The following is a 56400-nucleotide window of genomic DNA, read 5'->3' as shown; positions in this document are numbered from 1 at the left end:
CGATCTCCTCCACGAACTCCGGCTCGACGCCGTAGGGACGTTCGTCCTCCGCCTCATGGCCCATGGGACGATGTCCATGGGGATGGGCCGCGCTGTCCGGCCGCAGGTCCGGCGTGTGGGGATCGGTGTGCATGCCGGCACCCTCCCTTCGACGATGGCAACGCCCGAATGCCGGGATGACCGACGGCACGGCAACGGCAACGCGGCTCCGCGACTTCGGACGGCAGGCCGGCGGCGTTCGGGCTTTGCGGGTTGTGGAAGACCCCTACGCGGTACCATGGTCCCGGCGCAGAGGACGGGAGCCGCACCGGCGGGGGCGCCCCCGACATAGAGGCGCCGCTGCCGTTTGTCCAGCCCGGTCGGGCATGGAAAAGCCGCTCCCGGCGCTTTTCCCACCATACCCTTGCACCGCCGCAACCCTTCATGTTCCCATCACGGCGTGCCGCATCACGGGGAGAGGGGCCCGACCCGGCTATGGAGTATGCCTTCACCACCGTCGGCGACCGCGACGGCATCCTGCTGTCGGGCCGCTGCACCTATGAGGATGGCAACCGCTTCCACGACATGCTGCGCGACTGGGACTTTGCCGCCACCCCGGTGGTGCCGATCGACCTGCGCTTCGTCACCTTCATCGACTCCGCCGCCATCGGCATGATGTTCATCCTGGCGAACCGCTGCCGCGAAGCCGGCGGCCACATCGTCGCCAGCGGTGCCGCTCCCCACATCGTCCGCGCATTGCGCCGCGCCGCGCTCGACCGCTGTATCGAGTTCCGGTGACGCCCGGCGCGCCGGCGGGAAAGGCTGCAATACGAAAAAGCCCGCTCGGTCTTTCGACCTGCGGGCCTTTCGTCACTCCCGTATCCCCGGGATGGTCCCATCTGCATGGGAGAGTGGTGCGGTCGAGAAGACTCGAACTTCCACGGGTTGCCCCACAGCGACCTCAACGCTGCGCGTCTACCAATTCCGCCACGACCGCATCAGGCTGGTAGTTCCCGACGTCCGCTTGCGCGCCTCATCGGGTGGAGCGGGTAGATATCAGCTTCCCGACGGTCGATCAAGCGCTACAATCATCATCCGCGAAGAAAAATTCGGAACGGCCCTCCGGCCGCTCCGCCGATCCTGAAGCCGACACCGTCAGAGACCCCATCGAATGACCTCCCCGACCAGCCTGTCCGCCAGTCAGACCCAGCTCGACACCGTGGCCCCGCAGCCGATCGAGTGGCGCATCTCCGACGAACCGGTGCCCTACCCCGACGCCATCGCCGAGATGGAGGCGCGCGTCGAGGCGATCCGCGCCGGCACCGCGCCGGAGATGGTCTGGCTGCTGGAACATCCGCCGCTCTACACCGCCGGCACCAGCGCGCGGGACGAGGATCTGCTGGAGACCGACCGTTTCCCCGTCTACCGCAGCGGCCGGGGCGGCCAGTACACCTACCATGGGCCGGGACAGCGGGTGGCCTACGTCATGCTGGACCTGAAGGCGCGCGGCGCCGACATCCGCGGCTTCGTCCGCGACCTGGAGGAGTGGATCATCCGCACGCTGGCCTCCTTCAACATCAAGGGCGAACGGCGCGAGGGCCGCGTCGGCATCTGGGTCGACAAGCAGCCCTATGGCGGGCTGAAGGGCCAGGAGGACAAGATCGCCGCCATCGGCGTGCGGGTGCGGCGCTGGGTCAGCTTCCACGGCATCGCCCTGAACGTGGAGCCGGACCTGTCCCATTTCGGCGGCATCGTTCCCTGCGGCATCGCCGAGCATGGCGTCACCTCCATCGTGGCCCTGGGCCAGCTGGTGACGATGGAGGATGTCGACTCAGCCCTGATCGCCGCCTGGCCGGAGGTATTCGGCGGCGCGATGCGGGAAGACAGCGGTCACTGAACCGCAAATCCACATCGCCGCCTCCGCGGCTCCAGATCGTATCACCCATCCGGCGCCAACGGGCCAGGAGCCTGACAGATCAGGCTTCAGGCTCGCCGGCGGTGAACAGACGCGTCCGGGCGATCACTGGCGCCACATCCTTTTGGCGTATCAAGCACTATATTCATCAATCTAAAATACAACCCAATACCCACATTATTTGAAAATCAGAATATTTTCTGATTCTTTTTCTCACAATAAGGGAGTTACCCCAGACGGTCGCCTCATGTAAGTTATGGATGATCAAACATAAAACAACTTTTACCGCGCATTGGCCATCCCGCGCATCACATCTTTTTGATGTAGATATCAGAACCTGACGTCGCTCAAACGGCCTGCCAAAAGACGCACGAAGACTTTCAAACAGAATTGAAACTGAACGCCACTGATTTTTCAGCTGCGGCAGCGATAAGGCGCATCCGGCATTTCCGGAAATCCTCTTGGTTTCTCATCGAGCATCACTGGGAATCCGCAAGACCAACTCGGGGAGACTCTTGTCATGGCATCGGGGACTGTAAACATCCTATCCATTGACGGCGGGGCGATGATGGGCGTCGTGCCCGCGCGCCTCCTGTCCTACATCGAGGGCAATGCGAGCAGTGGCACGGTCGGCGGCGTCACGGTGCCAACCCCGGTCACGGTTTCCGGCGGCAAGGTTCCGAACATCGCCTCGCAGTCCGGCGACGCGTTCCAGTACATCGCGGGGACATCGACCGGCGGGCTGCTGGCGGCCGCGCTGGGGATCACCCCGCTGACGGCGGGAGCCACCGGGCCGCTGACCGCGAATGGCGCCCTGGACTTCTACCTGAACAACGCGGCGACGATCTTTCCCGGCAGCGTCACCGAAACCGAGATGCTGCTGGGGAATACCCCGTCCTTCGGCAATCTGGCCCTCGCCAACACCATCGCTGGCAGCTATGGCGCGCCGAACGGCGCCCAGGCCCTGCTGCGCACACCCAACGGGAACAATCCTGCGACCTTCTCCGCATCGGCGGTAACCAACCCCTTCACCGGCAGCGACAGCTGCGCCACCCTGGCGCAGGCCAAGCCGACCCTGCTGATCACCACCTTCAACAACAACTACCCGCAGGCATCCGGCACGCCAACGCTGCCGACCTACGATGTCCCGGTGGCGGCAGGCATCTATTCCGCCAACAGCGGCACCAACTCCACGCCGCCGGGACCGCTTTTCCTGACGAACACCACCACGGATTCCTCCGGCAACAGTCTCAGCGTGTTGCAGGCCTGCCTGATGACCAGCGCCTTCCCGATGCTGCTGCCGCCGGTCCCCTATGATCTCCAGTTCAATCCGAGCGGCAGCGACGCGAAATCGATCAACTACTTCCTGGATGGCGGAATCTATGCAGGCAGCCCGGCACTGGCCGCCTATCTGTTCGCCATTCAGAACGATCTGGAGATCCAGAGCTTCATTTCCGTCGGCTGCGGTTCGACGGCAATCGAAAGCGGGCTGAATTACTCAACGGTCTGGAAATGGGGATCCGGACTGAATCCGCTCTCACTCTCGTCGGGCTGGATGTCGTTCATCAGCTCGATGCCGCTGCTGGACCTGATGTCGCATGCCCCCGCCACGGTGATCAACGGCATCCTCAGCCAATTGCTGCCGGGAAAATTCTTCCGGCTTCAGCCGCAGATCCCGGCCGGCGCCGGCCCCGCCTGGAGCAACAACCCCTCCACGCTCAACAGCTGGCTGACGGCGGCCGACACGCTGGTAAGCACCATGAACAGCACCACCGAACCGGGTAAGGACATCTCGGTCTGGCAGGCGATGATCAACGCCGTCACCGGCCAAACCTGACGGCATCCAGCGCCGGGACCGGTGCCCCGCCGGTCCCGGCTGCATCTTCAGTACTTCTTGAACCCGCCGGCGGCCGGCGTTCCGGCCTGATTGCCGGCGGGGTTCACGCGCGGGTCCTTGTTGTCCATCGACTGCACGGTGCAGGCGGTCGAATCGCCGTTGCGGAACAGGTAGATCTTCTTGCGGTCGGCCTTCCGGTCGGGATCGTTCAGGTTCAGCCCATGGCCGAAGGCGACGCCCAGCACCTCGCCATTGAAATAGGCGCGGAAGCGCAGCGGCGTGATCTCGGTGAAGCGCAGGGCGGCGCAGTCCCGGCTCAGCTCCTTCTCGAACGTGCCGGCCTTGCGCCAATCCTCCTTGGAGCGGATCGTCATCCATTGCGGCGGCAGCGGGAACTGCACGATGGGCGGCGCGATGGGCAGGTCGGGGCCCGGCTGCGGCGGCGGCAGATGGCCGGGCTCGGTCCGCTCCAGCGCACCGGCCAGCGCCGGGGAGCCGCCCGCAAGCAGCAGACCGCACAACAAGCCGGCGGCCACAAGGCGCGCCTCAAATCCGGACATCGAACCCACGCTCCTCGATCTCGCCGACCGGCTTTTCCTTCGCCGGCATCGGTTTGGCAGATGCTGCGGTCGCCACCTCTCCCAGCAGCCCGGAGAGCGACAGGGTCAGCTCCAGCGCCCCGCCATCCTCCTCCGGCGCGCCCAGCGGCGACAGGGTCAGCGTGCCTTCCAGCCCCTGCGGCGGCTTCGTCATCGCTTGGGACAAAACCTCCACGACGCGGCCCAGATCGTCGATGGCGACCCGGTCGGTCGCGACCGTCAGCCCCTTGCCCGGCCGGATGGCGGAGCGCAGGACGCCCAGCACGCCCGCCAGCCCCTCCGCCTTGTCGTCCGCCGGCACACGGGCCAGCATCAGCGCGGCGGCGTCCAGCCTCACATCCACCCGTCCATCGGCCAGGACAAGGCCGATCCCGCTCAACTCGACCGCCACATCCTGCCGGCCGCCCTCCGCCAGCGGACGCAATTCGCCTGCCCGTCCATCCAGCGCCGCGAGTGCAGCCCGGCGCTCCGCGTCGCCGAACCGGGTGGTCAGCGCCGTCTCCACGCCATCGGTATCGTCCATGCCGAAGGCGGCCAGAAGCCGGCCCAGGTCGCGGGCCAGCGCCTGGATCGCCGGTTCCAGCCGGTCGGCAAGACCGGCCGGCGGTTCGGCCGGCCGCGCCGGCGCATTCTCCGCCGCCTGCGGTCCCAGGCTGAGGCGGACAGCCGCGTCACGACCCGGTACGGCCGGGGTCTTCGGTGCCGGCGCCGCCATAGCCCCGCGCACAGCCCTGCCCTTCGCCTCCGCCGCCTTGGCGAAGACGCCGGTGAGCATGGCCTTCACACCGGCCACATCCGGTTTCCTGGCGGTCATCCCGGCTGTCGTCCTCCCAACCCTGACCCCGGCCAGCATGCCGCCGTCATGGTTAGCGGAACGCTAATGCGGACGTCACGCCGTAGGCCGCTGTTCGAAGCCGGCCATGCCGGGATCCTGCTCCGGTTCGGACACCACGTCGCGGACGATGGCAGAGGGCGGGCCGCGGCGGCAGGCCTCCAGCATGCGGTCGATGGCGTCGGCGGGACCGGCGAACAGCGCCTCCACCGTCCCGTCCGTCCGGTTGCGGACCCAGCCGGTCAGGCCCAGCCGGCCCGCGGTATCGACGGTCCAGCCGCGATACCACACGCCCTGCACCTTGCCCTGGACGCGGACGCGAACCGCCTTCCGATCAACCGCGCTCATGCGGAACCACCGGCCGCGGCGGCGTTGCGCTTGCTCTGCTCCTCGTCCAGCAGGGCCTTGCGGGACAGCTTTCCGATCATGGTCTTGGGCAGCTCCCGGCGGAATTCCACGACTTTCGGCATCTCGATGGGCGACAGCTTGTCCTTCAGGAAGGCGTGCAGCTCCTCGGCGGTCAGGCTCTGCCCCTCGTCCAGCCGGACATAGGCCTTCACCGTCTGGCCGCGATACTCGTCCGGCACCCCGGCCACCACGCACTCGGCGACGGCGGGGTGCAGGTAGATCGCCTCCTCGACATTGCGCGGATAGACGTTGAAGCCGCTGCACAGGATCATGTCCTTGATGCGGTCGACGATGGTGGTGTAGCCGTCCTCGTCCATCACCCCGACGTCACCGGTGTGCAGCCGGCCGTCGACGAGCGTCTGCGCGGTCTCGGCCGGGCGGCGCCAGTATCCCTTCATCACCTGCGGCCCGCGGATGCAGACCTCGCCCTTCTCGCCCGGCGGCAGCACGCGGCGCGGCTCCTCCAGGCTGACGATCTCGACGATGGTGCCGGGCAGCGGCAGGCCGATGGAGCCCTTCTTGGCCGCATGCAGCACCGCCGGGTTCACAGTGGCGACGGGCGAGCTTTCCGAGAGGCCATAGCCCTCGACCAGCGTGCAGCCGGTCGTGCGCTCGAACGCCTCCTTCACCTCCAGCGGCAGCGGCGCCCCGCCCGACATGCAGAAGCGGATGGAGGACAGGTCGAAGTCCTTCAGGTGCTTGTGGTGGTTGATCGCCGTGTAGATGGTGGGGACGGCGGGGAACAGGGTGATCCGCTCCTTCTGCAGGGTGCGCATCACCTGCTCCAGTTCGAAGCGCGGCAGCAGGACGATCTCCGCCCCCAGATGCAGGCCGAAATTCATCACCGCGGTCATGGCGAAGACATGGAACAGCGGCAGCACGCCCAGCATGCGCTCCTGCCCGTCGTCAGCGCCTTCGCCGGGCTTGCGCTCCTTCGCCGCGTACCAGGTCGCGCACTGGACGGTGTTGGCGTAGAGGTTGGCATGGGTCAGCATCGCGCCCTTCGGCACGCCGGTGGTGCCGCCGGTGTATTGCAGGACGGCGACATCCTCGCGCGCGTCGATGGCGACCGGCGCCGGCCGGCCATCGTTGGCGATCAGTTGGGCGAAGGGGATGTGGCGGTCGTCGCGCGGAATCGCCGCGATCTCCGCCTTCTTGGCGATGGGGAACAGCCAGTTCTTCGGAAAGGGCAGGATGTCGGCCATGCGGCAGATCACCAGCCGCTTCAGCCCGGTCTCGGCCAGCATCCGCGCCATCTTGTCGTACAGCAGCTTCAGGTCCAGCGTGACCATCAGCTCGATGTCGCTGTCGCCGATCTGGTGGACGAGTTCGCGTTCGGCATAGAGCGGGTTGAAGTTCACCACCGTGCCGCCGGCCTTCAGGATGCCGAAGAAAGCGATGACGTAATAGGGCGTGTTGGGCAGGAACAGCCCGACCCGCGTGCCCTTCCCCACTCCGATGGCCTGGAAGCCGCGGGCGGCGCGGTCGACCAGCTGTCCCAGCTCGCGATAGCTGGTGCGTTTGCCCAGGAAATTCAGACAGGGCTTGGCGCCATGGCGGGCGACGGCGCCGTCCAGCAGTTCCGTCAGCGGACGGGCCGGGATCGGCATCGCCCAGTCCACCGTCGGCGGGTAGGAGGCAAGCCAAGGATGGTCGGGCAATGTGCGGGCGGCTTCTCCCATGCGCGTATCCTCCCCAATGTTCGTTTCCGGAAACCGGTTTGTCCCGGCTCCGCCACACCCCGAAGTCTATGCGCCGGAGTGGAGGATTGTCCCCTGGAGAGGAGATGGTTACGCGCAGGGCATGAACAAGCGGGGGCACAAGCAGGAGATGAAGGGACCTGCGCCAACGCCCCCCTAACGCCCGCCGCGCAACCGGTGCAGCACTTCCACCGCCATCCATTCGGCGAGGTTCCCGTCTTCGCCGTCCAGGAAGACGGCGACCGAGACCGGGACCGGCCCCGGCATGTGGTAGGCGACCGGCGTCACCCCCGGACCGCCGCCGGTGTGGCCCCAATAGGGTCCGGCCGCCGGATCAAGCTCCATCATCAGGCCGAGGCCATAGGACGGCTCCACCCACGGCCTGCCGGTCATCGGCCCACCGACCGGAAGGCCGTCACGCATCCGCCGCAGCAGGGCATCCGGCAGATACTCCTCGGTCAGGCCATGGACGAGGCGGCAGGCATCGGACACCGTCATCGCCACCACCCCATGCGACACCCAGCCGGGATGATAGGCCTCCGCCACCGGCCGGCCGCCGAAGGCCGGGCTCGGGCCGAAGAACAGCCCGGCGAGGTCGGAGCGGTCGCGCAGCAGCGCCGCGCTGGACAGGCCGAGCGGGGTGAAGATCTCGCGTGCCAGCATCTCCGCCAGCGGGGCGCCGCCGGCCCGCTCCAGCAGCCGGCCGACCAGCAGATAGCCGATGTTGGAATAGGCGAAGCTGCCGACCGGCGGACCATTCTCACTTTTGGCCAAACCGCAGCGGGCCAGGAACTCGTCGCCGCTCCATGGATCGCCGCCGCCGGCGACGGCGGCATGATAGTCGGCCCGCCCGCCATAGTCGGGCAGTCCGGCCCGGTGCATCAGCAGCTGGGCGACGGTGACAGCCCCCGGCCGGCCGGCCAGTTCCGGCAGCCAGCGCTCCGCCGGCCCGTCCAGATCGACGACGCCGCGCGCGGCCAGCCGCAGCACGGCGGCGGCCAGGACGGTCTTGGTCAGGCTGTAGACCAGCGCACGCTTCCCCGCCGGATCGCCACCGCCCCCCTGATCACCGCCCCCCGTCTCGCCGCCCCCCGTCTCGCCGCCCTTGCGGCCCGGCACCGCGCGCCGCCGCAGTTCCAGCGTGCGCAACGGCTCCGCATCGGCGCCTCGCCCGCGGAGGAAGGCGACCAGCGCGGTGCCGGCGGGGGCCGGGCTCATGCTCTCCTCCTCCAGCAGGCCGGCAAGGGCGGTTCTCAGCAGCCCCAGATCCATATCGGCCATCGCCGCGTTGCTGTCGTCCTTGCCCATCGCCTGCCCGCTCCCGTCCGGTGTCCTGCTTGTCGCCACCGATAAGAAGGCTCTCCCGCGGCAGAAAGAAATCCGGTCCGCTCCCACTGGGGCGCCCAGCAAGGGCGCCGTTAACCACGAACTGCCGGCTGTCGCCAGCCGCTCACCTGCGCTATCCTTGTGCAACAGCCCCAGCGGAAGGCCGGGCCATGCCCGTGATGGACGCCGACCAGCGCCGTAAACTGGAAGACCAACTGCTTCGCAAGGCGGAGGAGTCCATCCGGAGCTTGCGCCGGGAGGCGGAAACCGGCGATCCCGCCCGCGTCGACGCGCTTGCCGAGGGGCTGGCCGGGCTGTTGAAGACCCGCGAATTTCCAAGCCTGCGCGCCGCCGAGTTCCGCGAACTGGCCCGCGTCATCCAGCGTGGCGCCTATCAGCGCAGCGTCGATACGTTGCTGGTCCAGGCCGAGCGCTGCGGTCATCGCGGCGACGAGAAGGGGCGCAACGCCCTGCTGACCCAGGCCAAGGATCATTTCGCCAAAGCCCTGCGGTTCGGCGCCGACGACGAGTTCCGCCACGGCGTCGAACGGCGCGTGCAGGCGACGCTGATGACCAGCAAGGACGGGGTGGACGACCGGACCAAGCAGGCGGCCAAGCGCAAGCTCGACCAGCACGATGTCGGCGCCAAGCCGCCGAACGGCATCGAGCGCCGCCGCGCCATCCGCTACATGGATCCGGTCCTGCTGGTGGAGGCGGAGGGCCGGCGCTGCCGGACGATCAACTGGTCGACCCGCGGCCTGCTGGTCGATCTGCCGCCGGAGGAATTCAGCCACGCCGTCGGCGGCAAGCTGCGGCTGGACCTGCGCTGTCCGGACATACCGGAGGTGGCGGGACACCCCATCGGCGGCCGCCAGATCGCCCATGTGGTGCGCCTGGATCCCGACCGCCGCGCGGTGGCCCTGTCCTTCCCCGACATCAGCACCGTGGTGCTGGACTTGGCGCACGCGATGAAGGATGCGGGCATCAAGCCGGAACCGGAACGGTGACCGCCCTCCCTCGCGCCTTCGTTTACACCACCCCGACCCCGCTCGGCGCGGTGACGGCGTGTTCCTTCAGGATCGCCTCGGAGATGGCCGACACCTCGATCAGCTGCACCTCGTAGCCCCACAAATTGGCGATATGGCGCAGCACCGCCTTGGCGTCGCTTTCGTCCAGCAGCACGCCGTTGGTGACGCGGTGCTGCAGGATCAGCTTGCGGTCGCCGGCAAGGTCGACGTCGACGATCTGGATGTCCGGCTCCAGATAGCCGAGGTCGTACTGGCGGGCCAGCTTCTTGCGGATGTCGCGGTAGCCGCGCTCGTTGTGGATGTGATCGACCAGCAGATACGGGTCTTCCGCGTCGTCGCGCACGCTGAACAGCTTCAGCTTCCGCATCAGGTGCGGGCTGAGATACTGCAGGACGAAGCTCTCGTCGCGGAAATTGGCCCAGGCCTCGCGCACCGCCGCCATGCCGTCGCCGCGGCCGGCGAGGTCGGGGAACCACTGGCGGTCCTCGTCGGTCGGCGTCTCGGCGATGCGGGCGATGTCCTGCATCATCGCGAAGCCGAGCGCATAGGGATTGATGCCGGAGAAGCGCTTGTCGTCGAATTCCGGCTGGAACACGACGGAGGTGTGGGAGTGCAGGAATTCCAGGAAGGCGCCTTCGCTGATCTGGCCGGTCTCGTGCAGGCGGCTCATGATCTGGTAATGGACGTAGGTGGCGCAGCCCTCGTTCATCACCTTGGTCTGTTTCTGCGGGTAGAAGTATTGTGAGATATGGCGGACGATGCGCAGGATCTCGCGCTGCCAATGCTCCAGACGCGGCGCCTTCTTCTCCAGGAAATAGAGGATGTTCTCTTCCGGCAGGCCAAGCAGCTTCTTGCGCTCCGACACCGACTTGGCCGGCCGCTGGCCGGCGGCGGGCTTCGGCACCGTGCGCCAGAGGTCGTTGAAGGTCTGGTCCTGATATTCCTGCCGCTCGCGCTCGCGCCGCTGCTCGGTCCGGAGATCCGAGCGCTTCTTCGGATATTTGTGAACGCCCTGGCTCATCAGCGCGTGGGCGGCGTCCAGCACCCGTTCCACCGCGGCATGTCCGTAGCGTTCCTCGCAATGGGTGATGTAGGTCTTGGCAAATTCCAGATAATCCAGGATACCCTGGGCGTCGGTCCATTGCTGGAACAGCTGGTTGTTCTTGAAGAAGTGATTGTGGCCGAAGGCGGCGTGGGCGATCACCAGCGTCTGCATCGTCATGGTGTTCTCTTCCATGATGTAGCTGATGCAGGGGCTGGAATTGATGACGATCTCATAGGCCAGGCCGCGATAGCCCTTGCGGTACATCATCTCGTCGCGGGCGAAATGCTTGCCGAAGGACCAGTGCTTGTACATCAGCGGCATGCCGATGGACGAATAGGCGTCGAGCATCTGCTCGGCGGTGATGACCTCGATCTGGTTGGGATAGACGTCGAGGCCCATCTCCTTCAGCGCGATGTGCTCGATGGCGTCATAGACGCGCTTGATCTTGTCGTAATCCCACTCGACGCCATCATACAGCAGCGCCTCGGGTCTGGTGATCACAGCGGTCATTCTCGATCTCCCCCTACCGCCCCCCGGCTACGGGATGGGGGCGGTGTTTATCCCCTTGCTCCTCAGGCCCCCGCCTTCTCGCGGGCGAACAGCTCGCGGAAGACCGGGAAGATCTCCCGGCGGGAGCGGACGCGGCGCATCGCCAGCGGGCGTTCCGGGCTCTGCACCTGCTTGTAGGTGCGCCACAGCTCGGTCTCGCGGCCCAGCGCCGACAGGCCCATATTGTGTTCCGCCGCCACCTCGATGTAGGCGAAATACTGGCACATCGGCAGGATGACGTCGCGCAGCAGGGTCGCCGACTTGGCGTTGTCCGATGACATGTTGTCGCCGTCCGACGCCTGGGCGGCGTAGATGTTCCATTCGCTGTCCGGGTAGCGCTCCTGCACCACCTTCTGCATCTCCTCCAGCGCGGTCGACACCACGGTGCCGCCGGTCTCGGTGGAGTAGAAGAAGGTTTCCTCGTCCACCTCCTTGGCCTCGTGGGTGTGGCGGATGAAGACGATGTCGACCGAGCGGTAGCGCCGCCGCAGGAACAGGTAGAGCAGCATGAAGAAGCGCTTGGCCAGATCCTTCATGTGCTCGGTCATCGAGCCGGAGACGTCCATCAGGCAGAACATCACCGCCTGGGCGATCGGCTTCGGCACCGATTCGAAACGGTTGTAGCGGACGTCGATCGGGTCGATGAAGGGGATGCGGCGGGACCGCAGGACGATGTGTTCCAGCTGTTCGCGCAGCGCCTGGATCTGCGCGGCATCCTCGCCGGCCTCCTCGGCCTCGCGCAGCATCTCCTCCAGCTCGCGGATCTCGTCGCGCTTCGGGCGTTTCAGCGCGATGCGGCGCGACAGGCTGTTCCGCATGGTGCGGACGAGATTCAGGTTGGCGGGCGATCCCGACACCGAATAGCCGGCCCTGGTCAGCGAATGCGCTTCCGACTGCTTGACCTTCTGCTTCACCAGATCGGGAAGCTCCAGGTCCTCAAGGAAGATGTCGAGGAACTCGTCGCGCGACAGCACGAAGCGGAACTCGTCCTCGCCCTCGCCGTCGGCGCTGCCCTCGCTGCCGCGGCCACCGCCGCCGCCATCCGGGCGCTGGATGGTGTCGCCTTCCACATACTCCTTGTTGCCGGGCACGACATAGTCGCGCACCCCGCCTTGGGACGCACGGTGGAACGAGGGTTCGCGCACCCCGCCGGCGGCGATCGTCACCTTCTCGCCGTTCTCGATATCCTGGATGCCCCGTTTGCCGGAGGCGTCGCGCACCGCCTTGACCACCTGTTCCTTGGCACGGCGCAGGAAGCGCTGGCGGTTGGCCAGGCTCTTGCCCTGCGGGTTCAGGCGACGGTCGATGATGTTCATCAAGGGACTGGCCCTCCCACCCGTTTCGTCACGCGGCCGATCTGCACCCCGGCCGTCCAAATCCAAACAACACCCCGTGGAAAAGCACTCATTAAATATGTTGGGATTGTGCCAACACGTTATCAACGTATTGGACAACAAATTTGCACAATGCAAACAGCGACTATTATATCATGAGGAAATATCCATACTGGTCAAACAGCACCTCAATAAGAGCAATTCAAGCCAAATATTTTCGAATATTAACCTTACTGTCCCCAGGGTTCCGAATTGTTCTGTATGCTTGGAGTCACGCCATACGCAGCCGACAATTTTTCAGCCCATGAAACCGCCTCTGACCATGGAATAGAGTCTTCAGGGTAATGCAGAGAATTAAATATGAAGATGCCGTCCTCGGTATTTAATCGATAGGAAGCAGCAATTAAAAATTTTCCATTGTCGCTCCACCGACGAACCGTAACATTGAACGTGCCAGACGCGACATCCTCTTCATGACCAGCACCACCGAAGGGGCCGTTATAGGGAATCGCCATAGTAACTCTCCCTTTGGAAAATGGCGGGGCAGATCGGCTACCCCGCCGCGACAATCTTGCGTCAGCCCGCCTGCTTCACCCGCATGTACCACTCGACCAGCCGGCGGACCTGCCGCTCGGTGTAGCCGCGGGTCATCATGCGCGAGACGAACTCGGTATGCTTCTTCTCGGTCTCGCCGTCCTTCTTCGAGCCGAAGCTGATCACCGGCAGCAGATCCTCGACCTGGCTGAACATCCGCTTCTCGATCACCTCGCGGATCTTCTCGTAGGAGGTCCAGGACGGGTTGCGGCCGGCATTCGCCGCCCTCGCCCGCAGGGCGAATTTCACCACCTCGTTGCGGAAGTCCTTCGGGTTGGCGATGCCCGCCGGCTTCTCGATCTTGGTCAGCTCCTGGTTCAGCAGTTCGCGGTTCATCAGCTGGCCGGTGTCGGGATCCTTGAAGTCCTGGTCCTCGATCCAGGCGTCGGCATAGTCGACATAGCGGTCGAACAGGTTCTGGCCATAGTCGGAGTAGGATTCCAGATAGGCCTTCTGGATCTCGTTGCCGATGAACTCGGCATAGCGCGGGGCAAGTTCGGCCTTGATGAACTCGACGTATTTCTTCTCCGTCTCCTCCGGGAACTGCTCGCGCCGGATCGCCTGTTCCAGCACATACATCAGATGGACCGGATCGGCCGAGATCTCCGTCGAATCATAGTTGAAGGTCGAGGCGAGCACCTTGAAGGCGAAGCGGGTGGAGATGCCGCCCATGCCCTCGTCGACGCCGCCCTGGTCCTTGTACTCCTGCATCGACTTGGCCTTGGGATCGGTCTCCTTGACGCTCTCGCCGTCATAGACCCGCATCTTGCTGTAGACGCTGCTGTTGGGATGCTCGCGCAGGCGCGACAGCACCGAGAAGCGGGCCAGCATCTCCAGAGTCGCCGGTGCGCAGGGCGCGGTCGCCAGATCGGAGCCGTTGACCAGCTTCTCGTAGATCTTCTGCTCCTCCGCCACCCGCAGGCAGTAGGGGACCTTGATCACGCAGATGCGGTCGATGAAGGCTTCGTTGTTCTTGTTGTTCTTGAAGGTCTGCCACTCCGCCTCGTTGGAGTGGGCCAGGATCACGCCCTGGAAGGGGATGGCGCCGATATTCTCCGACCCGACATAGTTGCCCTCCTGCGTCGCGGTCAGCAGCGGATGCAGCATCTTGATCGGCGCCTTGAACATCTCGACGAATTCCAGCATGCCCTGGGTCGCCCGGTTGAGGCCGCCGGAGAAGCTGTAGGCGTCGGGATCGTTCTGGCTGTAGATCTCCAGCTTGCGGATGTCGACCTTGCCGACCAGGGACGAGATGTCCTGGTTGTTCTCGTCGCCCGGCTCGGTCTTGGTCACGCCGATCTGGCGCAGCTTGCTGGGGTGCAGCTTCACCACCTTGAAGCGGTTGATGTCGCCGCCGAACTCGTCGAGGCGCTTGACCGCCCATGGGCTCATGAGCCCGGTCAGGCGGCGCTTGGGAATGCCGAAGCGGTCCTCCAGCTCGTCGCCGATCTCATCCGGGTTGAACAGGCCGAGCGGGCTTTCGAAGGTCGGGCTGATCTCCTTGCCGGCTTTCAGGACATAGATCGGGCATTTCTCCACCAGCGACTTCAGCCGCTCCGCCAGCGACGACTTGCCGCCGCCGACCGGGCCCAGCAGGTAGAGGATCTGCTTGCGCTCCTCCAAGCCCTGCGCGGCGTGCCGGAAGAAGCCGACGATCCGTTCGATCGTCTCTTCCATGCCGTAGAACTCGGAGAAGGCGGGATACACCTTGATGGTCCGGTTCATGAAGATGCGGCCCAGCCGCGGGTCGCGGGCCGTGTCGACAACCTCAGGCTCGCCGATGGCGGCCAGGATGCGTTCGGCGGCCGAGGCGTAGGACATGGGGTCGTCGCGGCACAGCTGGAGATAGTCCATGAGGGACATCTCGGTCTCGCGGCGGGTCTCGTAATTCTGCGTGTAGCGCGTGAACAGTTCGTCGGCCGGGAACATTCGTCGCTCCGTCTTATCTGGTCCGATGCGCCGGGGCGCCGCCGGTGGCTGCGGCGGCAGGCCGCGGCGCATGCCGCGATCCAAGGGGCACTCCAGGGAAGACGCGGACCTCGTCGGATCCGCAGCCTCCCCGCTCAGCGGTAGAAGCCAGCAGTCTGGTGTAAGGAACGGTCCTGTGAAGGCCGGGAGCCGTCCGTCCTGAGACGCGGCAACCCCCGAACGAGTCATTTTTGAATGTAATGCTCCACCTGGAGCTTTCCAGGCACTCAGGCTCCATAGCCGGAAAGCCCGCCGTGGAGCCGGCCCCTGCCATAGGACCTAGGTCCCGCGGCAAGCCTTGGTGCGGCGAGCGCACCGGCGCAACCCGTGCGCGCATCGAACGCGCCTGCGGAAGGTACGGCGAAAGAAAAGAGACAGTATCGGAGAGAGACGGCGTGAAACCGGCGGCAATCGTCGTTGCCCGTCCAGTCGGGGAGAGTAGCCCTTCGAGATACGACCCGCTGCGGTTCGATCGGGCGCTCTTGATCACGCCATCGGCCTCCTCAGGAAAGCGCGCCGCCTCTACGAAGCACGGCGCAGGGACTTACCATCGATGCTGAACTCCAAACCTTAACAAAATCCCGTAAGGAGAATTGCGGGCGACCTCATCCCGTGGCCGGGGCACCGCAACACCTCTTAGAGATCATGTTGCGTCCCAATCGTCCCCATCAACAAGGCGGAAATTGGGTAACGGTGGGGCGCCCATGGGGCGCGGTGGAGAGTTACCGTTCGATTGCCGAACTGTTTCAAGCACTTGGCAGGCTTGCCACAGAATGGGAATTTTTTAGGCATGACCGGGGCCGGGCCGGGACTGCCGCCGAAGCGGGCAATCGCAGATCGCAGGGCAGAGGTTCGGAGGACGTTAGGGCAAGGACCGGCGGATAAGGGCCGGCAGACGGGCAAGATCAGGCAGGCAGCGCCGCCCCCAATCCGCCGGACAGCGCGACGCGCAGGCTGGCCGGGGTGACCGGCTTGGCCAGGACCAGCGTGGCGCCGCTGGCGCGCGCCGCCGCTTCGCGGTCGCCGTCGACGCGCCCGCTCATGAAGACGACCGGCAGCGCACGGCTGCGGGACTCGGGACTGGCGCGCAGCGCGCGGACGAAGCCGAAGCCGTCCATCGGTTGCATCTCGACATCGCACAGCACCAGATCGGGGGCATGGGCGGCGACGGCGGCCAGCGCCGATTCGCCGTCGGCGGCCTGATGCACCGCCCGGACGCCCAAGGCGCCGAGCATCTTCGTCAGCACCATGCGTGTGAAGGATTCGTCTTCGACCACCAGGACGGTCAGGGCGCCGAAGGGCGACTCCGTTCCCTGCGCAGCCGCACCCTCAGCCGATCGGTCCGCCACCACGCCCCGCCCTTTCGCTGCGCGACCAGCCGGCGGCCGGCGCCGGCGGTCATTTCGTGACTGGCCCTGTGTACGATGGCAACCAAAGCGGCGCAAGATGTCCAAAGCGTCCGGCCCGGAATGCGCTGTTGCGGTGTGCCCTGATGAGCGGTTGCACCGCCGCCCCGGCCCCCTTTAGATGGAAACCATGAGCTTCCTCGATCACATCCGCGCGTGCAACGCGCACGACCTGTCCGGCTTCCGCCCCTTCGAGCTGGACGGCCACACCGTGGGCTGGGTGCGTCATGCCCTGGCAGAGGCGTTGCCCGGCGTCGATCCCGGCTTCGTCGTCACCCCCGACCGGCTGACCGTCGCCCCCGAGATCCGCGATTTCGAGGCACGCTCGACCTTGCTCGGCCATGCCGCGGCCTATCTGGTCGAACGGGGAACGGTCAAGGCGCTGCGCAGGGAATATTACCCGGTCCTGCCGCAGTGGGGGGCGGAGCCGCTGGCCCGTCTCGACCGCGCCGCCGTCGGCGCCTTCGGCATCGAAGCCTTCGGCCTGCACATCAACGGCTTCGTCCGCGACCGGACCGGCGGCCTGCAGCTGTGGGTCGGCCACCGTGCCCGCGACCGCGAGGTGGCGCCGGGCCAGCTCGACAACCTGATCGCCGGCGGCCAGCCGATCGGCCTGACATTGGCCGAGAATCTGGAGAAGGAGGCGGCGGAGGAGGCCGGACTCGATGCGGAGACCGCGCGGCGCGCCGTGCCGGTCGGCGCCATCAGCTACACGATGGAGACACCGGCCGGATTGAAGCGCGACCGCCTGTTCGTCTACGACCTGGAGCTTCCGCCCGGTCTCATCCCGGTCAACACCGACGGCGAGGTGGAGGCCTTCGAGCTCTGGCCGCTGGACAGGGTGGCGGAGTCGGTGCGCGGCACCGGCGACTGGAAGTTCAACGTCAACCTCGTGGTGACCGACTTCCTGATCCGACACGGCTGGCTGACCCCGGAGAACGAGCCCGACTATCTGGAGATCGCCTGCGGCCTGCGCCGTTAGGCGGGACGCCCCTCCGGCCCGCCACAAGAAAGGCCCCGCCCTCTTGCGGGAGCGGGGCCGTTTTCTGCCTGTCGCCTGACTTACTGCGGCCCTTACTGCGGCAGCGGCTGCGGGCTGTCGGCCAGCGAGCGCAGATAGGCGATGACGGCGGCGCGGTCCTCGTCCTTCTTCAGGCCGGCGAAGGTCATCTTGGTCCCGGCGGCATAGCCCTTCGGGTCGTAGAGGAACTTGTTCAGCTCGTCATAGGTCCAGCTGCCGCCGGTCTTCACCAGCGCGTCGGAATAGCTGAAGCCCTGGATGTGGCCCTTCGGACCGCCGACGATGCCGTACAGGTTCGGACCGACCTTGTTGGCGCCGCCCTTGTCGAAGCTGTGGCAGGCGGCGCAGGCCTTGGCCACCTTCTGGCCGTTCTCCGGGCTGGCGGCGGCGAGCAGAGGGGCGATCGGCGCCGGACCGGTGGGAGCGGCGGCCTTGTCGGCGGGTGCGGCCCCCTCGGGAGTCGCGACGACATAGACACTCTTTTCCAGCGGCTTCGAATGAACCAGCACCTTGGACGCGAATCCGGCCAGCATCGCGATCAGCCCGGCCAGCAGCACGGCGCCGAAAATCTTGTTCCACTCCATGCTCATTGATGAGCCCCTTTTTTCCCTGATTTCAGTGCACTCGGCGTTTCTCCCGCCCGCGGCTGAACGCGCCGCGGCTACCATAGCCCGCGGTCCGAAGCTTCTCATAGCCCGGCGGACCGCGAAAAAAGGTCGCATACAAATTTGTCGCAGTCACCAACCTCTTAATTTGCTTGCGCATTACGCTGCATCGCAAAACACCCCCCGTCCGGGTCATGCCGGCACTTGACGCCGCACCGGCGTCCATGTTTCACCCGCGACGCCCCCTCCGGCCCGCCCTGGCGGACCCGATGCCCTTTTCCCCGGAGCTTCCGCGCCATGCCGACCGCCTCCAGCCCGACCCGTCCCGCCAACCCGATCGTGGTGATCCCGGCGCGCATGGCCTCCACCCGGCTGCCGGGCAAGCCGCTGGCCGACATCCTGGGCGCGCCGATGATCGTCCATGTGCTGCGCCGCGCCATGGAGGCGGCGATCGGCCCGGTGGTGGTCGCCTGCGCGGAAGCCGAGATCGCCCGCGCGGTCGAGGCCGCCGGCGGCACCGCGGTGCTGACGCGCCCCGACCATCCCTCGGGCTCCGACCGCATCTTCGAGGCGCTGCGGCTGATCGACCCGGAGGGGCGGCACGATGCGGTGGTCAATGTGCAGGGCGACCTGCCGACCATCGAGCCGGAGAGCGTGCGCGCCGTCTTCGCGCCGCTGGCCGACCCCGATGTGGACATCGCCACCCTGGTGGTGGAGATCGCGCGGGAGGAGGAGCGAACCGACCCCAACGTGGTCAAGGCGGTGCTGGAGCTGCCGGCCGGTGCCCGGCAGGGCCGCGCGCTCTACTTCACCCGCGCCACCGCGCCGACCGGCGACGGCCCGCTCTACCACCACATCGGCCTCTACGCCTATCGCCGGGCGGCGCTGGAGCGATTCGTGTCGCTGCCGCCCTCGGTGCTGGAGCAGCGCGAGCGGCTGGAGCAGCTGCGCGCGCTCGCCGACGGCATGCGCATCGACGCGGCGGTCGTTGACGCGGTTCCCCTGGGTGTCGATACTCCCGGCGACCTGGAGCGCGCCTGCGCCCTCCTGTCCGCCCGCAAGGGCGGCTGAAACCCGATGCCGTCCGCCCGCAAGGGCGGCTGACGCCCTTATAGACCCGCCTTCAAGACCCGCCGGGGGAACTCCGTCCATGCCCACGACCAACATCATCGCCTTCCAGGGCTTCCCCGGCGCCTATTCCGACCTGGCCTGCCGCAACGCGCGGCCAACCATGACGACGATGCCCTGCGCCACCTTCGAGGATGCCTTCGCCGCGGTGCGCGAGGATCGGGCCTCGCTGGCGATGATCCCCGTGGAGAACTCCATCGCCGGCCGCGTCGCCGACAACCATTATCTGCTGCCGGACGGCGGCCTGCACATCATCGGCGAGCATTTCCAGCGGGTGAACCACCAGCTGCTGGCGCCCAAGGGGGCCACGCTGGACAGCATCGAGACGGTGCGCAGCCACATCCAGGCGCTGTCCCAGTGCCAGACCGCCATCCGCGGCCTGGGTCTGCAGCCGATCAACCATGCCGACACGGCGGGCGCGGCGAAGGAAATCGCCGCGATGAACGACCCGCGCCATGCCGCCATCGCCTCCTCGCTGGCCGCGGAGATCTACGGCCTGGACATCCTCAAGAGCGGGATCGAGGACGCGGCCCACAACACCACCCGCTTCCTGATCATGGCGCGCGAGCCGAAACTGCCGGCGCCGGGCTCCTGCAAGACGATCACCACCTTCGTCTTCCGCGTCCGCAGCGTGCCGGCCGCGCTGTACAAGGCGCTGGGCGGTTTCGCCACCAACGGCATCAACATGACCAAGCTGGAAAGCTACATGGTCGGCGGCCACTTCACCCAGACCCAGTTCTACGCCGACGTCGAGGGGCACCCGGACGAGCGCCCGCTGCGCCTCGCCCTGGAGGAACTGGACTTCTTCGCCCGCGAGGTGAAGATCCTCGGCGTCTATCCGGCCAACCCCTTCCGCTACCAGGAAAGCCAGCGCGTCGGCGAGGACTGACACCGCTGCGCCGGTACCCTGCCGCAACGCCGCAAGTCTTTTCGCAGCTGCGGCCAAGTCGCGCGTCATTCCGCCGCAGCGATGCGACTTAGCCGTGGCCGTGGCCGGCGGGTGCTGGGCAAGATTAGCGAAAGTTGTTATACAGTGAAGACCGGCACGCACCGGCTTCATAAGCACACCAATACAACAAAACACCACGGCGGCTGACGGGTGAAACCCCGCCGACGGCCATGGCGCCACGGATGGAGGTTGCCATGCTCACGATGGAAGATTGCCTGGGATTGGCCGATCTGGAGGCGGAGGAGGTGGCGCAGATCGCCGCCCACGAACATCTCCCCTTCATGACCGCCCTGGAAAAGGGCGCCTCGCTTTTGCAAGAGCCCTGGGGCGACGCGGCCGTCCGCCAGATGGTGTGGGACAATCTGTACCGCAGACCTCACAATCCGGCAGAGGCGGCGTCGCTGATGACGCTCTACAACGACACCTGCACCCGCCACCCCAACCCCTTCGACCGCCGCACGTCCCCGGCGCGCGCCGCGGGGCCGCAGCGGCGGCATTGACGGGGGCGATCAGCCCTCCGCCATCCATTCCCGGATCAGGCGGTGGGCGATCGAGTCGGTGCGGGCAAGGCGGAAGCTCTCGTCCGGGGTGTGGGTGCGCAGGAACTCGCGGTCGAACCAGCGCGCGCTTTCCAGTTCATCGTTGCCGGTGTCGATGTCGAAGCTGGTGGCCCGCGCGGTGAAGCCCAGCATCAGCGACGACGGAAAGGGCCAGGGCTGCGACGAGCGGTAGCCGATGTCGGTCACGGTCAGCCCGACCTCCTCGAACACCTCGCGGGCGACGGTGTCCTCCAGGCTTTCGCCCGGCTCGACGAAACCGGCCAGCACCGAATGCATGCCGGGCGGGAAGCGGCTCTGGCGACCCAGCACGACCCGGTCGCCGCCGTCATGGACCAGCATGATCACCGCCGGGTCGGTGCGCGGGAAATGGTGGGTGGCGCAGTCGGGGTTGGTGCAAATCCGCACATGCCCGCCCTCGGCCGTCGCCGCCGGGGAGCCGCAGACGCCGCAGAAACGGTGGCGGGCGTTCCACCACACCATGCCGCGGGCATATGCGCACAGCGCCGCCTCGCCTTCCGGCATCAGCGGGCCGGTGGCGCGCAAATCCTCGAAGCGGCCGCGGCCCTGCAGGGCAGGCAGAGCGTCCGGCTCCTCCACCATCGACAGGTCGACGGCGAACAGCGGGGCGCCATCCTCCATGAGGCCGAGGAAGATCGGCACCGCCTCCAGTCCCTCGGCGGGCAGCAGCACGGCGCGCGGCGCTTCGGGCGGGCCGGCGACGAAGCTCTTGCTCTGCCAGACCGGCAGGACGCGGGATGCGGGAGCGAGCCAGGCCTGCGTCAGCCAATCCTCGTCCTTGCGGCGGAGGGAGGCGCGGTCGATCGGCGTGGCGGCGTAGATGTTGGGGCGGTCGGTCATGGCCGGTGGAGGCTGCCACAAGCGCGGGCGGGCGGAAAGCCCCGCATTTCGGCCGGTTGGCGGAAGACGTCTCCGCCCCCGGACAGCACGGGCGGGGCGCTTTCGGGTTTCCGGGGCGGGCGCGCGCCGTTAGGATGCGGCAACCCTATCGACAAAAGTCTCAAGGAGCGACCATGACCGAACCCTGCCCCGCCCCGATGGTGGCGCTCGCCCAGCGGTTGGCCGACTCCAGCGGCAGCGTGGTCCGCCGCTATTTCCGCACCCCCGTCGCCATCGACGACAAGGCCGACGCCTCGCCGGTCACCATCGCCGACCGCGAGGCGGAGCATGTCATCCGCACCATCATCGAAAGCCAGCGCCCCGACGACGGCATCTATGGCGAGGAACACGGCACCAAGAACCTGGACGCCGAATGGGTGTGGGTGATCGACCCCATCGACGGCACCAAGTCCTTCATCACCGGCAGGCCGATCTTCGGCACGCTGATCGCCCTGCTGCATCATGGCCGTCCGGTCATGGGCATCATCGACCAGCCCATCGTCGGCGACCGCTGGATCGGCGTCGAAGGCCGGCCAACCACCCACAACGGCCAACCGGTGCGCGTGCGCCCCTGCCCCGGCGGTCTGGCTGCGGCCATGTTCGGCACCACCTCGCCCGACCTGTTCCCCGGCAGCGACTACGACGCCTACCGCCGCGTCGCCGCCACGGTGAAGACCGCATCCTATGGCGGCGACTGCTACAGCTACGGCCTGCTGGCGTCGGGCTATTACGACCTCATCGTCGAATCGGGGCTGAAGCTGTACGACTTCGCGGCGCTGGTGCCGGTGGTGACCGGGGCCGGCGGGCTGATGACGGATTGGGAGGGCAAGCCGCTCGACGCCAACTCCAGCGGCCGGGTGATCGCCGCCGGCGACCCGCAGACCCACCGGGACGCCATGAAGGCCCTGGCCGGCTGATCTTTGGACAGATATTGCCCGTTTGGATATCGAAATGATTGAAATCGCTCCGCTCACCCGTTCCGTTTTCGAAACGTCTCCGGAAAAACTTCGGCCATTCCTGGAAGGGCTGGCGGCGCGGGTGTCGGCGGGGTCGAACTGGCTGGTGCGCAAGAAGACCGTCTGCGACCTGCTGCTCGGGCTCGACGCCTTCTTCGCCCTGCCCGCCGCCGAGCGGCAGGCCCTGATGAGCGACGGCGCCGTGCCGGCGGATGGCACGGATGCGGAAGGCGGGCCGGAGGATTTCCGCAGGGTCCTGCCGATCTATGTCGGCGCGATCCTGGAGCGTTTGGCGGAACGGACCGTTGCATCTCCGGAACAGGCCGCCATCTACCTGCTGTCGATCCATCCCGAGCATCAGGCGGCGGCGGAAGCCTGGATGCTGGCCGACCCGCGCAACGGAAAGTCGGTGCGCAAGCTGATGCGGACCGACCGCCGCTATCGCCAGTTGATGGACCGCATGGCCGACCATTGGCGCACGGTGCGAAGCAACTGACTCCGAAACGGAATTGCGCTTGACCGGGACGCGGACGTGGCAATCTAACCAAGACGCCCGCTCCCGACACAGGATTGCCGATGCGCCGCCTTCTCGCCGTTGCCGCCACGATCCTGACCCTCGCCGCGCCGGCCGCCTTTGCATCGGCAGAGGCGGCGACCAGGACCGTCACCGCGCTGAAGCAGTTCGGGGAGCCGCAGTTCAAGCCGGGCTTCACCCATTTCCCCCATGTCAATCCCGATGCGCCCAAGGGCGGGTCGGTGTCGCTGGCCGGGTCGCAGCCGGGAACCTACGACAGCCTGAACACGCTGATCCTGCGCGGGGTGCGGCCGCGGACGCTGGGGCTGATCTCCGACACGCTGATGGTCGGGTCCGGCTGGGAACTGGATGCCGCCTACGCCCATCTGGCGGAAAGCGTGGAGGTGCCCGACGATTACGGCTGGGCGGTCTTCACGCTGCGCCAGGGCGCCCGTTGGCATGACGGCACGCCGATCACCAGCGCCGACGTCGTCTTCACCTGGGACGCGATCCAGGCCCATGGCGCGCCCTTCCTCAAATCCTTCCTCGACCACACCGCCAAGGTGGAGGCGCTGGACGAGCGCCGCTTCAAGATCACCTTGACCGGCACGGGGGAGATCAAGCCGATCATCGACTTCGCCACCACATTCTCGCCCCAGCCCAGGCATTGGTGGACGTCGAACGGTCGCGACATCTCCAAGACGACGCTGGAGCCGGTGCTGGGCAGCGGCCCCTACCGCATCAGGACTGTCGATCCGGGCCGCTCCATCACCTACGAGCGCGTCGCCGACTGGTGGGCGAAGGATCTGCCGACCGCGCGCGGCTTCTATAATTTCGACACGGTGAAGAACGACTTCTACCGCGACGACGACGTGATGTTCGAGGCGTTCAAGGCCGGCGCCTACGACTTCCGCGGCGAATATCGGGCACAGCGCTGGACCACCGGCTACGACTTCCCCGCCGCCAAGGACGGCCGCGTCGTGAAGCTGGAAGTGCCGAGCGAATTGCCGTTGGGCGCCCAAGGCTTCCGCCTGAACACCCGCCGCGACAAGTTCGCCGACCCGCGCGTCCGCGAGGCGCTGGCGCTGCTGTTCGATTTCGACTGGATCCAGAAGAACATCCTCTACGGCCAGTACAAGCGGACACTCAGCAATTTCCCCAACTCCGACTTCGGGGCCAAAGGTCCGCCCGGCCCGGCGGAACTGGCGCTGCTGGAGCCGTTCAAGGCGCAGCTGTCCGAGCGGCTGCTGACCCAGCCCTTCACCCTGCCGACCACCGACGGCAGCGGCAACAACCGCGCCCAGGTGCGCGAGGCGACGCGGCTGTTCAAGGAGGCCGGCTGGGAGGTCCGCAACGGCAAGCTGACCAATGTGAGGACCGGCGAGGTGATGGCGGTCGAGTTTCTCGACGGCACCGGCGCGCTGACCCGCGTCACCCAACCCTACATCGAGACCCTGCGCCGCGTCGGCATCGACGCCACCATGCGCCTCGTCGACAGCGCCCAGTATCAGGCGCGGCTGGACGAGTTCGATTTCGACGCCACCATCGTCAATCTCGCCTTCTTCACCCCGCCCGGCACCGAGTTGCGCAGCTATTTCGGTTCCGCCGCCGCCGGCCTCAAGGGATCGGCCAACTATTCCGGCATCCATGACCCGGTGGCCGACGCCCTGATCGAGAAGGCGCTGACGGCCAAGGATCTGGACACGGTGCAGGCCGCCACCCGCGCGCTCGACCGTGTCCTGCTGTGGGGCTTCTACATGGTGCCGCAATGGCACAATGCCGAAAACTGGATCGCCCACAAGGCGTGGCTGGCGCATCCGACGGTCTGGCCGAAATACGACCAGGACTATCGCAGCACCAATTTTCCGGCGACCTGGTGGGTGGATGCGGCTGGGAAGGCAGCGCAGCCTTGATGACGCCCCATTGCGGGGCTAACTCCATCGGGCTGAACGCTTTTCGGGAAAACAAGCGAGGGAGGGGATCGGGCATGACGGGTCGGATGCGGTGGCTGGGCACCGGTATGGCGGCAGCGATGGCGGCGGGGCTTCTGCTTGCGTCCCCGCTTGCGGCCCAGAGCCAGGGCAGCCATGCCCTGTCCCTGCACGGCAAGCCGAAATACGGGCCGGACTTCCAGCATCTCGACTATGTCAACCCAGACGCCCCCAAGGGCGGCGAGGTCAAGCTGATGGCCTTCGGCGGCTTCGACAACCTCAACCCCTTCATCCTGCGCGGGCAGCCCGCCGCCGGGGCCGGGCTGGTGTTCCAGACCCTGACCACCAGCAACGGCGACGAGGCGATCACCGAATACGGCCTGCTGGCCGAAAGCATCGAGGTCGCGCCGGACCGGACCTGGGTCGCCTTCACCCTGCGGCCGGAGGCCCGCTTCCACGACGGCAAGCCGGTCACCGCGGACGACGTGATCTGGAGCTTCGACACGCTGCGGGAAAAGGGCCACCCGCTCTACCGCACCTACTATGCCGACGTGACGAAGGCGGAGAAGACCGGCGAGCGCACGGTCAGATTCTCGTTCCGGAATGGCAACAATCCCGAGCTTCCGGTCATCATGGGTCAGCTGCCGGTGCTGCCGAAACATTTCTTCGCCAACCGGGATTTCGCCACCACCACGCTGGAGCCTCTGCTCGGCAGCGGTCCCTACAAGGTGGCGGATGTGCAGGCCGGGCGCGCCATCACCTACGAGCGGGTGCAGGACTGGTGGGCCAAGGATCTGCCGATCAACCGAGGCCGCTACAATTTCGACCGCATCCGCTACGACTATTACCGCGACCTCGACGTGGCGTTCGAAGCGTTCAAGGCCGGCGCCTATGATTTCCGGCTGGAGAACTCGTCGAAGAACTGGACCACCGGCTACAACGTTCCGGCGGTGCAGAACGGCCAGATCGTCAAGGAGGAGTTGAAGCACGAAGACCCGCAGGGCATGCAGGCCTTCGTCTTCAACATCCGCCGCCCGATCTTCGAAGACCGCCGCGTGCGCGAGGCGCTGAATTACCTGTTCGACTATGAATGGACGCGCGCCAACCTGTCCTACGGCCTCTACCAGCGCACCAAGAGCTATTTCGCCAACACCGAACTGGCGGCCACCGGCCTGCCCTCCCCCGCCGAACTGAAGCTGCTGGAGCCCTTCCGCGGCCAGATCCCGGACGAGGTGTTCACCAAGCCTTATGAGCCGCCGAAGACCGACGCCAGCGGCAACATCCGCGGCAATCTGCGCACCGCGCTCGGCCTGCTGAAGGAGGCCGGCTGGGAGTTGAAGAACGGCAAGCTGGTGAATGCGCAGGGCCAGCCCTTCCGCTTCGAGATCCTGCTGGTCCAGGCCGAGATGGAGCGCATCGTCCAGCCCTTCGTCCGCAATCTGGAACGCGCCGGCATCGAAGCGCAGATCCGCGTGGTCGACAGCGCACAGTACCAGAACCGCACCGATAATTTCGATTACGATATGATCATCGAGCGCTTCCCGCAGTCGTTGTCGCCCGGCAACGAACAGCGTGATTACTGGGAATCCTCGCGCGCCGACCAGCCGGGCAGCCGCAACAGCATCGGCATCAAGAACCCGGCGGTCGACAAGCTGGTGGAGACGCTGATCGCCGCCCCCGACCGCGAGGCGCTGATCACCGCCACCCGAGCGCTGGACCGCGTGCTGCTGTGGAACTGGTACGTCATCCCGCACTGGCACGACACCGTGTACCGCGTGGCCTACTGGAACCGTTTCTCCCATCCCGCGGTTGCCCCGAAATACGGCCTGGGCTTCTCCGACAGCTGGTGGGTCGATGCGGACAAGAACGCCAAGCTGGCCAACAGCGCGCGCCGGACAGGTCCCTGAGTTATACCAGGACGACATGGCCGGGACACAAAACCGGGCTACACTGCGTTTCCTTGAGGATTGGGGAGGGTCGGGACACCCGCGATGCTGGCCTACATCATCCGCCGCCTGTTGCTGATCATCCCCACCCTGTTCGGGATCATGGTGATCAATTTCCTGATCGTGCAGATCGCCCCCGGCGGCCCGATCGAGCAGATGATCGCCCGCGTCCAGGGCACGGCGGTGGAGGCGACCTCGCGCATCGGCGGCAGCGCCGGCGGCGACGCCAACGCCGCCCAGCGCCAGAACCAGACCGGCGGCGACAGCGGCGGCAAGTACCGTGGCGCCCAGGGGCTGGATCCCGCCTTCATCAAGCAGCTGGAGAAGGAGTTCGGCTTCGACAAGCCGATCCACGAACGCTTCATCCACATGATGTCCAACTACATCGTGTTCGATTTCGGCACCAGCTACTTCCGGGACCGCCGCGTCGTCGATCTGGTGCTGGAGAAGATGCCGGTGTCGATCTCGCTCGGCATCTGGACGACGCTGATCGTCTATCTGGTCTCCATTCCCTTGGGCATCGCCAAGGCGGTGCGCGACGGCCAGCCCTTCGATGTCTGGACGTCGGGCGTCGTCATCGTCGGCTACGCCATCCCCAGCTTCCTGTTCGCGGTGCTGCTGATCGTGGTGTTCGCCGGCGGGCGATACCTCGACTGGTTCCCCCTGCGCGGGCTGGTGTCGGACAATTGGGGCGATCTGCCCTGGTACAAACAAGTGCTCGATTACTTCTGGCACATGGCGCTGCCGGTGGTCTCCATGGTGATCGGCGGCTTCGCCGGCCTGACCATGCTGACCAAGAATTCCTTCATGGAGGAGATCGGCAAGCAGTATGTCACCACCGCCAGGGCCAAGGGCCTGACGGAGAACCGCGTTCTGTACGGCCACGTCTTCCGCAACGCCATGCTGATCGTCATCGCCGGCTTCCCCGGCGCCTTCATCGGCATCCTGTTCACCGGCGCCATGCTGATCGAGGTGATCTTCTCGCTCGACGGGCTGGGGCTCTTGGGCTTCGAGGCGGCGATCAACCGCGACTATCCGGTGATGTTCGGCACGCTCTATTTCTTCACGCTGCTGGGGCTGATCATGAATCTGGTCGGCGACGTCACCTATGTGATGGTCGATCCCCGCATCGACTTCGACTCGCGGAGGGTGTGATGACTCCGCTGACCCGGCGCCGGCTGGCCAATTTCAAGGCGAACCGCCGCGGTTTCTGGTCCTTCTGGATCTTCCTGGTGCTGTTCGTCCTCTCGCTGGGGGCGGAGTTCATCGCCAACGACAAGCCGCTGCTGGTCGAGTACGAGAACCGGTATTACTGGCCGGTCTTCCAGACCTACCCCGAGACCACCTTCGGCGGCGAGTTCGAGACGGAGACCGATTACCGCGACGCTTACGTCCGCGACCTGATCAACGCCAAGGGCTGGATGGTCTGGCCGCCGATCCCCTACAGCTACCGCACCATCAACTACAACCTTCCGGTCCCGGCCCCGGCTCCGCCGTCGGCCGACAACTGGCTGGGCACCGACGACCAGGGGCGCGACGTGGTGGCGCGGCTGATCTACGGCTTCCGCATCTCGGTGCTGTTCGGTCTGGTGCTGACCGCCTTCTCCTCGGTCATCGGCGTCGCGGCCGGCGCGGTCCAGGGATACTTCGGCGGACTGACCGACCTGCTGTTCCAGCGCTTCATCGAGATCTGGCAGGGGCTTCCCACCCTGTTCCTGCTGATCATCCTGGCCAGCGTGGTGACACCGACCTTCTGGTGGCTCTTGGGCCTGCTGCTGCTGTTCTCCTGGACCTCGCTCGTGCATGTGGTGCGGGCGGAGTTCCTGCGGGCGCGCAACCTCGACTACGTGCGCGCCGCCAAGGCGCTGGGGGCCAACGACGTCACCATCATGGTGCGCCATGTGCTGCCCAACGCCATGGTGGCGACGCTGACCTTCATGCCCTTCATCCTCAACGGCTCGATCACCACGCTGACGGCTCTGGACTTTTTGGGATTCGGCCTGCCGCCCGGCTCACCGTCGCTGGGGGAGCTGCTGGCCCAGGGCAAGGCCAATCTCCAGGCGCCCTGGCTGGGGCTGACCGCCTTCTTCGTGCTGGCGATCATGCTCAGCCTGCTGATCTTCATCGGCGAGGCGGTGCGCGACGCCTTCGACCCGCGCAAGACCATCGCCCAGCTGTCCACCGCCCTGCCCGGCGAGGCCGCCGCCGCGACCACGGCGCGCAAGGAGGCGGCGGAATGACCATGACGACCCTCAAGAGCCCGACATGAGCCCCATGCCTCCCAACCCCGACCTTCTGTCCGTGCGGGGCCTGCGCGTCGATTTCCGCTCGGGCGCCGGCGCGACCCAGGCCGTCAAGGGCGTGTCCTTCGACATCCAGAAGGGCGAGACGGTGGCGCTTGTCGGCGAATCGGGCTCCGGCAAGTCGGTGACGGCCCTGTCGATCCTGCAGCTGCTGCCCTACCCGATGGCGCACCACCCCGCCGGTTCGATCCGCTTCCGCGACACCGAACTGCTGGGCGCCGACGAGCGCACGCTGCGGCAGGTGCGCGGCAACCGCATCGCCATGATCTTCCAGGAGCCGATGACCTCGCTGAACCCGCTGCACAGCATCGAGCGGCAGATCAACGAGACCCTGTTCCTGCACAAGCGCCTGTCGACCGGCGCCGCCCGCGCCCGCACGCTGGAGCTGCTGCGCCTCGTCGGCCTGCCCGACCCGGAAAAGCGGCTGACCGCCTACCCGCACGAGCTGTCGGGCGGCCAGCGCCAGCGCGTGATGATCGCCATGGCGCTCGCCAACGAGCCCGACCTGCTGATCGCCGACGAGCCGACCACCGCGCTCGACGTCACCATCCAGGCGCAGATCCTGGCGCTGCTGAAGGACTTGCAAAGCCGCTTCGGCATGGCGCTGCTGCTGATCACCCACGATCTCGGCGTCGTGCGCAAGATGGCCGACCGTGTCTGCGTGATGAACCAGGGCGAGATCGTCGAGCAGGCGAAGGTCGACGACCTGTTCATCCGCCCGCGCCACGCCTACACCCAGAAGCTCCTGTCGGCCGAGCCGCGCGGCAACCCGCTGTCGCCGCCCGAGGATGCCGCGGAGGTGATGGCCGCCGACCGGCTGAAGGTGCATTTCCCGATCAAGAAGGGCCTGCTGCGCCGCACCGTCGGCCATATCAAGGCAGTGGACGGCGTCGATGTCGCGGTCCGCCGCGGCCACACGGTGGGCGTCGTCGGCGAATCGGGATCGGGCAAGACGACGCTGGGCCTGGCACTCCTGCGCCTGCACGCCAGCGAGGGCGCCATCCGCTTCGACGGCACCGACATCCAGGGCTGGCAGCCGAAGCGCCTGCGCGGCCTTCGGCGCGAGATGCAGATCGTCTTCCAGGATCCCTATGGCAGCCTGTCGCCCCGCCTGTCGGTCGGCCAGATCATCGGCGAGGGGCTGGGCATCCACGGCATCGGCGACGCCAAGGAACGCGAGGCGATGGTCGCCCGCGCGCTGGAGGAGGTCGGCCTGCCGCCCGAGGCCCGCAACCGCTACCCGCACGAGTTCTCCGGCGGCCAGCGCCAGCGCATCGCCATCGCCCGCGCCCTGGTGCTGAAGCCGAAATTCGTCGTGCTGGACGAGCCGACCTCGGCGCTCGACATGTCGGTGCAGGCGCAGATCGTCGATCTGTTGCGCGACATCCAGGCCCGCCACAACCTGGCCTACCTGTTCATCAGCCACGATCTGCGGGTGGTGCGGGCGCTGTCCAGCCACGTCGTGGTGATGAAGGACGGCAAGGTGGTCGAACAGGGGCCGACCCAGCGCATCTTCGAGGAGCCGCGCGAGGCGTACACCCGCGCCCTGCTCGCCGCCGCGCTGAACCTGGAGGCCGTCGAGTCGCCGGCGGTGCGGACGTAAGGCGCGTGCGATTCCTTGGGTGCGGGAGATGCGGGCAAGATTGACACGGATTTCACGGATTGGGACACGGATTTCACGGATGTCGCGGCCCAAGGCAGCACTCCTTGGTGAAGGGCCGAAGCGCCGGCAAGTTCAAAAAATCCGTGAAATCCGTGTCTAAATCCGTGAAATCCGTGGAAGGCCTGCCCACCGAAGCCGCAGCTTCCGGGACGACCTGCCACCACGCCAAAGGCTTTATCCGCGACCGCGCCACGGGTAGGGTACCGCTCCCCTCGCACTGACCGACGCGCCGACGCCATGACCGACACCGCCCCGCAAGACGCCGCCCGCCTCGCAACCCAACTTGCGGGGGCCGTCCGGTCGGGGGACCGGCGGGCGCTGGCCCGCGCGATCACGCTGATCGAATCGACGCGCGCCGACCATCGCGCCACCGCCGACGCGCTGCTGGCGGCGCTGCTGCCCCATACCGGCAACTCGGTGCGACTCGGCATCTCCGGCGTGCCGGGGGTGGGCAAATCGACCTTCATCGAGGCGTTCGGGCTGCATGTCATCGGGCTGGGGCACAAGGTCGCGGTGCTGGCGGTCGATCCGTCGTCGCAACGCACCGGCGGCTCGATCCTGGGCGACAAGACCCGCATGGTCGATCTGTCGCGCGAGCCCGACGCCTTCATCCGCCCCTCCCCCGCCGGTGCGACGCTGGGCGGCGTGGCGCGGCGCACCCGCGAGGCGATGCTGATCTGCGAGGCCGCCGGCTTCGACGTCATCGTGGTGGAGACGGTCGGGGTCGGCCAGTCGGAAACCGCGGTCGCCGACATGGTCGACCTGTTCATGCTGCTGCTGCTGCCGGCCGGCGGCGACGAGCTGCAGGGCATCAAGAAGGGCATCGTCGAGCTGGCCGACCTCGTCGTCGTCAACAAGGCCGATGGCGACCTCGCCGCCACCGCCCGCCACACGGTGGCCGATTACCGCCATGCGCTGACCCTGCTGCGCCACGGCGACTGGCGCGTGCCGGTGCTCAGCTGCTCCGCCTTCAAGAAGATCGGCATCGACACGATCTGGGACACCATCGGCGAGCACAAGGCGCTCACCGAAGCCAACGGCGCCCGCGCCACCCGCCGGGCGGAGCAGGCCCGCGCCTGGCTGTGGAGCGAGATCCGCGAGACGCTGATCGACCGCTTCCGCGCCCATCCCGCCGTGCGGGCCGATCTGGCGCGACTCGAGGCGGAGGTGACCGCCGGCACGACCATCCCGGCGGCGGCGGCCCACACTCTCCTGGGGCGCTTTCTCGACCAAACAGGCGGCGCATAACCCATTCAGCTTATGTTGCACCGCAACAATTCCGTTGCGCCGCACCACCCGTAGGGCTATTCTGCGTCGGGCGGGAAAGGGGCGACGTGCACCGACTCGACTGTGTCGATTTGCGTCCGTCGCTTGGGCCGGGGTGCCCGCGGTCTCCTGGGGTTACGCCGGAGCGGCCTTTCCGTTTCCGCCAATGTGCCTTTTCCACGGGAGACAACGCCATGACCGCTCAGCCGACCCCCGCCGCCGTCCTGACCCTGTTCAAGACCAACGCCCAGACCGCCGCCGCCACCACCGCCGCCAAATCCGCGCGGGTCGCCACCCTGGTCCAGGACGGCTACCGCCGCTGGTTCGACGGCGTGACCGCCTCGGTCAACGATGCCGGCCGTCTGGCCGCCGGGCTGGGCAAGGCCCGCACCCCGGCCGATCTGGCCGCGCTGCAGCGTGATTGGCTGTCCACCACCCAGGCCCGCGTGACCGAGAGCGTTCAGGGCTTCCTGGACGTCTCCACCAAGATCGCCGCCGAGATCACCACCCTGCCGGCGCCGGCCGCCGAGGCTGCTCCCGCCGCCGCTCCGGCCCCGAAGGCCGAGGCTCCCAAGGTCGAGGCCAAGGTCGAGGAGCCCGCTCCGGCCCCGGTCGCCGAAGCTCCGCTGGCCGCTCCGGCACCCGCCCCGGTGCAGGCCGCGGAAACCGCTCCGGTCGCCGCCACCGCCGCCGCCGCGCCGGTCGAGGTTCCGGTCGAGACGCTGGTCGAAACGGTGGAGGCCGAGAAGGCTGCCCCGGCCCCGGCCCCGACCGCCCCCGTCGTTGCGCCCGTTGCCGCCCCCGTCGTTGCCGAGGCGAAGGCCGCCGCGGCCAAGCCCGCCCCGCGCCGCGCCGCCAAGCCGGCGTCGAAGACCTCCACCGCCGTGAACTGACACCCGTCAGGACAAGGCATTTAGAGAAGGACCGGGCGCGGCGCGTCTCTTCACCAGACGGAAGAGGCGGCCCGCCCTTCGACTCTCCACAGTCCCGCGACGACTCAGGTTTTGATGGGTTCATCGCGGATCCCGGCTTGACGACGGCGCTTTTGTTCGACTATATAGCGGCCTCCTTCGGGCGGCAGGCCGTCCGTTACCGGGTTTCATTTGCTAAAGTAAAGGATCAGTCCGATGGCACGTCGGTGCTCCGTGACCGGCAAGGGCACGCAGTTTGGCAACAACGTCAGCCACGCCAACAACAAGAATCGCCGCCGCTTCCAGCCGAACCTCCAGGAAACGTCGCTGCTCAGCGACAGCCTGGGGCAGCTGGTGCGTCTGCGCCTCTCGGTGAACGCGATCCGCTCGATCGAGCACAAGGGCGGCCTCGACGCCTTCCTGCTCGACGCGAAGGACGCCGTGCTGAGCCTGGATGCCCGTCGCATCAAGCGCCGGATCTCCAAGGCGCAGGAGAAGCAGCAGGCCGCGGCCTGATCGCTTCCCCGATTCTGGGGCGCGTTTGGTGTGCTGACGCGGGGCGCTTGCCGCTCCGCTGATGAAAGTTAGGACGCGTACAGGACGATTCCGACTCCCGGTAAGAGAGCGGCGCGCGACATCCGAAAGGGTGCCGCGCGTTTCGTCGTTTCCGGGGGTGGAGTGTCACCGGGCCGCGCAGTCCGGCCCTGCCCTCACTCCCCCAGCAGTTCCTCCGGGTCCTCCGCATCCACCACCCGGCGGGCGATCTCGTAGCCGAAGCCCGCCCGTCCCAGCGCCGCCATGTCCTTGTCGCGGTGCGCCCCGCGCTGCTCCGGCCGCCGGTATGGACCCAGCCGCCGCCGCTTCGCCAGCGCCAGCGCCGCGGTCAGGTCCAGGTCCGGCCCGACATCCTCGCGCAGGCTGTCCAGCGCCTTGTCGGCCTCGTCGCGGCCGATGCCCTTGCCAGCCAGCTTCTGCGCGATCAGCCGGGTGGAGGCGCCGCGGCGGTGCAGGCTTTCGGTCCGCATGCGGGCATAGGTCTCGTCGTTCAGCAGGCCGCTGCGGACATAGCGGGCGAGCAGGTCCTCGATCCAGCGGGCCCCCTCCTCGCGGTCGGTGCCGTGGGCCTTGGCCGACAGGTCGACCTTGCGCATCAGCACCCGGCGCAGGTTGGCCGTCGAACTGGCGAAACGTTCCAGATAATGCAGCGCCGCGTTCTCCAGATACTGCGGCGTGACGCGCTTGGGCGGCTTGCGGGCCGGCGAAGACGGGCGCTTGTCGTCGGTGTTCATGGCAGTCCCTTCGGCGGCGGCGGTTGCCGGATGGGCGGGCCGCCAGTACAGTCCGTGACCTTCTCGGCAGTCTGCGGCCTTGCCGGCGCCGCTACCCAAAAGGCAGATCGTGACGCGATGACCCTTCCCCTTCCTCCCATGCCGCGCAATGTCGGTTCCGTCAACTGGATCGGCCTGTGGACGCTGTACGCACGCGAAGTCCGGCGCTTCGTCAAGGTGCACCAGCAGACCGTCTGGGCGCCGGTGGTGACGACCCTGCTCTTCTACGCGGTTTTCGCCCTGTCTCTCGGTTCGGCGGTGCGGATGGTGGGAGAAACGCCCTATCTGCAATTCCTGGCGCCCGGCCTGATCATGATGGCGATGGTGCAGAACGCCTTCGCCAACACCTCCTCCTCCATCGTGATCGCCAAGGTCCAGGGCAACATCGTCGACATCCTGATGCCGCCGCTGTCGCCGATGGAACTGGTCAGCGGCTTCGTCTTCGGCGGCGTCACCCGCGGCATCGTGGTCGGTCTGGTGACGGGCCTCGCCATCTGGGCGGTGATCCCGATGCAGATGCCGCATCCGGGATTCGTGCTGTTCCATGCGGTGATGGCGTCGATGCTGCTGTCGCTGCTGGGGCTGGTCGGCGGCGTCTGGTCGGAGAAGTTCGACAACATCGCGGCGGTGACCAATTTCGTGGTGACGCCGCTGTCCTTCCTGTCCGGCACCTTCTATTCGGTCGAAACCCTGCCTCCCTTCTTCTGGTGGATCGCCCATTTCGACCCGTTCTTCTACATGATCGACGGTTTCCGCTACGGCTTCATCGGCACGTCGGACGGGTCGCGCTGGCTGGGCGTGATCGTGATGCTGGGGGTGAATGCCGGGCTGTGGTGGCTGGCCTGGCGCATGTTCAAGACCGGTTACAAGCTGAAGGCGTGAAAGACCGGAAGGTCCTGCGTCTTTTCCGCCCTATCCGTTGACAGAACCGATCGATCTTCGGATATTTGCCGTTCCCGGCGGCCAGCCATGGCCGCCGGATTTTCCATTTTGGGAGACCAAACCGTGATCCCCGTCGTTATGCCCACATACGCCCGCGCCGACATCGTGTTCGAGCGTGGTCAAGGTCCGTATCTCTACGCGACCGACGGGCGACGATTCCTCGACTTCGCCGCCGGCGTCGCGGTGAACGCCCTGGGTCACGCGCATCCCTATCTGGTGGAAAAGCTGACCGAGCAGGCGAACAAGCTGTGGCACACCTCCAACCTGTTCCGGGTCGCCGGGCAGGAGAGCCTGGGCAAGCGCCTGACCGAGGTCACCTTCGCCGACACCGTGTTCTTCACGAATTCCGGCGCCGAGGCCTGGGAATGCGGCGCCAAGGCCGTCCGCAAGTACCATTATGAGTCCGGCAACCCGCAGAAGAACCGCATCATCACCTTCGAGCAGGCCTTCCACGGCCGCACGCTGGGCGCCATCTCGGCCGCCAAGCAAGAGAAGCTGATCCACGGCTTCGACCCGCTGCTGGACGGATTCGACCAGGTGCCGTTCGGCGACCTCGACGCCGTGCGCGCCGCCATCACGCCCGCCACCGGCGGCATCTGCGTCGAGCCGATCCAGGGCGAGGGCGGCATCCGTGCCGGCTCGGTGGAGTTCCTGCGCGGCCTGCGTGCGCTGTGCGACGAGCACGGCCTGCTGCTGTTCCTGGACGAGATCCAGTGCGGCATGGGCCGCACCGGCAAGCTGTTCGCCCATGAATGGGCCGGCATCACCCCGGACGTCATGTGCGTCGCCAAGGGCATCGGCGGCGGCTTCCCGCTCGGCGCCTGCCTTGCGACCGAGCGTGCGGCGTCGGGCATGACCGCCGGCACCCACGGCTCGACCTATGGCGGCAACCCGCTGGCGACCGCCGTCGGCAACGCCGTGCTGGATGTCATGCTGGCGCCGGGCTTCCTGGACACCGTGCAGAAGACCTCGGCCTACGCGCGTGGCCGCCTGGAGGAGCTGATCGCCAAGCATCCGGCGATGTTCCTGGAGCTGCGCGGCCAGGGCCTGATGCTGGGCCTCAAGCTCGGTCAGCCGGTCGGCGAGGTGGTGGCGAAGCTGCGCGCCAACGGCCTGCTGTCGGTTCCGGCCGGCGACAATGTGGTGCGGCTGCTGCCGCCCCTGAACATCGGCGAAGCCGAAGTGAACGAAGCCGTCGCGATCCTCGACCGGACGGCCCAGGAGTGCGTGGGATGAGCGGCGACAACAAGACAGTCCGGCATTTTCTCGACATCGACCGGCTGGACGGCGCCACCCTGCGCCGCCTGCTTGACCATGCCGTGCGCATCAAGGCCGACCTGAAGAAGGACCGGCTGGCCCATTCCACCCTGCTGGCCGGCCGTTCGCTGGCCCTGATCTTCGAGAAGCCCTCGACCCGCACCCGCGTGTCGTTCGAGGTCGGCATGCAGCAGTTCGGCGGCACTGTCGTGGTGCTGAAGCCCGACGACATGCAGCTGGGCCGCGGCGAGACCATCGGCGACACCGCCCGCGTGCTGTCGCGCTTCGTCGATGCGGTGATGGTCCGCACCACCGGCGAGGAGCGGGTGCATGAGCTGGCGGCCCATGCCAGCATTCCGATCATCAACGGCCTGACCGACCAGACCCACCCCTGCCAGATCATGGCCGACCTGATGACCTTCGAGGAGCATCGCGGTCCGATCAACGGCCGGTCCATCGCCTGGATCGGCGACTGCAACAATGTCGCGGTCAGCTGGGCCCATGCCGCCGTGCGCTTCGGCTTCGAGCTGCGTCTGGCCTGCCCCACCGTCTACGGCCCGTCGCCGGAGCTGCTGGCCTGGGCCGAGCGCGCGGGCAATGGCCGTCTGGTCGTCACCGAATCGCCGGAAGAGGCGGTGCGCGGTGCCGAATGCGTCATCACCGACGCCTGGGCCTCCATGCACAACACCGACGTGGACGAACGCGCGGCGATCCTCGGTCCCTATCAGGTGAACGAGGCGCTTATGGCACACGCCCACCCCGAGGCGCTGTTCATGCACTGCCTGCCGGCGCACCGGAACGAGGAAGTGACCGACGGCGTGATCGACGGCCGCCATTCGGTGGTCTGGGACGAGGCGGAAAACCGCCTGCACGCCCAGAAGGCCATCCTCGGCTGGTGCATGGGCGTTCTGGACTGAGGGGCTTTTGCTCGCTCGCCAATGCCCCCTCCCTAACCCTCCCCCGCTTCGCGGGAGAGGGAACTCCGCCGCTCTGACGCTCACTCCCTCTCCCGCAAAGCGGGGGAGGGTCGGGGAGGGGGCAAAGCACCGCTACGCCCACAGGCCACCCCATGCATGGGTGCCCTGCCGGCCTTGATTCGGCCCCCGCCCGCCCCGATCTTGCGCCCTACGCCTGTATTGCCGGTCTCTGTCTTAAGGAATCCGCCCTATGGACGATCCGTCCGTCCGCCCGCTCACCGATGATTTCGTCCTGCCGTTCCAGATCGAGGCGTCGCGCCTGCGCGGCCGCACCATCAAGCTGGGGCCGGCGATCGACGAGATCCTGACCCGCCACGACTATCCGCCCACCGTCGCCCGCTTCCTGGCGGAGACGGCGACGCTGGCCGTGCTGCTCGCCAGCATGCTGAAATACGAGGGCATCTTCACGCTCCAGACCAAGGGCGACGGGCCGATCCGCCTGATGGTGGCCGATGTCACCTCGGTCGGCGACGTGCGCGCCTATGCCCAGTTCGACCCGGAAGCCCTGGCCAAGGCCGAGCGGGACGTCGAGATCGCCCCGGCCGCGGCGCTGCTCGGCAAGGGCTACATCGCCTTCACGGTGGACCAGGGTCAGGACACCGACCGCTACCAGGGCATCGTCGAGCTGTACGGCAAGACGCTGACCGATTGCGTCCAGCACTATTTCCGCCAGTCCGAGCAGATCGACACCGGCCTGACCGTGTCGGTCGACCGCGAGGTGAAGCCGGACGGCACGCCCGGCCAGTGGCGCACCGGCGGCATCATGATCCAGCGCCTGCCGCAGGAGCAGGGTCTGGTCGCGTCCGACAAGGAAGACGATTGGCGCCGCGCCATGGTGCTGATGGCCAGCGTCACCGGCGACGAGTTGCTGTCGACCGATCTCGCCGAGTCCGACCTGCTCTACCGCCTGTTCCACGAGGACGGGGTGCGGATCTATGAGGGGCATGCGCTGCGCTTCGGCTGCCGCTGCTCGCGCGAGCGGGTGGAGACCATGCTGCGCAGCCTGCCCCGCGAAGAGGTGCAGGAGTTGAAGATCGACGACGGCCGGGTCGAAGTGACCTGCCAGTTCTGCTCGACCGACTACCACTTCACCGACGCGGATCTCGACCGCGTGTATGGCCCTGCCTCCTAACGGGGAATAGGGTCCGACACCAACGCGTTCATGGGGGCGCGGCGTCCGCGCCGCGCCCCTTTCCTTATCCACCGATCTCCAGCCCCGAACCGGAGCCCCCATGCTGTCGCGCCGCTTTGTCCTTGCCGCCGGAACGGCCACCCTTCTGCTCGCCGCCTGCCAGAGCACCCCGCCCCGGCCGGCGCCGCGGCCCGTCGATTTCTCCAATTTCGGGCCGATCGTGCTGAATGCCGGCACCATCGACGTGGTCGACGCCTACCGCCCGATGGGGGCCAAGCATGTCGAGGGCCGCTCCGCGGTGCCGCCGGCCGAGGCGGTGCGGCGCTGGGCGGCGGAGCGGTTGCAGGCGGCGGGGGGCACAGGCCGCGTGCGGGTCACCATCCGCGACGCCAGCATCGTCGAAGTCCAGCTGCCGACCAAGAAGGGCATCACCGGCTATTTCAGCAACGATCAGGCCCAGCGCTATGACGGCCGCATCGAGGTCGAAATCGCCGGCGAGGTGCCGGACACCGGCAATGGCGGCTTCCGCGGCGTGACCCGCTCCACCGTCACCCACTCCACCACCGTGGCGGAGAACATCTCGCTGGCCGACCGCGAGGCCACCTTCCTGGAAATGACCCGCCGGATGATGGACGATCTGAACGCCCGCCTGGATGCCGGCATCCGCAAGGATCTGGCCCCGATGGTCCGCCGCTGACCGCTGTTTGAAAGTTGGCCCGCCCCTTGCGACTGGGCACCCGACCTTTCGTCAGAACGGAGAGTGCCCATGCCGAAATTCGACCTCTACGTCGTCCGGCCGCCGGAGGGATCGGCCACCGTCACCGCCATTCCCGAGGACAAGCAGCAGTCGTCCCAGGCGGCGCTGCGCAATCTCAGCCGCGCCGGCTGCGTGGTGAAGCCCTTGGGCGACATCGACCTGTCCTTCGTCAAGAAGTCGGAGGCGCAGATCAAGCTGGAGCTGGTGGTGCGGCAGATGTTCGCCGCCTCCGCCTACAAGCCGCCGGTGTCCATAGTTTGGTGATGGGCGTCCGGTAGAAGCTCTAAGGTGAACGGCCTTCGGGCGGGGGCGGCAGAAACTGCCCCCGCCCGCCGTCCCGGCGCCATGGCGAGGCAGACTCTGCCGGGCCGGATCCCGTCCTATATCTCCAGCTGCATGCCCAGCTCGACCACCCGGTTGGGCGGGATGCAGAAATATTCCGACGCGCTGGTCGACAGCTTGGACAGGAAGATGAACAGCGGTTCCTGCCAGCGCGGCAGGCCGAGCTTGCCATGGCTGCGGATCAGCGTCTCGCGGCTGACGAAATAGGTGGTCTCCATCGGCTCGAACGGCAATCCTGGGATGCGCTTCGTCTCCAGCGCCTGCGGGATGTCCGGCTCGTCCTTGAAGCCGAAATGGACGATCAGGCGGAAGAATCCGGCGGACAGCGCCTTCAACTCGAAGCGCTGCTCGTCCGGCACATGGGGCACGTCCTCGATGTCGACGGTCAGCAGCACGACGCGCTGGTGCAGCACCTTGTAATGCTTCAGGCTGTGCAGCAGCCCCGGCGGCAGGCCGCGCGGGTTGCCGGTCAGGAAGACGGCGGTGCCCGGAACCCGCTGCACCGACCCGCTCTTCAGCCGCTCCACCAGCAGGTCGAAGGGCAGCGCATCCTCGGCCAGCCGCTTGCGCACCACCTCGCGCCCGCGCCGCCAGGTCGCCATCAGCAGGAAGACGGCCGCGCCGACCACCAGCGGGAACCAGCCGCCCTCCTCCACCTTGACGAGGTTGGCCAGGAACAGCGCCATGTCGACGGTCAGGAACACCGCCAGCGCCAGCACCGCCTGCCACAGCTTCCAGCGGCCGAGCGAACGCGCGACCTTGTAGGCCAGCAGCGTGGTCGCCACCATCGTGCCGGTCACCGCGATGCCATAGGCGGCGGCAAGGTTGCTGGAGGTCTGGAAGCTCAGCACCAGCAGGAGAACGCCGGCCAGCAGCAGCCAGTTCAGCTGCGGCATGTAGATCTGGCCCTTCTCGTGCTCCGAGGTGTGCCGCACCTCCATCCGCGGCAGATAGCGCAGATGCATCGCCTGCAGCGTCACCGAATAGGCGCCGGAGATCACCGCCTGCCCGGCGATGATGGTGGCGGCGGTGGCCAGCAGCAGCAGCGGCACCTGCGCCCAGTCCGGCGCCAGATGGAAGAAGGGATTCTCGATGGCTTCCGGCTCGTGCAGCAGCAGGGCGCCCTGGCCGAAATAGCACAGCAGCAGCGACGGCAGCACGATGGTGTACCAGGCGCCGCGGATCGGCTTGCGGCCGAAATGGCCCATGTCGGCGTAAAGCGCCTCCGCCCCGGTCACCGCCAGAACCACCGCCCCCAGCAGCAGGAAGCCGTGCCAGCCGTGGTTGAACAGCATCTCCACGGCATGCCCCGGCCATACCGCCCCCAGCACGACGGGATTGCGGACGATCTGCCACAGCCCCAGCGCCGCCAGCGTCACGAACCACACCAGCATCACCGGCCCGAACAGCCGGCCGACCTTCTCCGTCCCGAATCGCTGCAGCACGAACAGCCCGACCAGGATGGTCAGGGTGATGGGGATGACGTAGCTGTCCAGGGCGGGGGCGACGACATGCAGCCCCTCAACCGCGCTCAGAACCGAGATGGCGGGGGTGATCAGGCTGTCGCCGTAGAACAGCGAGGCGCCCATCACGCCGATGGCCATGACGACGCCGGTGCGCCGATGCCCCGGCCGCATCCCGCGCAGCGCCAATGCGGTCAGCGCCAGGATGCCGCCCTCCCCCTGGTTGTCGGCGCGCATGACGAAGACGACGTACTTCACCGTCACCGTGACGATCAGCGCCCAGAAGATCAGCGACAGCACGCCCAGGATGACCTCCGGCACCAGCGGAAAGCCGCCGCCTTCGGTCAGGCATTCGCGCAGCGTGTAGAGCGGGCTGGTGCCGATGTCGCCATAGACGACACCCAGCGCCCCCAGTGCGAGCGCGCGCAGCTTCGCCGCATGCTCCCGCCCGTCCATGCCTGCTTCCATAACCCGGTCCGCTCCTGTCCCGTTTCACCGCGTCCGCCGGTCCGATGATCGTTGGCACACGCACTGCCATGCCTAAGGTGGCTTGCGGTTGCCGCGCAAGCACCGAATGGCGAAACGCGCCACCGGCCGGTGCGATCCTTCGTCCTCTGCGCCCTTTCGGTGGCCCGTTCCCATGCGACGGAACGCGGCACTCGGCGCCGTTGCATCCACCGCGCCGACATGCTTCCATTCGTAGGTGCAGCGTGCGGAGCCTCGAACCGGCAGCCATGTCCAACGATTTCCTGTTCGCCTCGGACGACTCCGCCGCCGCACCGCTCCCGGACCGGGCCGGCTCCGATGCCGCGGACCCTCAGTCCCCACCCTGGCTGGTGCTGGTCGCCGACGACGAGCCGGAGGTGCATGCCGTCACCCGGCTGGCGCTGGCCCGCCTGCGCTTCCGCGGCCGTCCCGTCCGCCTGCTGGACTGCACCAGCGCCGCGGGGGCGGAGCGGATCCTGCGCGAGACGCCCGGCATTGCGGTCATCCTGCTCGACGTGGTGATGGAGACGGAGGATGCCGGCCTGCGGCTGGTCCGCACCATCCGGGAGGATTTGGGCAACCGGGCCGTCCGCATCGTCCTGCGCACCGGCCAGCCCGCCCAGGTCCCGGAGGAGGAACTCGTCCTCGCCTATGAGATCGACGGCTATACCGCGAAGACGGAGCTGACCGCCCGCCGGCTGTTCACCAGCGTGGTGACGGCGCTGCGCGCCTATGCCGCCCTCGAGACGCTGGAACTGCAGCTTGCCGAACGCAGCCGCGCGCTGGAGGAGGCGACCGTCCGCCTGAACCGGCTGGCGGTGCTGGACCCGCTGACCGGCGTGTGGAACCGCCGTCGCTTCCTGGAGCTGGCGGCGGCGGAACTGGCGCGGGCGCGGCGCTATGGCCGGCCGCTGACGGTCTTCCTGCTCGACCTCGACGGGTTCAAGGCGGTCAATGACGCCCATGGCGACGCCGCCGGCGATGCGGTGCTGCGCGCGGTGGTGAAGCGGATGCGGGCGGCGCTGCGCATCTCCGACCATCTCGCCCGCTCCGGCGGACAGGAGTTCGTCGTGCTGCTGCCGGAGACCGACGACGCCGGCGCCGCCGTGGTGGCGGAGCGGGTGCGCGCCGCCCTGGCCGGCAGCCCGGTCGTCGTGGACGACCGCGCCCCCACCGTCGCTGTCGCCGTCACCGCCAGCATCGGGATCGCCGGCTGGTTGCCCGGCGAGCCCGGAGTCGAACAGACCCTGCACCGCGCCGAGCGGGCGCTCCACGCCGCCAAGCAGGCCGGCCGCAACCGGGTGGAACGCGCGGCGGACTAGCGGCCCCGGCGACGGGGTGTTTCATGTGAAATATCGTTGCAGCGCGGCGATTGAACGGCAGGGAACGAGGAGTTACTCCTATCGTTGGAGACATCCATCCGGATGTTGCTCCGGATCAGGGGTTCGCACATGTGGCAGGACTACGGCAACGCGCTCATCTCCGCCTTCGGGCTGGCGGGCCTGGGGTTCGGCATCGGCAAGCTCGTCATCATCCTCGGTGAACGCGCCATCGAGCGCCGCCACGGGTCGGAGGGGGTGCGCAACGTCATCGCCCGCCGTGCCAAGCTGGAGACGAAACTCGAAGCCCGGCGCGGCGAACGCATCCGGGAGCTGAAGGAACTGGACGGCACGGTGGAGGACATCCTGCGCCGCCGCAAGGTGCTGGAACGCCAGATCGAGGAGTCGCGGCAATCGGGCGAACGGCTGGTCCGCCTGATCGGCGAGGAGGTCCAGGGCAGCCCCTTCTATGTCGCGATGGTCGTGAACAAGTATGTCGGCACCGGTGCCGTCCAACAGAGCCAGCATTCGCTGATCGACCCCGCATGGGCCCAGCCGCAGACGATCGAGGTGTGGGCGCGGTCGATGGCGGAAGCGCGGACGGAGATCGAACGGCGCTATCCCCCCGCCTTCGGTTATGCGGTGACGCGGATGCAGGAGTTCCTGTCCGCCGACACCCCCGTCGCCAAGGCCGGTTGAGATCCGGTTGAGATAAGGACGCGCCATGGACAGCATGCCCTACGTCTTCGCCGGTCTGATCGGCCTCGCCTCCCTGTCCCTGTCGCTTCTGCTGGCCATGCGCCGGCTGAAGACCTCGGAGGAGCGGATCGCCAATTCGGTCTCGCGCAAGCAGGCGCAGGTGGAGCGGATCAAGAAGATCGCCCGCGTCACGCTGCAGCAGGCCCGCGACCTGCGCGACGCCCGCCGCCGCAAGGCGATGGCCGAGATGGGCTGCGAGGATCTGGAACAGCGCCTGAAGGCCGTCGGGACCGCCGACCGCCGCATCTATGTGCTGGACGACCGCCGCACCCAGAATGACCAGGGCTGGCTTCTGCGGGTGGTCAACATCGAGTATGGCGCCCGCGTCAACGCCAACCTCACCTCCACCGCGCTGGACAGCTGGAAACGCGGCCGCCGCTTCCTGGTCTGGGCGTTGGACGAGAAGAAGGCCCGCGAAAAGGTCCATGCCCGGTTTCCGGAGAACAAGGGCTTCACGGTGATGGGCGTGGAGTCCTATCTGGGGTGAGGCATCGGCGCTTGTGCCCCCTCCCCATCCCTCCCCCGCTTCGCGGGAGAGGGGGCAGAACGCTTGTCGACGTGACCTAACTGCTGAAGCGGCGGCAGTCCCATCTCCCGCGTGAGCGGGGGAAGGTTAGGGAGGGGGCACCCGCAGCAGACACCTATCCTCTCCCCCGCCACAATAATGACATCAATCCCATTTTTGGATTATCATCCCTGCCCGCGCCCATCCGCCAGCGCCGGGGAACCTTGCCATGATCCGCTACGCCGAACTGCAGGTCGCCACCAGCTTCAGTTTCCTGGAGGGGGCATCGCACCCTGACGAGCTGGCGATGACGGCGGCGGCGCTGGGGCTGGCGGCGGTGGGGGTGACGGACCGCAACTCGCTGGCCGGCGTGGTGCAGATGCATATGGCGGCGAAGAAGGTGGGCATCCGGGCGCTGATCGGCTGCCGGCTCGACCTGACCGACGCCGGCAGCCTGCTGGCCTATCCGACCGACCGCGCCGCCTATGCCCGGCTGTCGCGGCTGCTGACGCTGGGCAAGATGCGGGCGCCCAAGGGGGAGTGCTTCATCGCCCGCGCCGACGTGCTGGCCCATGCCGAGGGCATGCTGTTCCTGCTGCTGTCGCCCGACCGGCGCGACGAGTCGTTCCTGCGCGAGCTGCGGGCCTGGCGCAGCGGGCTGGCGCGCGGCCAGCTCCATCTGGCGGCGAGCCACCGTTACCAGGGCGACGACGCCCGGCGGCTGCGCTGGCTGGCCGGGCTGGCGGAGGCGGAGGGGGTGCCGCTGGTCGCCACCAACGACGTGCTCTATCACGGCGCCGGGCGGCGGGCGCTGGCCGACGTGATGACCTGCATCCGCCACCACACCACGATCGACGAGGCCGGCTGGCGGCTGTCCGCCAATGCCGAGCGCCACCTGAAGCCGGCGGTGGAGATGCTCCGCCTGTTCCGCGACCACCCCGACGCCGTCGCCCGCAGCCTGGAGATCGCCGACGCCTGCCGCTTCTCGCTGGACGAGCTGCGCTATGAGTACCCCGACGAGGTGGCGGAGGGCCGCGATCCGCAGGAGACGCTGGAAATCCTGACCTGGGCGGGTGCCGCCGAAAAATATCCCGCCGGCATCCCCGACCCGATCCGGCAGACCGTGACGCGCGAACTGGCCCTGATCGCCGGCCAGCGCTACGCCCCCTATTTCCTGACCGTCCACGACATCGTGCGCTTCGCCAGGGGCCGGGACATCCTCTGCCAGGGGCGCGGCAGCGCCGCCAACTCCGCCGTCTGCTATTGCCTGGGCATCACCTCGGTCGATCCGACCGAGATCGATCTGCTGTTCGAGCGCTTCATCTCCGCCGCCCGCGGCGAGCCGCCCGACATCGACGTCGATTTCGAGCATGAGCGGCGCGAGGAGGTGATCCAGTACATCTACAAAAAATACGGCCGTACCCGCGCCGGTCTGACCGCCACCGTCATCCGCTATCGCGCCCGCAGCGCGCTGCGCGAGGTCGGCAAGGCGATGGGGCTGTCGGCCGATCTGGTGGCGCGGCTGACCGGAACCATCTGGGGCTGGAGCAGCCAGGGCGTGGACGGGGAGCGCGCCCGCTCGCTCGGCCTCGATCCAGACGATCCGCGCCTGCGCCGGACGCTGGAGCTGGCCAATGAGCTGATCGGCTTTCCCCGCCACCTGTCCCAGCATGTCGGCGGCTTCGTCATCACCCGCGGGCCGCTGTCCGATCTCTGCCCGGTCGCCAATGCGGCGATGGAGGACCGCACCACCATCGAATGGGACAAGGACGACATCGACGCGCTCGGCATCCTGAAGGTCGACGTGCTGGCGCTGGGCATGCTGACCTGCATCCATCGCGCCTTCGACCTGATCGAGCAGGTGCACGGGACGCGCTGGACGCTCGACAGCCTGCCCAAGGAGGACCCGGCGGTCTACGAGATGCTCTGCCGCGCCGACAGCCTGGGCGTCTTCCAGGTCGAAAGCCGCGCGCAGATGAGCATGCTGCCGCGGCTGAAGCCGAAAAAATTCTACGATCTGGTGATCGAGGTCGCCATCGTCCGCCCCGGCCCGATCCAGGGCGGCATGGTGCATCCCTACCTGCGGCGGCGGAGCGGGGCGGAGGACATCACCTACCCGATGGCGGCGCTGGAACCGGTCCTCCACAAGACGCTGGGCGTGCCGCTGTTCCAGGAGCAGGCGATGAAGGTCGCCATGGTCGGCGCCGGCTTCAGCGCCGAGGAGGCCGACCAGCTGCGCCGGGCCATGGCCGCCTTCCGCCGGACCGGCCAGGTGCGCCGCTTCCACGACAAGTTCATCGCCGGCATGACCGCCAGGGGCTGCGATCCCGCGTTCGCCGAACGCTGTTTCCAGCAGATCGAGGGCTTCGGCGAATACGGCTTCCCCGAAAGCCACGCCGCCAGCTTCGCGCGGCTGGTCTATGTCTCCGCCTGGATCAAGCGCCACCACCCCGCCATCTTCGCCGCCGCCCTGCTGAACAGCCAGCCGATGGGCTTCTACGCCCCGGCCCAGATCGTCCGCGACGCGCGGGAACATGGCGTGACCGTGCTGCCGCCGGACGTGAATGTGTCGGGGTGGGATTGCGCGGTGGAAGGTTCTTCGTCCCTCCGCCTCGGCCTCCGCCTCATCAAGGGCTTCACCCAAGCCCACGCCGACGCCATCGTCCTGTCCCGCGCCGGGGGTTACCGCGATCCCTACGACCTGTGGCGCCGCGCCCGCCTGCCGGTCGCGGCCCTGGAAAAGCTCGCGAAGGCCGACGCCTTCCGCTCGGTCGGGCTCGACAGGCGGGCGGCGCTGTGGGCGGTGCGGGCGCTGGGGGACACGCCGCTGCCGCTGTTCGCCCGGCTGGATAGCGCGATCGCCGAGGAGCCCGAGGCCCCCCTGCCCGCCATGGCGCTGGGCGAGCATGTGGTGATGGACTACACCAGCCTGTCGCTGTCGCTGAAGGCCCACCCGCTGGCCCTGCTGCGCGACGGACTGCCCGGCATCACCCCGGCGGAACGGCTGGCCCGGACCCGCGACGGCCGGCGGCTGACCACAGCCGGGCTGGTGCTGGTCCGCCAGCGGCCGGGCAGCGCCGAGGGCGTCGTCTTCATCACGCTGGAGGACGAGACCGGGATCGCCAACCTCGTCGTCATGCCCGACGCCTTCGAGACCTTCCGCCGCCCGATCATGACCGCGCGGATGATGGCGGCCACCGGCCGGGTGCAGAACCATGAGGGGGTCGTGCATCTGCGGGTGGAATCGCTGATCGACCTGACCCACCGGCTGGCCGAGCTGACCGGCGAGGACCGGCCCGCGGCCGGGTCCTTCTCCAAGGGCCGCAATTTTCATTGAGGGCGCCGGCCATTTTCATTCCGGCCAGCCGATTGCTCCTGACATCACGCTGTCAGGAGGGGGTGTGCTATCAAGAGGGCGTGCCGGCACGAACCACGAACATCCCTTCCCCACATGTCAGGAGCAGGTTCCATGAACACCCCGCATGTCGTCACCTGGTTCGAAATCCCCGCCGCCGATCTCGCCCGCGCCGTCCGCTTCTACGAGACCGTCTTCGCCGTCACCCTCAATCAGGAACCCTGCCCCAGCGGCATGACCATGGCCGTCTTCCCGGCCGAGGGCGAAGCGGTGAAGGGCTGCCTGATCCAGCACGAGTCGTGCAAGCCCAGCGCCGACGGCACCACCGTCTACCTCAATGGCGGCGACGACCTGTCCGCCCCGCTGGCCCGTGCCGAGCAGGCCGGCGCCACCATCGTCTTGCCGAAGACGCTGATCACCCCCGAAATCGGTTACTTCGCCCAGCTCATCGACAGCGAGGGCAACCGCATCGGCCTCTATTCGATGCACTGACCCCGAGCCGCCTCCATGCGCCGCGCCGACCGCCTGTTCCAGATCGTCCAGCATCTCCGCAAGGGGCGGCTGGTGACGGCTGCCGAGCTGGCGCGTTGCCTGGAGGTGTCGGAGCGCACCGTCTACCGCGACATGCGCGACCTCGCCGCCTCCGGCGTGCCGGTGGAGGGCGAGGCCGGCGTCGGCTATCTGCTGCGCGACGGCTATGACCTGCCGCCGCTGATGTTCACCCGGGACGAGGTGGAGGCGCTGGTGGTCGGTGCCCGCCTCGCCCGCGCCTGGGTCGGCGGCGGCTTGGCCGATGCCGCCGCCCGCGCGCTCGACAAGGTGGAGGCGGTGGTGCCGGAGGGGCGGCGGCGCGAACTGGCCGACAGCCGTGTCTTCGTCCCCGACTTCTCCTTCCCCGCGCCCTTGCGCGACCGGATGGACGTGCTGCGCTGCGCCATCAACGCAAAGCGCGTCGTGCTGTTCGACTACCGGCGCGGGGACGGCACCCATTCAGCCCGCGCGGTCCAGCCGCTGGGCCTGTTCTTCTGGGGCCGCGTCTGGACGCTGGGCGCCTGGTGCGAGCTGCGCGAGGAGTTCCGCAGCTTCCGCATCGACCGCATGGAGACCCTGATGGCGCTGGAGCGCCGATTCGACGAGATCCCCGGCCGCGGCCTGGAGGATTATCTCGCCCTCTGGCGCGAGGAGGGCTGTGCACAACGGTAAGGCTTCCTCACTCCACCAGCCGGATCTCCGTCGTCGTCACGCCCGAGGCGCCGACCGGCACCGCGTAATCGTCGAAGCCCGGCGGGCCGAAGCTGCCGCGGGCGGAACGGCTGAAGCCGTGCGGTTCGGCCGGGATGCCGAACAGGCCGGTGGCGAGCTCGCCGTTGTTGTCCAGATCCTGGAAGGCGATCAGCCCATAGCGCCCGGCCGGCAGGTCGGGGAAGACCGCCACCAGATCCGTCCCCACCGCGGCGGCGAAATAGCCGGCGCGCGGCGCCTTCGCCGCCTGGGCCTCGGCGCTGTCGAACAGCGCGATCATCACCTTGCCCTGATTGGGCTTGACGTTGCGGACGGTTGCGCGAAGCTCCCCCGCGGCGGCCGTTCCCGCGGCGGCCAGCGCCAGCAGCGTCACCGGGGCGATCATCCTTGCGAACCAACGCGCGAACCAACGGCGTGCCTTCATTCCCCAATCCTTCCTGGCGGTTCCCGGCCGGCCGGAAACCGCGCGATGCGTGACGCGACCGTGCCGCACGGCGCCGCCTCCACCCCATCCGCCTCCTATGGCAGACGCATGCTGCGCCGGCGCCTGCCGCTGCTGGCCGGCTCCATCCTGGCGCTGACTCTGCTGGGGCCGTTCGGCACATTCCGCGAAATGGGGTTCATGCTGCGGCTTGGCTACTGGGGCGGGCTGATCGCAACGGGCTGGTCGATGTTCGAACTGGTGGTGCTGGTCGCCCGCCGCGTGCTGCCGAACCTGGAGCGCACATGGCCGCTGATGCTGGCCGCGGCCTTCCTGACCGTCGGCGTCCTGCAGACCCTGGTGGTCGCCCTGCTGGAAAACCTGCTGCGCGGCGAGGATTTCCTGACCCCCGCCGGGCTGGCCGAGCTGTTCGGCTATGTGCTGACCATCACCACCCTGGTGTCGGCCCTGCCGGTGTGGCTGGAACTGCGGGAGCATGGCATCGTCGGCCATGCGCCGCCCGTCCCGCCCGCAGCCCCCGTCTCTGGCGATGTCGCCGGCGACCCGGCAGCCCCCCGTCCCGTCCCCTTCCTCGACCGCATCCCGGCCAGGCTGGGCCGCGACCTGCTGGCGCTGGAGATGGAGGACCATTACGTCCGCGTCCACACCGCGCTCGGCAGCGACCTGATCCTGATGCGGATGCGCGACGCGGTGGCGGAGCTGGCGGGCATCGACGGCCGGCAGGTCCACCGCTCCTACTGGGTCGCCGCCTCGGCGGTGGCGGCGGTGGAGCGCAAGCCGGACGGCAAGTTGTCGCTGCGGCTGATCAACGGCATGCTGGTGCCGGTCAGCCGCACCCACGCCCCGTCGGTGCGCGCCGCCGGCTGGGTGGAGAAAGCCGTCTCTTAAACGCCCTCTCCGCGGAAGGGACGCGACAGCAGCCCGTCGATGGTCTCGTCCAGCCCGGCGCCGCGGTTCAGGATGGCATCGACCGCGCTGCAGATCGGCATGTCGACGCCCAGCTTCGCCGCCAGCCCGACCACCGCGGCGGCGGTGTAGACGCCTTCCGCCACCGACCGGCGCACCGCCAGGATCTCGGCCAGCGCCTTGCCCTCGCCCAGCGCCGCCCCCAGCGACATGTTGCGCGACTGCAGGCTGGAGCAGGTCAGCGTCAGGTCGCCCAGGCCCGACAGCCCCATCAGCGTCTCCGCCCGGCCGCCGAGCGCCAGCGCCAGCCGGGTGATCTCCGCCAGCCCGCGGGTGATCAGCGCGGCCCGCGCGTTGTCGCCCAGCCGCCGCCCCTCGACCACGCCACAGGCGATGGCCAGCACATTCTTCACCGCCCCGCCGACCTGCGAGCCGATCACGTCGTCCGAGCGGTAGGGCCGGAAGGTGCGGCTGCCCAGCGCCGCGACCAGCGCCGTGCCCAGTGCCTCGTCGGCGCAGGCCAGCGTCACCGCCGTCGGCAGCCCGCGCGCCACCTCCGCCGCGAAGGTCGGGCCGGACAGGATCGCCACCGGATTGCCGCCCGGCAGGGACGCGGCGACCGCCTCGCTCATCAGCGCGTGGCTGTCCAGTTCGACCCCCTTGGCGCAGACGACGACCGCCGCCCCCGGATTCAGCAGCGGCGCCATCCTTGCGGTGACGCTGCGCGCATGCTGGGCCGGCGACACCAGCAGCACCGCATCGCAGTCGCCGAGATCGGCCAGATCGCCGGTGACGCGCAACGCATCGGGCAGCGGCACGCCGGGCAGATAGTCGCGGTTCTCGCGGCGGAGGCTCATCGCCTCCACCACCGCCGGCTCGCGCGCCCACAGCAGCGTCTCGCGCCCGGCCCTCAGCGCCGCCAGCGCCAGCGCCGTCCCCCAGGCGCCGCCGCCGACGACGCCGATGCGGTTGAGGGGGGAGGTGGGGACGGCACTCATGGCGATTCACTCACGCTGACGAAGTCCATCACGCCTTCACCCCTGCCCCGACGCCTGCGCGGCCGATCACCGGCGCGGCATTCGGATCCAGCGGCCAGCGGGGGCGGGGGGCGAAGTTCAGCGGGTCGCTCTCGCCCAGGCGGAAGCGCTCGATCCCGGCCCAGGCGATCATCGCCGCGTTGTCGGTGCACAGGCGCAGCGGCGGGGCGACGAACGGCATGCGCTGCTTCTCCGCCAGGGTCGACAGCCGGCTGCGGATCGCCGTGTTGGCGGCGACGCCGCCGGCGACCACCAGGGCGCCGCCCTGCGGATGCTCCTCCTTGAAGCGGCGGATGGCGCGGGCGCAGCGGTCGGCCAGCACCTCCGCCACCGTCGCCTGGAAGGCGGCGGCAAGGTCGTCGCGATCCCTATCGGACAAGACGCCGCCCAACTCCTCCACATGCCGCCGCACCGCGGTCTTCAGCCCGGAGAAGGAGAAATCGCAGCCCGGACGCCCCAGCATCGGCCGCGGCAACTCGAACCGCGCCGGATCGGTGGCGCGTGCCGCCGCCTTCTCGACCAGCGGCCCGCCGGGATAGCCCAGTCCCAGCAGCTTGGCGGTCTTGTCGAACGCCTCGCCCACCGCATCGTCGATGGTGGTGCCGAGCCGGCGGTAGCGCCCGACCCCCTCCACCGCCAGCAGCTGGCAATGGCCGCCGGACACCAGCAGCAGCAGATAGGGAAAGGCGACGTCGTCGGTCAGCCGCGCGGTCAGCGCGTGGCCTTCCAGATGGTTGACGGCGACGAAGGGCAGCCCGCGCGCCGCGGCGATGGCCTTGGCGGTCATGACGCCGACGATCACGCCGCCGATCAGCCCCGGCCCGCCGGTGGCCGCCACCGCGTCGAGATCGCCGAAGCCGATCCCGGCCTCGGCCATGGCGCGGCGGATCAGCCCGTCCAGATGTTCCAGATGGGCGCGGGCGGCGATTTCCGGGACGACGCCGCCATAGGGCGTGTGGTCGTCCAGTTGCGACAGCACGACGTCGGCGCGGATTTCGCGCGCGTCGGTGACGACGGCGGCGGCCGTCTCGTCGCAGCTCGTTTCGATTCCAAGAACGATCATGGCGCCAAACTAGCCGCCTTGGCCGTCCGGGTACAGGATGGAGTTGCGCGCAACACGGGTGCGGGAATGCGGGTGCGTGAAATTTGATCCGTCTCAATCTTATGTATGAGGGGCAGACGAATCCTTGCAAAGCTGTGCGGATCCCCTAGAACACGCGCTATGACGACCCACCCGCTCCGTATCGGGACGCGCGGCAGCCCGCTGGCGCTGGCGCAGGCCCATGAAACCCGCGACCGCCTGATCGCCGCCCACCCGCATCTGGCCGCCCCCGGCGCCATCGAGATCGTCGTCTTCAAGACAACCGGCGACCGAATCCTCGACCGCACCCTGGCGGAAGCGGGAGGCAAGGGCCTGTTCACCAAGGAGCTGGAGGAGGCGCTGTTCGACGGCCGCGCCGACCTTGCCGTCCATTCGATGAAGGACGTGCCGACCCAGCTTCCCGACGGGCTGGAGATCGCCACCCTGCTGCCGCGCGAGGACCCGCGCGACGCCTTCTTCGCCCGCTCCGGCAGCGGTCTGGCCGACCTGCCCGCCGGGTCGGTGGTCGGCACCGCCGGCCTGCGCCGTCAGGCCCAGGTTCTGGAGCTGCGCCCCGACCTGAAGATAGTCCCCCTGCGCGGCAACGTGCAGACCCGCCTGTCCAAGCTGGATGCAGGCGAGGTGGACGCCACCCTGCTGGCGCTGGCCGGCCTGCGCCGTCTCGGCCTGACCGACCGCATCACCGCGGTGCTGGAGCCGGAGACCATGCTGCCCGCGGTCGCCCAGGGCGCCATCGGCATCGAGATCCGCAGCGACGACGATGCCACCCGCGCGCTGCTGGCCCCGTTGAACTGTGCGGAGACCATGGTCCGCGTCACGGCGGAACGTGCACTGCTGGCGGCGCTGGACGGCTCCTGCCGCACGCCCATCGCCGCGCTGGCGGTGCTGGACGGCGAGGATCTGCACCTGCGCGCCAAGGTGCTGTCCCATGACGGCCGCAGCATCTTCCGGGCCGAGCGCCGCGGCAAGGCCGCGGATGCCGAGTCGCTGGGCGCCGACGCCGGGGCGGAGATCCGGGCGCAGCTGCCGCCCGGTTTCTTCGCCGCGACGCCGCACTGATCCCTCCCTTCGGCCGAGTTTTCCGCATGACGGGAAAACAGCCAGACATCTCTTCCCCGCCCCGCCGTACGCGTCTTCTGGTGACGCGTCCGGCGGAGGATGCCGAACCGCTGGTGGGCCGGCTGGACGCGCTCGGCTTCGACGCCGCGGTGGAACCCATGCTGTCGATGGTCTGGCTCGACGGACCTGAACCCGACCTGTCCGACGTACAGGCCCTGCTGTTCACCAGCGCGAATGGCGTACGCGCCTACGCCAAACGTACGAGCCGGCGCGACCGTCCGGTGCACGCCGTCGGCGACGCCACCGCACGGGCGGCGCGGGCCGCCGGCTTCACGGATGTCGGCAGCGCCTCGGGCGACGTGTACGCCCTGGCCGACCGGGTCCGCGGCCTGCTCGATCCGACCGCCGGCGTGCTGCTGCATGTGGCGGGAAGCAAGGTGGCGGGCGACCTCGCCGGCATGCTGGCAAGCTCCGGCTTCACGCTGCGGCGCAGCGTGATGTACGATGCCGTACCCGCCCTAACCCTGTCGGACGATACCGCGACATTTTTGCGTACGTCGGCACTCGACGGCGTGTTGTTTTTCTCTCCCCGTACCGCTGTTTCCTTTGTTAGGCTGCTGGCCGAGGCGGGGCTGGTCGACTGTTGTCGTACGGTCGATGCGTTCTGCCTCAGCCCCGCGGTCGCGGAGGCTGCCCGTGCGTACGGCGACAGGGGAGTGGTGCCGTGGCGAAGCGTACGGGTGGCGGCCAGGCCGGAGCAGGACGCCCTGCTCGATCTGTTGCCGGTCGCCGGATAATCCCGGCGCGGTCCGGCCGTACGGCTTACGCCTCCGGGGCTTCCGGGTGGGTACGTCAGCCGTACGGGGGACGAGGGGGACCGGTCAGGGGGCTGTGACGTTAAGACGAACAACAGCGAACCGAAGGTACAGCCCATGACCTCTCGTCCAGGCTCCGAACGCCCCGGCACCGACCGTGACGGCGACGGCGCCAGCACCGGCAATGCGGCGGTCGACCGCATCGTCGAACGTTTCGGCGGCATCCGCCCCATGGCCCACAAGCTGGACACCCCGGTGACGACGGTGCAGGGCTGGAAGAAGCGCGGCGCGATCCCGCTGGCCCGCCATGCCGACCTGCGCACCGCCGCCGCCAAGCACCGCATCAAGCTGGACGACGCCGATCTGGACGCCGCCACCCCCAGCGAGGACCGGACGACCGACGCGGCTGCGACCGCCGTCATTACCCCCGCCGATGCGGTTCCTGTGGTGGATCCGGTGCCGGCCGCCTCCCCCGCCGACACCATCCCCGGCGCCGACACGCCGGCCCCGGTATCTGGCCTTGGAACGACCGCCGGCCCGGTGAACGAACTGCAGTCCTCCGACGCCCTGATTCCGCCGGCCACGCCCACCGGCGCCACGGACAGCCTGTCCGATACGCCGAAATCCGACACGGAGAAGTCCGAAACGGAGAAGGCGGAAGACGCGAAAGCCGATCCGTTGAAGTCGGACGCCACCAAGCCGGACACCGCATCCGACGAGCCGAAGACGACGGCCTCCAGCTGGACGCCGTCAGGCACCACGGGCAGCGCCGGCTACAGCCGCAGCGACTCCGAGCCGGCGCGCCCGACCATCGCCCCGACGCCCTCCTACATCGACGAGCCGCGCTCCGGCAGCGGCTTCGCCACCGCCCTGTCGGTGGTCGCCCTGCTGGTCGGTGCCGCCGCCCTGTCGGCACCCTGGTGGGGTCCCGCCCTGCCCGGCTGGCCGTCGCCGGCCGCCGCCCCGTCTTCCGCCGCCGCCCCGGCCGACCCTGCGCTCCGCGCCCAGATCCAGCAGCTCGTCGACCGCGTCGGCAAGCTGGAGCAGCGTCCCGCCGCCGCCGGCAATGGCGACACCGCCGGCCTCGCAGCCCTGACGCAGCGGATCGACGCGCTCGAGAAGCGCCCGGCCGCCGAGCCGGACGGCGGCGCCGCCGACGCCCGGAAGGCGCTGGCCGACCGGCTGGCCGCGCTGGAGCAGAAGGTCGCCGCCGCCGCCGGCAACGCCCAGGCGGCGCAGGAGCTGCGCGGCGAAATCGATTCGCTGAAGCAGCAGGTCACCAGCGTCAACCAGGCGGTGACGCAGCGCCAGGACGCCGCCACCGCCGCCCAGGCGCTGGTGCTCGCCGCCGGCCAGCTGCGGTCCTCGCTGTCGGGCGGCCAGCCGTTCCAGCAGGATCTGCAGGCGGTCCGCGCGCTCAACATCGCCGATGCGGGCGTGACCCAGCCGCTCGACGCCGTGGCGCCCTATGCCGCCAAGGGCATCCCGACCCGCGCCCAGCTGACCGACCGGTTCCAGCCTCTGGCCGGCGAGATCGTCCGCGCCGACATCCGCGGCGAAGGCAACAGCTGGATCGACTCCGCGGTGGGCAAGCTGTCCACCCTGGTCACCGTGCGCCGTGAAGGCGGCGGGGTCGTCGGCACCACCACCGACGCCGTCGTCGCCCGTGCCGAGGCCGCTCTCGCCGCCGGCAATCTGGCCAAGGCGGTGGAGGAGCTGTCGACCCTCCAGGGGCCGGCCGCGCAGACCGCCGGCCCGTGGCTGGCCGACGCCAAGGCGCGTCTGGCCGCCGATCAGGCCGCGCGCCAGCTGAACGACCGCGCCATCGCCCTGATGACCACCGCCGCCGGCGGGAAGGGGACGGCCCAATGATCCGCGCCCTCTGGTTCCTTCTGAAGGTCGCGGTCGTCATCGCCGCCGCGATCTGGCTTGCCGACCGTCCCGGCACCGTCAGCGTCCATTGGCTGGGCTATGCCGTCGAGGCGCCCTTCTGGGTTGCCCTGCT

At 68.1% G+C, this 56400-nt stretch carries 53 protein-coding genes and 1 tRNA gene (2 of these 54 only partly in view); 35 read left to right on the top strand and 19 right to left on the bottom strand.

Translation table 11 applies throughout. The features are described from left to right. On the bottom strand, positions 1–133 hold the 5' portion of the coding sequence (gene mgtE / locus A6A40_RS01260; RefSeq protein WP_063633782.1) for a magnesium transporter. Its footprint begins 1304 nt before the window's first position; 133 of the gene's 1437 nt are visible here — the first part of the coding sequence; its start codon is at positions 131–133; its stop codon lies beyond the left edge, outside the window. A gap of 341 nt (positions 134–474) precedes the next feature. Here mgtE and A6A40_RS01255 point away from each other — a divergent pair, with 341 nt between their 5' ends. Further along, positions 475–777, top strand: coding sequence for an STAS domain-containing protein (locus A6A40_RS01255; protein ID WP_063633781.1), 303 nt, complete (start codon positions 475–477; stop codon positions 775–777). Between the two features lie 114 nt (positions 778–891). Here A6A40_RS01255 and A6A40_RS01250 read toward each other — a convergent pair. After that, positions 892–976 (bottom strand) — tRNA-Leu (locus A6A40_RS01250). 237 nt (positions 977–1213) lie between these two features. On the opposite strand from A6A40_RS01250, the gene lipB reads away from it, so the two are divergent. Both lipB and A6A40_RS01240 read left to right on the top strand, forming a co-directional pair. After that, positions 1214–1876 (top strand): lipoyl(octanoyl) transferase LipB, encoded by a 663-nt coding sequence (gene lipB / locus A6A40_RS01245; RefSeq protein ID WP_236783799.1) that lies wholly within the window; start codon positions 1214–1216, stop codon positions 1874–1876. A gap of 595 nt (positions 1877–2471) precedes the next feature. Continuing rightward, the gene (locus A6A40_RS01240; RefSeq protein WP_158279269.1) at positions 2472–3731 is read left to right on the top strand and encodes a patatin-like phospholipase family protein; all 1260 of its coding nucleotides are present in this window, start codon (positions 2472–2474) and stop codon (positions 3729–3731) included. 47 nt (positions 3732–3778) lie between these two features. Here the strand turns inward: A6A40_RS01240 and A6A40_RS01235 are convergent, their stop codons facing one another. From A6A40_RS01235 to A6A40_RS01215, 5 genes are all read right to left on the bottom strand, one after another. Next, positions 3779–4291, bottom strand: a complete 513-nt coding sequence (locus tag A6A40_RS01235; RefSeq protein WP_063633778.1) for a hypothetical protein — start codon at positions 4289–4291, stop codon at positions 3779–3781. Then, positions 4278–5144 (bottom strand): hypothetical protein, encoded by an 867-nt coding sequence (locus tag A6A40_RS01230; protein WP_063633777.1) that lies wholly within the window; start codon positions 5142–5144, stop codon positions 4278–4280. The genes A6A40_RS01235 and A6A40_RS01230 overlap by 14 nt, the downstream gene beginning before the upstream one ends. Positions 5145–5219: 75 nt before the next feature. After that, positions 5220–5510: an acylphosphatase gene (locus tag A6A40_RS01225; protein WP_063633776.1), complete on the bottom strand. Its 291-nt coding sequence runs from the start codon at positions 5508–5510 to the stop codon at positions 5220–5222. Continuing rightward, positions 5507–7252 carry a long-chain-fatty-acid--CoA ligase gene (locus A6A40_RS01220; RefSeq protein WP_063633775.1) on the bottom strand — a complete coding sequence of 582 codons (1746 nt, stop codon included), beginning with the start codon at positions 7250–7252 and terminating at the stop codon, positions 5507–5509. The genes A6A40_RS01225 and A6A40_RS01220 overlap by 4 nt, the downstream gene beginning before the upstream one ends. 174 nt (positions 7253–7426) lie before the next feature. Next, positions 7427–8578 carry a serine hydrolase domain-containing protein gene (locus A6A40_RS01215; protein WP_063633774.1) on the bottom strand — a complete coding sequence of 384 codons (1152 nt, stop codon included), beginning with the start codon at positions 8576–8578 and terminating at the stop codon, positions 7427–7429. Positions 8579–8766: 188 nt separating this feature from the next. Between A6A40_RS01215 and A6A40_RS01210 the strand changes: the two genes are divergently transcribed. Further along, positions 8767–9603 carry a PilZ domain-containing protein gene (locus A6A40_RS01210; protein ID WP_063633773.1) on the top strand — a complete coding sequence of 279 codons (837 nt, stop codon included), beginning with the start codon at positions 8767–8769 and terminating at the stop codon, positions 9601–9603. Between the two features lie 22 nt (positions 9604–9625). On the opposite strand, the gene A6A40_RS01205 is transcribed toward A6A40_RS01210, so the two are convergent. From A6A40_RS01205 to A6A40_RS01190, 5 genes are all read right to left on the bottom strand, one after another. Further along, entirely contained in the window at positions 9626–11179 is a 1554-nt protein-coding gene (locus tag A6A40_RS01205) for a SpoVR family protein (RefSeq protein ID WP_063633772.1), read from the bottom strand. Positions 11180–11241: 62 nt separating this feature from the next. Continuing rightward, the gene (locus A6A40_RS01200; protein WP_063633771.1) at positions 11242–12534 is read right to left on the bottom strand and encodes a YeaH/YhbH family protein; all 1293 of its coding nucleotides are present in this window, start codon (positions 12532–12534) and stop codon (positions 11242–11244) included. A 248-nt stretch (positions 12535–12782) separates the two neighbouring features. Continuing rightward, a complete protein-coding gene (locus A6A40_RS30290) occupies positions 12783–13067 on the bottom strand; it encodes a hypothetical protein (RefSeq protein WP_146191531.1) in 285 nt (94 codons plus the stop codon). 61 nt (positions 13068–13128) lie between these two features. Continuing rightward, a complete protein-coding gene (locus A6A40_RS01195; protein WP_063633770.1) occupies positions 13129–15075 on the bottom strand; it encodes a PrkA family serine protein kinase in 1947 nt (648 codons plus the stop codon). A 944-nt stretch (positions 15076–16019) separates the two neighbouring features. Continuing rightward, positions 16020–16466, bottom strand: coding sequence for a response regulator (locus A6A40_RS01190; protein ID WP_063633769.1), 447 nt, complete (start codon positions 16464–16466; stop codon positions 16020–16022). Between the two features lie 184 nt (positions 16467–16650). Here A6A40_RS01190 and A6A40_RS01185 point away from each other — a divergent pair, with 184 nt between their 5' ends. After that, positions 16651–17502, top strand: a complete 852-nt coding sequence (locus tag A6A40_RS01185; RefSeq protein ID WP_063633768.1) for an NUDIX hydrolase — start codon at positions 16651–16653, stop codon at positions 17500–17502. Positions 17503–17594: 92 nt separating this feature from the next. Here A6A40_RS01185 and A6A40_RS01180 read toward each other — a convergent pair whose 3' ends face one another. Continuing rightward, positions 17595–18131 carry a c-type cytochrome gene (locus A6A40_RS01180; RefSeq protein WP_063633767.1) on the bottom strand — a complete coding sequence of 179 codons (537 nt, stop codon included), beginning with the start codon at positions 18129–18131 and terminating at the stop codon, positions 17595–17597. A gap of 312 nt (positions 18132–18443) precedes the next feature. On the opposite strand from A6A40_RS01180, the gene A6A40_RS01175 reads away from it, so the two are divergent. The 3 genes from A6A40_RS01175 to A6A40_RS01165 all read left to right on the top strand — a co-directional run bounded on the left by A6A40_RS01175 (position 18444) and on the right by A6A40_RS01165 (position 20723). Next, on the top strand, positions 18444–19217 hold the full coding sequence (locus A6A40_RS01175; protein ID WP_063633766.1) for a 3-deoxy-manno-octulosonate cytidylyltransferase: 774 nt from the start codon (positions 18444–18446) through the stop codon (positions 19215–19217). Between the two features lie 79 nt (positions 19218–19296). Next, on the top strand, positions 19297–20163 hold the full coding sequence (locus A6A40_RS01170) for a prephenate dehydratase (RefSeq protein WP_063633765.1): 867 nt from the start codon (positions 19297–19299) through the stop codon (positions 20161–20163). A gap of 254 nt (positions 20164–20417) precedes the next feature. After that, on the top strand, positions 20418–20723 hold the full coding sequence (locus tag A6A40_RS01165) for a hypothetical protein (protein ID WP_082860682.1): 306 nt from the start codon (positions 20418–20420) through the stop codon (positions 20721–20723). A 9-nt stretch (positions 20724–20732) separates the two neighbouring features. On the opposite strand, the gene nudC is transcribed toward A6A40_RS01165, so the two are convergent. Next, positions 20733–21641: an NAD(+) diphosphatase gene (gene nudC / locus A6A40_RS01160; RefSeq protein WP_063633763.1), complete on the bottom strand. Its 909-nt coding sequence runs from the start codon at positions 21639–21641 to the stop codon at positions 20733–20735. Between the two features lie 173 nt (positions 21642–21814). Here nudC and hisN point away from each other — a divergent pair, with 173 nt between their 5' ends. The 10 genes from hisN to rpmB all read left to right on the top strand — a co-directional run bounded on the left by hisN (position 21815) and on the right by rpmB (position 33686). Further along, positions 21815–22597, top strand: coding sequence for a histidinol-phosphatase (hisN, locus tag A6A40_RS01155; protein ID WP_063633762.1), 783 nt, complete (start codon positions 21815–21817; stop codon positions 22595–22597). A 34-nt stretch (positions 22598–22631) separates the two neighbouring features. After that, positions 22632–23132, top strand: coding sequence for a hypothetical protein (locus A6A40_RS01150; protein WP_063633761.1), 501 nt, complete (start codon positions 22632–22634; stop codon positions 23130–23132). A gap of 80 nt (positions 23133–23212) precedes the next feature. After that, positions 23213–25063: an extracellular solute-binding protein gene (locus tag A6A40_RS01145; protein WP_063633760.1), complete on the top strand. Its 1851-nt coding sequence runs from the start codon at positions 23213–23215 to the stop codon at positions 25061–25063. A gap of 74 nt (positions 25064–25137) precedes the next feature. Next, positions 25138–26988 carry an extracellular solute-binding protein gene (locus A6A40_RS01140; RefSeq protein WP_082860681.1) on the top strand — a complete coding sequence of 617 codons (1851 nt, stop codon included), beginning with the start codon at positions 25138–25140 and terminating at the stop codon, positions 26986–26988. Between the two features lie 84 nt (positions 26989–27072). Then, entirely contained in the window at positions 27073–28182 is a 1110-nt protein-coding gene (locus A6A40_RS01135) for a microcin C ABC transporter permease YejB (protein WP_063633759.1), read from the top strand. After that, complete coding sequence (locus A6A40_RS01130; protein ID WP_063633758.1) at positions 28182–29267, top strand: ABC transporter permease; 1086 nt, start codon at positions 28182–28184, stop codon at positions 29265–29267. Before A6A40_RS01135 ends, A6A40_RS01130 begins: the two co-directional genes overlap by 1 nt. A gap of 25 nt (positions 29268–29292) precedes the next feature. Next, complete coding sequence (locus tag A6A40_RS01125) at positions 29293–30933, top strand: ABC transporter ATP-binding protein (RefSeq protein WP_108546615.1); 1641 nt, start codon at positions 29293–29295, stop codon at positions 30931–30933. Positions 30934–31230: 297 nt separating this feature from the next. Then, a complete protein-coding gene (gene meaB, locus A6A40_RS01120) occupies positions 31231–32241 on the top strand; it encodes a methylmalonyl Co-A mutase-associated GTPase MeaB (protein ID WP_063633757.1) in 1011 nt (336 codons plus the stop codon). A gap of 212 nt (positions 32242–32453) precedes the next feature. Then, the gene (locus A6A40_RS01115; RefSeq protein ID WP_063633756.1) at positions 32454–33152 is read left to right on the top strand and encodes a hypothetical protein; all 699 of its coding nucleotides are present in this window, start codon (positions 32454–32456) and stop codon (positions 33150–33152) included. Positions 33153–33386: 234 nt separating this feature from the next. Then, complete coding sequence (gene rpmB / locus A6A40_RS01110) at positions 33387–33686, top strand: 50S ribosomal protein L28 (RefSeq protein WP_012973047.1); 300 nt, start codon at positions 33387–33389, stop codon at positions 33684–33686. Positions 33687–33880: 194 nt separating this feature from the next. On the opposite strand, the gene A6A40_RS01105 is transcribed toward rpmB, so the two are convergent. After that, on the bottom strand, positions 33881–34459 hold the full coding sequence (locus A6A40_RS01105; protein WP_063633755.1) for a regulatory protein RecX: 579 nt from the start codon (positions 34457–34459) through the stop codon (positions 33881–33883). Positions 34460–34576: 117 nt separating this feature from the next. On the opposite strand from A6A40_RS01105, the gene A6A40_RS01100 reads away from it, so the two are divergent. The 6 genes from A6A40_RS01100 (at position 34577) to A6A40_RS01075 (ending at position 39827) form a co-directional block, all read left to right on the top strand. After that, entirely contained in the window at positions 34577–35380 is an 804-nt protein-coding gene (locus tag A6A40_RS01100; RefSeq protein WP_063633754.1) for an ABC transporter permease, read from the top strand. Positions 35381–35518: 138 nt separating this feature from the next. Next, complete coding sequence (locus tag A6A40_RS01095) at positions 35519–36676, top strand: aspartate aminotransferase family protein (RefSeq protein ID WP_063633753.1); 1158 nt, start codon at positions 35519–35521, stop codon at positions 36674–36676. Beyond that, complete coding sequence (gene argF, locus A6A40_RS01090; protein ID WP_063633752.1) at positions 36673–37614, top strand: ornithine carbamoyltransferase; 942 nt, start codon at positions 36673–36675, stop codon at positions 37612–37614. Before A6A40_RS01095 ends, argF begins: the two co-directional genes overlap by 4 nt. 250 nt (positions 37615–37864) lie before the next feature. Next, on the top strand, positions 37865–38806 hold the full coding sequence (locus A6A40_RS01085; protein WP_063633751.1) for an Hsp33 family molecular chaperone: 942 nt from the start codon (positions 37865–37867) through the stop codon (positions 38804–38806). Positions 38807–38906: 100 nt separating this feature from the next. Continuing rightward, positions 38907–39503 (top strand): hypothetical protein, encoded by a 597-nt coding sequence (locus A6A40_RS01080; RefSeq protein WP_063633750.1) that lies wholly within the window; start codon positions 38907–38909, stop codon positions 39501–39503. Positions 39504–39572: 69 nt separating this feature from the next. Beyond that, a complete protein-coding gene (locus tag A6A40_RS01075; protein ID WP_063633749.1) occupies positions 39573–39827 on the top strand; it encodes a hypothetical protein in 255 nt (84 codons plus the stop codon). Positions 39828–39943: 116 nt separating this feature from the next. Here A6A40_RS01075 and A6A40_RS01070 read toward each other — a convergent pair whose 3' ends face one another. Beyond that, positions 39944–41836 carry a potassium transporter Kup gene (locus tag A6A40_RS01070; protein ID WP_082860680.1) on the bottom strand — a complete coding sequence of 631 codons (1893 nt, stop codon included), beginning with the start codon at positions 41834–41836 and terminating at the stop codon, positions 39944–39946. A 266-nt stretch (positions 41837–42102) separates the two neighbouring features. Here A6A40_RS01070 and A6A40_RS01065 point away from each other — a divergent pair, with 266 nt between their 5' ends. From A6A40_RS01065 to A6A40_RS01040, 6 genes are all read left to right on the top strand, one after another. Then, positions 42103–43176, top strand: coding sequence for a GGDEF domain-containing response regulator (locus tag A6A40_RS01065; protein ID WP_063633748.1), 1074 nt, complete (start codon positions 42103–42105; stop codon positions 43174–43176). Positions 43177–43305: 129 nt separating this feature from the next. Further along, complete coding sequence (locus tag A6A40_RS01060; protein ID WP_063633747.1) at positions 43306–43872, top strand: hypothetical protein; 567 nt, start codon at positions 43306–43308, stop codon at positions 43870–43872. 25 nt (positions 43873–43897) lie between these two features. Beyond that, entirely contained in the window at positions 43898–44419 is a 522-nt protein-coding gene (locus A6A40_RS01055; RefSeq protein WP_063633746.1) for a hypothetical protein, read from the top strand. A 247-nt stretch (positions 44420–44666) separates the two neighbouring features. Further along, a complete protein-coding gene (locus A6A40_RS01050; RefSeq protein ID WP_063633745.1) occupies positions 44667–47774 on the top strand; it encodes an error-prone DNA polymerase in 3108 nt (1035 codons plus the stop codon). A gap of 132 nt (positions 47775–47906) precedes the next feature. After that, positions 47907–48284 (top strand): VOC family protein, encoded by a 378-nt coding sequence (locus A6A40_RS01045; protein WP_063633744.1) that lies wholly within the window; start codon positions 47907–47909, stop codon positions 48282–48284. Positions 48285–48299: 15 nt separating this feature from the next. Beyond that, the gene (locus A6A40_RS01040) at positions 48300–48995 is read left to right on the top strand and encodes a helix-turn-helix transcriptional regulator (protein WP_063633743.1); all 696 of its coding nucleotides are present in this window, start codon (positions 48300–48302) and stop codon (positions 48993–48995) included. A 7-nt stretch (positions 48996–49002) separates the two neighbouring features. Here the strand turns inward: A6A40_RS01040 and A6A40_RS01035 are convergent, their stop codons facing one another. Further along, positions 49003–49458: a DUF2141 domain-containing protein gene (locus A6A40_RS01035; protein WP_199275882.1), complete on the bottom strand. Its 456-nt coding sequence runs from the start codon at positions 49456–49458 to the stop codon at positions 49003–49005. A gap of 45 nt (positions 49459–49503) precedes the next feature. Between A6A40_RS01035 and A6A40_RS01030 the strand changes: the two genes are divergently transcribed. Next, positions 49504–50364 carry a LytTR family DNA-binding domain-containing protein gene (locus A6A40_RS01030; protein ID WP_063633742.1) on the top strand — a complete coding sequence of 287 codons (861 nt, stop codon included), beginning with the start codon at positions 49504–49506 and terminating at the stop codon, positions 50362–50364. On the opposite strand, the gene A6A40_RS01025 is transcribed toward A6A40_RS01030, so the two are convergent. Next, on the bottom strand, positions 50361–51380 hold the full coding sequence (locus A6A40_RS01025) for an NAD(P)H-dependent glycerol-3-phosphate dehydrogenase (protein ID WP_063633741.1): 1020 nt from the start codon (positions 51378–51380) through the stop codon (positions 50361–50363). The genes A6A40_RS01030 and A6A40_RS01025 overlap by 4 nt on opposite strands. A 28-nt stretch (positions 51381–51408) precedes the next feature. Further along, positions 51409–52482: a tRNA (adenosine(37)-N6)-threonylcarbamoyltransferase complex transferase subunit TsaD gene (gene tsaD / locus A6A40_RS01020; protein ID WP_063633740.1), complete on the bottom strand. Its 1074-nt coding sequence runs from the start codon at positions 52480–52482 to the stop codon at positions 51409–51411. Between the two features lie 159 nt (positions 52483–52641). On the opposite strand from tsaD, the gene hemC reads away from it, so the two are divergent. From hemC to A6A40_RS01000, 4 genes are all read left to right on the top strand, one after another. Then, positions 52642–53580 (top strand): hydroxymethylbilane synthase, encoded by a 939-nt coding sequence (hemC, locus tag A6A40_RS01015; protein WP_063633739.1) that lies wholly within the window; start codon positions 52642–52644, stop codon positions 53578–53580. A gap of 80 nt (positions 53581–53660) precedes the next feature. After that, positions 53661–54377, top strand: coding sequence for a uroporphyrinogen-III synthase (locus A6A40_RS01010; protein WP_236783700.1), 717 nt, complete (start codon positions 53661–53663; stop codon positions 54375–54377). Positions 54378–54512: 135 nt separating this feature from the next. After that, positions 54513–56267, top strand: a complete 1755-nt coding sequence (locus A6A40_RS01005; protein ID WP_063633737.1) for a mitofilin family membrane protein — start codon at positions 54513–54515, stop codon at positions 56265–56267. Further along, positions 56264–56400, top strand: partial view of a heme biosynthesis protein HemY gene (locus A6A40_RS01000; RefSeq protein WP_063633736.1) — the start only. The gene runs 1213 nt beyond the window's last position; the window shows 137 of its 1350 coding nt (coding positions 1–137); its start codon is at positions 56264–56266; its stop codon lies off the right edge, out of view. The genes A6A40_RS01005 and A6A40_RS01000 overlap by 4 nt, the downstream gene beginning before the upstream one ends.

Origin of the sequence: Azospirillum humicireducens (assembly GCF_001639105.2) — a bacterium.
Taxonomy (GTDB): Bacteria; Pseudomonadota; Alphaproteobacteria; order Azospirillales; family Azospirillaceae; genus Azospirillum; species Azospirillum humicireducens.
The sequence above is the reverse complement of the archived record's forward strand: the minus strand, read 5'-3'. Positions and strand labels throughout refer to the sequence as shown.

Excerpts from the sequence above, each read along its gene's own strand:
- A6A40_RS01235 (WP_063633778.1), bottom strand. The coding sequence starts at position 4,291 with ATGTCCGGATTTGAGGCGCGCCTTGTGGCCGCCGGCTTGTTGTGCGGT.
- hemC (WP_063633739.1), top strand. The coding sequence starts at position 52,642 with ATGACGACCCACCCGCTCCGTATCGGGACGCGCGGCAGCCCGCTGGCG.
- A6A40_RS01180 (WP_063633767.1), bottom strand. The coding sequence starts at position 18,131 with ATGAGCATGGAGTGGAACAAGATTTTCGGCGCCGTGCTGCTGGCCGGG.
- A6A40_RS01005 (WP_063633737.1), top strand. The coding sequence starts at position 54,513 with ATGACCTCTCGTCCAGGCTCCGAACGCCCCGGCACCGACCGTGACGGC.
- A6A40_RS01165 (WP_082860682.1), top strand. The coding sequence starts at position 20,418 with ATGCTCACGATGGAAGATTGCCTGGGATTGGCCGATCTGGAGGCGGAG.
- A6A40_RS01200 (WP_063633771.1), bottom strand. The coding sequence starts at position 12,534 with ATGAACATCATCGACCGTCGCCTGAACCCGCAGGGCAAGAGCCTGGCC.
- A6A40_RS01115 (WP_063633756.1), top strand. The coding sequence starts at position 32,454 with ATGACCGCTCAGCCGACCCCCGCCGCCGTCCTGACCCTGTTCAAGACC.
- A6A40_RS01040 (WP_063633743.1), top strand. The coding sequence starts at position 48,300 with ATGCGCCGCGCCGACCGCCTGTTCCAGATCGTCCAGCATCTCCGCAAG.
- A6A40_RS01050 (WP_063633745.1), top strand. The coding sequence starts at position 44,667 with ATGATCCGCTACGCCGAACTGCAGGTCGCCACCAGCTTCAGTTTCCTG.
- A6A40_RS01075 (WP_063633749.1), top strand. The coding sequence starts at position 39,573 with ATGCCGAAATTCGACCTCTACGTCGTCCGGCCGCCGGAGGGATCGGCC.
- A6A40_RS01215 (WP_063633774.1), bottom strand. The coding sequence starts at position 8,578 with ATGGGCAAGGACGACAGCAACGCGGCGATGGCCGATATGGATCTGGGG.
- nudC (WP_063633763.1), bottom strand. The coding sequence starts at position 21,641 with ATGACCGACCGCCCCAACATCTACGCCGCCACGCCGATCGACCGCGCC.
- A6A40_RS01230 (WP_063633777.1), bottom strand. The coding sequence starts at position 5,144 with ATGACCGCCAGGAAACCGGATGTGGCCGGTGTGAAGGCCATGCTCACC.
- A6A40_RS01195 (WP_063633770.1), bottom strand. The coding sequence starts at position 15,075 with ATGTTCCCGGCCGACGAACTGTTCACGCGCTACACGCAGAATTACGAG.
- A6A40_RS01135 (WP_063633759.1), top strand. The coding sequence starts at position 27,073 with ATGCTGGCCTACATCATCCGCCGCCTGTTGCTGATCATCCCCACCCTG.
- A6A40_RS01140 (WP_082860681.1), top strand. The coding sequence starts at position 25,138 with ATGACGGGTCGGATGCGGTGGCTGGGCACCGGTATGGCGGCAGCGATG.
- A6A40_RS01125 (WP_108546615.1), top strand. The coding sequence starts at position 29,293 with ATGAGCCCCATGCCTCCCAACCCCGACCTTCTGTCCGTGCGGGGCCTG.
- A6A40_RS01065 (WP_063633748.1), top strand. The coding sequence starts at position 42,103 with ATGTCCAACGATTTCCTGTTCGCCTCGGACGACTCCGCCGCCGCACCG.
- A6A40_RS01025 (WP_063633741.1), bottom strand. The coding sequence starts at position 51,380 with ATGAGTGCCGTCCCCACCTCCCCCCTCAACCGCATCGGCGTCGTCGGC.
- A6A40_RS01185 (WP_063633768.1), top strand. The coding sequence starts at position 16,651 with ATGAGCTTCCTCGATCACATCCGCGCGTGCAACGCGCACGACCTGTCC.
- A6A40_RS01210 (WP_063633773.1), top strand. The coding sequence starts at position 8,767 with ATGCCCGTGATGGACGCCGACCAGCGCCGTAAACTGGAAGACCAACTG.
- A6A40_RS01220 (WP_063633775.1), bottom strand. The coding sequence starts at position 7,252 with ATGGGAGAAGCCGCCCGCACATTGCCCGACCATCCTTGGCTTGCCTCC.
- hisN (WP_063633762.1), top strand. The coding sequence starts at position 21,815 with ATGACCGAACCCTGCCCCGCCCCGATGGTGGCGCTCGCCCAGCGGTTG.
- A6A40_RS01030 (WP_063633742.1), top strand. The coding sequence starts at position 49,504 with ATGCGTGACGCGACCGTGCCGCACGGCGCCGCCTCCACCCCATCCGCC.
- A6A40_RS01105 (WP_063633755.1), bottom strand. The coding sequence starts at position 34,459 with ATGAACACCGACGACAAGCGCCCGTCTTCGCCGGCCCGCAAGCCGCCC.
- A6A40_RS01035 (WP_199275882.1), bottom strand. The coding sequence starts at position 49,458 with ATGAAGGCACGCCGTTGGTTCGCGCGTTGGTTCGCAAGGATGATCGCC.
- A6A40_RS01130 (WP_063633758.1), top strand. The coding sequence starts at position 28,182 with ATGACTCCGCTGACCCGGCGCCGGCTGGCCAATTTCAAGGCGAACCGC.
- A6A40_RS01100 (WP_063633754.1), top strand. The coding sequence starts at position 34,577 with ATGACCCTTCCCCTTCCTCCCATGCCGCGCAATGTCGGTTCCGTCAAC.
- A6A40_RS01060 (WP_063633747.1), top strand. The coding sequence starts at position 43,306 with ATGTGGCAGGACTACGGCAACGCGCTCATCTCCGCCTTCGGGCTGGCG.
- A6A40_RS01095 (WP_063633753.1), top strand. The coding sequence starts at position 35,519 with ATGCCCACATACGCCCGCGCCGACATCGTGTTCGAGCGTGGTCAAGGT.
- tsaD (WP_063633740.1), bottom strand. The coding sequence starts at position 52,482 with ATGATCGTTCTTGGAATCGAAACGAGCTGCGACGAGACGGCCGCCGCC.
- A6A40_RS01150 (WP_063633761.1), top strand. The coding sequence starts at position 22,632 with ATGATTGAAATCGCTCCGCTCACCCGTTCCGTTTTCGAAACGTCTCCG.
- A6A40_RS01255 (WP_063633781.1), top strand. The coding sequence starts at position 475 with ATGGAGTATGCCTTCACCACCGTCGGCGACCGCGACGGCATCCTGCTG.
- A6A40_RS01170 (WP_063633765.1), top strand. The coding sequence starts at position 19,297 with ATGCCCACGACCAACATCATCGCCTTCCAGGGCTTCCCCGGCGCCTAT.
- A6A40_RS01205 (WP_063633772.1), bottom strand. The coding sequence starts at position 11,179 with ATGACCGCTGTGATCACCAGACCCGAGGCGCTGCTGTATGATGGCGTC.
- A6A40_RS01085 (WP_063633751.1), top strand. The coding sequence starts at position 37,865 with ATGGACGATCCGTCCGTCCGCCCGCTCACCGATGATTTCGTCCTGCCG.
- A6A40_RS01070 (WP_082860680.1), bottom strand. The coding sequence starts at position 41,836 with ATGGAAGCAGGCATGGACGGGCGGGAGCATGCGGCGAAGCTGCGCGCG.
- argF (WP_063633752.1), top strand. The coding sequence starts at position 36,673 with ATGAGCGGCGACAACAAGACAGTCCGGCATTTTCTCGACATCGACCGG.
- rpmB (WP_012973047.1), top strand. The coding sequence starts at position 33,387 with ATGGCACGTCGGTGCTCCGTGACCGGCAAGGGCACGCAGTTTGGCAAC.
- A6A40_RS01175 (WP_063633766.1), top strand. The coding sequence starts at position 18,444 with ATGCCGACCGCCTCCAGCCCGACCCGTCCCGCCAACCCGATCGTGGTG.
- A6A40_RS01145 (WP_063633760.1), top strand. The coding sequence starts at position 23,213 with ATGCGCCGCCTTCTCGCCGTTGCCGCCACGATCCTGACCCTCGCCGCG.
- A6A40_RS01080 (WP_063633750.1), top strand. The coding sequence starts at position 38,907 with ATGCTGTCGCGCCGCTTTGTCCTTGCCGCCGGAACGGCCACCCTTCTG.
- A6A40_RS01045 (WP_063633744.1), top strand. The coding sequence starts at position 47,907 with ATGAACACCCCGCATGTCGTCACCTGGTTCGAAATCCCCGCCGCCGAT.
- A6A40_RS01225 (WP_063633776.1), bottom strand. The coding sequence starts at position 5,510 with ATGAGCGCGGTTGATCGGAAGGCGGTTCGCGTCCGCGTCCAGGGCAAG.
- A6A40_RS01055 (WP_063633746.1), top strand. The coding sequence starts at position 43,898 with ATGGACAGCATGCCCTACGTCTTCGCCGGTCTGATCGGCCTCGCCTCC.
- meaB (WP_063633757.1), top strand. The coding sequence starts at position 31,231 with ATGACCGACACCGCCCCGCAAGACGCCGCCCGCCTCGCAACCCAACTT.
- A6A40_RS30290 (WP_146191531.1), bottom strand. The coding sequence starts at position 13,067 with ATGGCGATTCCCTATAACGGCCCCTTCGGTGGTGCTGGTCATGAAGAG.